This is a genomic window from Bacillus sp. AFS059628 (assembly GCF_002571225.1).
GTDB lineage: Bacteria > Bacillota > Bacilli > Bacillales > Bacillaceae_G > Bacillus_A.
The window spans coordinates 57,672-115,342 of record NZ_NVEC01000004.1; the positions used below are offsets into that span (position 1 = coordinate 57,672).

The following is a 57,671-nucleotide window of genomic DNA, read 5'->3' on the forward strand; positions in this document are numbered from 1 at the left end:
GCCCCATCGTAATATTTCTCAAAACTTCTTCCATCGCAGATTGTGCTTGTATTAATATAACTTCTAATACAGCTTGAATATTTGCTCCAATTGGACAATCTGGATTCGGTTGCTCGTGAATATGAAATAACTTGTCTTCTTCCACTACATTCACTGCATGATACACATCTAACAATGTAATTTCATGTAAATCCTTTAATAATCCCGCACCACCTGGACCGCGATTTACATATACAAAACCCGCTTGTTTCAAGTACGACATGATTTTGCGAATGACTACTGGATTTGTGTTTACACTTTCAGCCATATAGTCTGAAGTACAAAGTGAAGATGGATTGTTTTTCAAAATAGATAAAATATGAACAGCTATAGAAAAGCGGCTACTAATTTTCATCGTAATCACCACCTCGATGTAATCATTATAGTTACAACAAAAAGATAAGTCAATCCTTTTTATAGATTTTTTATAAACAAATTAAAAAGTGTCCCATTATGATATATGAGACACCTCTTTTTATTCTGTAAATAACGCTTGAAATTCCTCAATAAATAGCTGCACAGCGATTGAAGAATCCTTTAATGAAGGAACAGCTAAAGCAATTTCTCTCCATACTTGTGGTTCCAATTCTCTCGTTTGCACATTCTGTGGTAAATTTGTTAAAGATAATTCGGCTAATATTGCAATACCTAATCCTTCTTGAATCATGTTTAAAGCTGTAGTAACGGTTGATATTACATACTCAGCCCGAAGTGGTACGTTAGCTTGTTTAAACATATCAATAATGGGTGGTTCGTATCCACCCTTACATAATATAATCGGTTCATTCTCTAAATCACTAATTGTAATAGAGACCTTCTTACAAAGAGGATGATCATCTCTTAAGATAACAACCATTTTCCCTTTCGTTAATGGAACAATCTCCATCTCTTTATTAGGCAAAATAACAATTCCTATATCAATAACCCTCGATACTAACCAATCTTCAACTTCTTGAATCGTCCCTTCACAAAGAACGACTTCTAAGTTCGGATACTTCTCCTTAAAATGATTTATCATTTTCGGTAAGAAATGTGCCGAAGCACTCGGAAAACTCCCAATTCGAATCGTCCCAACTTCGTGTCCTTTCTCCATCGCAACTTCTTGTTCAATCTTCTCTACACCGTTCAAAATCTCTCTAATATGTACAAGAATTCTGTTTCCTACATCTGTAACGATTAGCCCTTTTCGTTTATCACGTATAAGAATCGTAACTCCTAACTCTGACTCGATACTTGAAATCGCATGACTTACCGCTGGCTGCGTCATATTTAACACCCGAGCTGCCTTCGTAAAACTACCTAACTCAACAGTTTTTATTAATACTTGCAGTTGTGTAATGGTCATAACTAATCACTTATACTCCTTATAAAAAAGATTCATTTTATTTATTACAATCGATATCATATCATAGTGAAATGAATAACAACAAGGAGGTCTTACCGTGACACAGCTTTCTCGAACTAAGACGGCCATCATCCTTACCTTTCTCGTTTTCATGTGGGGAATCAATTGGCCTTTATCTAAGTTTGCCCTGCATTATACACCACCCGTTTTATTCGCAGGCGTTCGAACTTTAATTGGAGGATTCATTTTACTCCTGTTCGCATTACCGAAATACAAAGAGTTACACTTAAAAGAAACTTGGCATTTATACGTTATTTCTTCTTTACTTAACATCATTATATTTTACGGATTACAAACTGTAGGTCTTCAATATATGCCTGCTGGATTATTTTCCGCCATCGTATTTCTACAACCTGTTTTACTCGGCATTTTCTCATGGATTTGGCTTGAAGAATCTATGTACGGGTTAAAAATTTTCGGGCTTGTTCTCGGATTTATTGGCGTAGGTGTGATTAGCTCTAGTAGTTTAACTGGACATATTTCTATTATCGGCATCCTTCTCGCGTTAGGATGCGCGATTGGCTGGGCACTTGGCACAGTATTTATTAAGAAGACTGGGCACCGCGTTAATGCTATTTGGATGGTAACACTGCAGCTTATTATTGGCGGATTCTGCTTAATTGGATTTGGATCAGAGTTTGAAAGCTGGTCTAGTATCGCTTGGAGTATACCATTTATTAGCGTACTACTCTTTATTTCATTCTTTGTTATTGCAATGGGATGGCTTGCATACTTTACTCTTGTTGGAGCTGGTGAAGCAAGTAAAGTTGGGGCTTATACATTTCTTATTCCACTAATCGCTATTATTGTAAGCTCAATTTTCTTACATGAGGCCATTACGATTAGCTTATTCATCGGACTATTATTTATTGTGGTGAGTATTTGTTTCGTAAATATAAAGCCGAAGACACTCGCTGTAAGGCCGCAGGTTGAAGTGAAATAGATATGGGAAAGAGCCTACTGTTTGTAGGCTCTTTTTCATATATTACTTTTTACGGCGCACTACAAAAACACACGCCCCTACTGACGATACAATCGCCAAAATAGATAGGGCAATGGCTATCAATTGCATATTACTAGTACCTTCATTCTTTTCTACATTAGACACTTCACCATGTTCTCCTGTTACTGACGTACCTTTTGCGATTGTAGTAAGTGAATGTGGTTTTTCAGCTTTTTCATCGCCTGTCCATTCAACAATTTCTCCGTCTTTATATTGTTGATATGCATCCCAAGCTATTTTTTGTTCTTTATCAGGGTTTTTAGCGACGAAAGTAAATCGCTGGAACTGACCGGGTAAAATCCCATCTCCTGTTGCTTCCCATACTACAGTTTTCACTTTTCCAGCATTATCTTTTTGCTCTTCCACTTTCCACCCTGGCACTGGTTCATACTGTTGGAACTCTACTCCAGACGGCATTTTCAATGTAACTTTTGTCGTTGCTACATTCTTTTCAACTGGTACTTTTATCGTGTAAGTCTCCCAAGAACCAACGTCAGAAGTTTCCGGCTTTACAGTAACGTGCGCACTAACAGGTAATGAAAAAATCCCCATTGCAATTATTGTTGCGATTATTGTTGTACCCAATTTTTTTATTCGTTTCATTTTCTATTAACTCCTTTTTATCTATACCTTTGCTTTATCTGCCGCCTACTATAAATTTATAATCCGTATCAAAACTATCAAGAGATTTTGTTAATCCATGCACTTGTATACTCCAGTTTCCTGTCATGTTAATATACATACCTTCTGCTTCGTATTCTCCTGGTGAAACTGCGGAAGCTTTAAATGAACCTTTTCCCATATTCATATCTAATGATTGTGTTGTTAAAATAATTTGCTCCATATCGGTAACAGGTTGTCCGTTCTCATCCTTTAAAGTAATATGGAATATATTTTGTCCTACTTTATTAGGACTTACATTTAGCGTCATTTCATATCCATTATCCAATTGTTTACTCTCAGTAAAAGGTCCAGTAGGAGGCATCGGCGGTGTTTGTATGTTTGTCATAAAAGCTACGATTACGAAAATGATAATTCCAATGATAAATTCTACTTTCACTGTAGCGCCTAATCCTTGCTTCGCTCTCATTTTCCCTTTCACATAATGAACAATTCCCAATATCCCCATGAAAATGAATAAAAGTATCTTTACTAATAAAGCTAATCCATACTTCGTATCAAATAATGAGTGGATTGTCGGAATAAAGAATGTACTGTTAAAAAGACCTGTTATTAAAATCACGATGACAGCACCTGTTGCACATGGTGAAAAACGCTTAATCATATCCCAATACATACTCCACTTGTCATCCTCTTTACGTAATAGAAGAATAATGGATGATAGACCGCCAATCCATAATGATGCTGCAAATAAATGCAGAAAATCCATAACGACAGCAATCTCTTTAAACTTTAAACCATATGCGTGACTATTAAATGCTTTCATAACAAGGATCCCAATAAACAATACTATTGGAATGCTCCATACTTTAAACGATGAAAACTTCTCACACTTCATCGCAAAATATGTAACAATTATAAGCAAACTAATAAGAGCCATTTGAGTGAGCCATACATAACTAAAAACAGAAAGCTGTAACGTTTCTTTTAATAGTAAAAGATCAAATGCTTCTAGCCATGAAACATCAGCATTTATTTTCGCTTGCAATGGTAGATTGAATAGTAAACTAATGAATATGCCAATTAATGAAATCCATATTATTTTTTTACTTCTTGATCGAACCAATGTTGCATTCCCTTTATACATAATAAGATTAAAGAATAGCACTCCTATAAATAAGGAGAAACCTGTATATAGAACTCCACGCTCCATAATCATATCGATTTGCGGGACATACCCCATCTCTTCTACTTGTACATCGTCTGCTCCAGCTTCCGCTAATCCAATTCGGAACGGAATAACTCCTTGAATAGGATGGCCGTCAGCAGAAATTACTTTCCACTGAATAGAGTAGAGACCATTTTTGAGATTCTCTTTTAATCCAGCTTCTAATAGCTTTTTATTTTTTTTATCAATATGAGCATCTTTTAAATCGACCCTTTTACCTGATGTATCTCTCACGTATAATGTATTAAAACTTGAGACTTGTATGTCCTCATCGAATTCAATTTTCACAACTGCTGGTGCTTTCTTCAACGTTTCATTTTCAGCAGGGTTTGATTTCACAATATACGCATGAGCAGATGCACTTTTTGGTATCCATATGATAAGCACACACGCAAGTAATAGCCCTGTCCCTAACCTTTTCATTACTTTCACAATCATTTCACTTCTTTCTTCCTCATCACTATATTTCCTCTTACCTTCCTAAGTTCGATTCTCCACCGAAATATTAACCTGATTAAATATAAATTTTTATACAGTGTAACTCTTTATTTCTCCCTCACCTCTAAACTTCTAATACAATAGTAACTACCTTCATAGATACAACTTACATTTTTAAAGCAGATTGTTATTATATCATAAAATATATTTATGTAAGTTCCTGAAGAAGAAAAGTTATCGTGAATGATTTGTGAAGAAAATGTGAAATTCATAAATAAAAAAAGGCATTACGCTTTTACGCAATACCCTTCTTCCATCATAAAATTTCTTTACTTCTCTTCTGGATAATCACAATACTCTATGATTGTTCCCTCTGTATCCGCTGGATTAAGATAGATTAATCTTCTGCCGTGTTTATTAATTCGAAGCGTATGCTCTAACGTTCGAATACCTTGTTCTTTTAACTCTTCTAGAGCCACATCTAAATCATCGACACGATATGCGACGTGATGAACACCTTTGCCTTTTTGTTTAATAAAGCGTGCTATTGGAGATGTCGTATTATTCGTCGGTGCAAGTAATTCAATTCTATCTCCATCCACTTCAAGAATGGCTACTTCGCTTTCAACACCAAGAGCTTCACTTACGTAACGATCTATTAAAGTTCCTAACAACACATTTTCATAAAAACGTATCGTACTATCTATATCTCGAACTGCGATGCCGATATGATCAATTGTTTTTTTCATTTTATTTCCCCTACAACTTTATTTTCTTTCATTATTAATAGTAACAAAAAAAGTTATAGAAACAAGTTCTATAACTTTTTTATTTAACCTATTTTCTTATTCGCACTAGTTGCTGGTTGAACTTGATTTTTCCCTTTTAAAGCGCTAATGCCGTATCCGATAAATCCACCGATAATCGCTGGGAAGATCCAACCTAATCCTACTTCTTGCATCGGAAGGAATTTAGTGAACACTTGGCTTACTACTTCAATGTTAACGCCAGCTGCACTTAATCCATCAAATAAGCTGATAATAAATGTTACGATTAAGCTCACTTGGTAAACTTCAGCTCTTCCTTTGAATAATGAATGGAAGAATGTTAAGAAAATCAATACGATTGCTAGTGGATAGATTGCTGTTAATACTGGAACAGAAACTGCGATTAATTGTGTTAATCCTACGTTTGCAACAATTGCACTAAATACACATAGCGTGATGGCAATTGCTTTGTAAGGGACATTTGGGAATAACTTATGGAAGAATGAAGAACATGCTGATACAAGTCCCACACTAGTTGTTAAACACGCTACTGTGATCATTAATCCTAATAATACTCCACCATATGATCCGAAATAGTAGTTAGAAACTTTCGCTAATACTTCTCCACCATTCTCTAAATGTCCAAGCTTTGCAACACTTGAAGCACCCATATAAGAAAGGGCTGTATAGATAATTGCTAAAATAGATGCTGCAATGATTGTCGCTTTTGCACAAACGATCATAATCTGTGTTTTCGTTTTCGCACCTTTTTCTTTAATTGCATTAATGATGATGATTCCAAATACGAATGATGCAAGTGTGTCCATTGTTAAGTATCCTTCTTGGAACCCTTTAAAGAATGCATGTGATGTATAAGCTTCCACTGGTGCTTGCATATCTCCAATCGGATGTATAAAAGCAACGATTACTAATATACCGATAAAAGTTAACTTAATTGGTGTTAAGATTTTTCCAACAATATCGACAATTTTCGCAGGATTTAGCGAAAAAAAACAAGTGATGCTAAAAAATACAATTGTGAAAAGAATTAAAGGTGTAGAACCTACTCCCTCTGGCATAAACGGCTTAAGACCAATTTCATAAGAAACATTTCCTGTTCTTGGTATTGCAAATAACGGACCGATTGCTAAGTATAAAACTGTTGTAAACACAATCCCGAACACTGGGTGAGCCCGACTTGCTAATGACTGTAAATCATCTTTACCCGAAAAACCAAATGCTAGTACACCTAGTAATGGTAAACCTACACCTGTTACTAAAAATCCAGCGTTTGCAATCCATACATTCTCTCCTGCTGATTGACCAAGCATTGCCGGGAATATTAAATTTCCTGCTCCAAAAAATAGTGCGAATAACATTAATCCAATAACTACTATGAACGAAAACGGTACTTTGTTCGTCATAATATAACCTCCATTCCGATCCTTTTTATCTCATTTTCCATTTTTAACTAATTGAATTTTCTGAATTTTTAATTCGATTATCAACTATTCTTGAACTCATTATAGTTTGCTATATAATATTTTGCAATACTATTTTCAAACTTTTCTTTTATTTTATAAATATACATTTTTTAACACAAAAAATAGACTAAAAAACCAACATGGTCATCCATGTTGGTTTTTCCGTTTACTATCATGAATTAAAATTTCGCAGCTACTTTTTTAACGTTCTCTAAACCTTCTTCAATAATTTGTTGTGAACGATCTGGATATTGATTGTGCCCTTCAATTACAACAGTCTCTGGATTTGTAATTCCCCAGAATCCAAGCACATTCGTTACATAATTAACTGCCATTTCCATAGGAGCCATTTGTTCTGAAGAGTAATCTGAACCACGCGCACCTAATACAACGACCTTCTTATCACCAGCTAAACCTACTGGGCCATTTGCTGTATATTTAAACGTTTTTCCAGCTTGAGATAAGTATGAAATATATGTGATTAATGGCGCTGGTACTGTGAAGTTCCATAGTGGGAACGCAAATACAACTTTATCAGCTTCTAAAAACTGATTTAAATATTGATCTACCGTTGCTACAGCCTTCTCTTCTTCTGCTGTTAACTCCATTCCTTGACTACGTTTATATCCACCTGAAATAGCGATATTTCCGTAATACGGAAGATCTAATGCAAATAAATCTAACTCTGTAATTTCTGTATTTGGGTTGGCTTCTTTATAAGCACTTACAAATGTTTCATACATTCTTGAACTAACTGCTTGCTCCGCTGGACGATCGTTTGCTTTTACAAATAATACTTTTGACATTGTTTTATTCCCCTCTACTTTTGTATTTTCTTCTTTTTTACCAAATAATGAGCTAAATAATCCCATTTTCTTCACCTAAACTTTCTTATCATATTCATTATTCATCATCATAAAAATTCTTATTCTAATAAAAAATTCCAATTGATATCTTAAGTAAAGATACCCGAAACTTTTTGTTATTTAATTACCTTATGTAAGTGATTGTAGTACATCTACTTACTTTAGTCAAGTAACTTTAATTAAAAAATAATATCTCGGGTTAAAAATAATGATCACAATACAATTCATACACCCATTGTAGCTTTATTGTTTGTATAATGGATGTAGAGAGGGCAATTCATATTTAGAAAGGATTCACTCATGAGCACTATAGAAAAGATTCAAACTTTTATTATTCTTTTTGCTGTTACATGCGGCATCGTAATCGGACAATTTAATTTGATACATATGTATGCAGAGCAATTTATTGTCCCCTTCTTATTTTTCATGCTATATGTATTATTCCTCAGCATTCCATTGAAAGAAATAAAAAATGGGTTCCGTAATTTAAAATTTGCTGGAACGAGCCTCACCATTAACTTTTTATGGACACCTTTACTAGCTTGGGGGTTAGGAGCTCTATTTCTTTCAGATCATCCAGCACTTTGGGTTGGATTCATTATGTTAATGGTTACTCCATGTACAGATTGGTACTTAATCTTTACTGAAATAGCAAAAGGAAATGTAGCACTTTCTACTACAATTTTGCCTGTAAATTTAATATTGCAAGTACTACTTCTTCCCATTTATTTATTTTTATTTGCTGGTGTCATGAAGACTGTAGCGCTTTCTGTTTTAGTAGAAAGTATCGTTATCGTTATCGTCTTACCCTTTGTACTTGCACACGCTACAAAATTCATTATGAATAAAATGAAAAAAGCCGAAACACTAGAGAATAAACTCATTCCGTTTTTCAGCTCTGCACAAATTGTATTTTTAAGTTTAGCAATCGTAGCGATGTTTGCATCACAAGGTAAATATTTACTACAAAATATGAATGTCGTTTTCCTATTACTCATTCCCGTTATTTTATTCTTCATCATTAATTTTGCACTCGGGCAATTTATCGGACGCATGATGCGTTTATCTTATAAAGATACAGTAAGTCTAAACTTAACAACTTTAGCAAGAAACTCACCTGTTGCACTCGCTATCGCTGTAACAGCTTTTCCTGACGAGCCTCTTATTGCACTTGCACTCGTTATTGGACCGTTAATTGAACTGCCAGTACTTACTTGTGTTTCACAGGTGTTGTTGCTTATTAAGAAAAAACAGCAATACACATAACAAAAAACGTCCTACTTTAGGACGTTTTTTTATCGTCGAGAAATTATAGAAGTAACGATAATTATTGACTCTAAGGATTTTATACGTTTTAGACACGTTATTAACAAATCCATTCTAATTAAATATTAAAGGAAAAGTAAATATGACGAACGCTGCCCAAAGTCCGTAAATTGGCAAATATTTCGTAACGGCGTCTTGGATAGCTGTCAGTCCTGATTTGTTTTGCAAGAAACGCGTATAGGAGAACATAATCCAAATGAGATTTGCCCAAATCAGTATGTTTACACCTAAAACAGCAAGTCTATTAGGTGTAATCCCGTAAGAAGAAAGTCTGAATACGATGGCTGACAATGCGACAGTGTCAATAATAAGTGCCAGAACAATTAAGGCAAAATTTATATAATCTGAAATGCTCTTTTTCTCATCTGAGTCACTCTCAACGATAGAAAATATAGTAACAGCCAATACACCAAGGAGTATTCCGTTAAAGGCCATTAGAAAATTACGGTCCAAGAATGGATTTTTCCCGACCCAAATTACCGTTATAAGATAAATAAACAATGTGATCAAGACAAGCGGACTAAAAATTTTAGATATGTATGGCGTAATATTTTTAGCAAGTTTAAGATTCAATGATACTAAGTATGCAGCCACTACAGCGAGGGCGGCAGCTCCAAATAAAACAACATTACTAAAATAGAACTCTCCTATATCCAAGTCAACAAAGCTAAATAATCGCATAGTGAATAATGCTAGTATCATTCCGCTCACTGCCATGCTCGCATAGAGAAGGCAATATTCCAAATTAAATTTAATATAAGCTAATCTTGTACTGCCTTTTGAATATTCATTTCCTGTAAACGCAAGCCCTACTAAGACCCATAAAAATATAGGAAGATGTAAATAAGCAAGGATGGTACTGTCTTTATAATTTACTGGCAACATATTAAGATAAAATCCGGCAATTAGGAACAACGCTGCAAGGAAATAAATAATACTTTTTTTCGGAGTATTATTGTAAATAAAATAAGTAGCGATAAAGGGAATTACACCAAAAGCCAAGTTAATTGGAGCAATTGCTTCCTGCTCAACAAAGTGGAAAATGATTCTGGTGCTTAGCCCAGCTAGAATAGCTAACATACCCATGAATAAGAAACCTTTTTGAAACAACGATACTTTTTCTTTCTTTGCCGTCTCCTTGAAATGCAATCTTTCATACCAAGCAGCTAGAACCTGAGAATCAGGTTTTTCATCCCATGCTTGTGAGAATGACTTTTTAAAAGCTTTCGGGTCTTTTCTATACATTCTCTCCAACTCATGAGGTTTATCCATATTTTCAATAATTAAATTATTAATGCCCATATTTATACCTCCTCTAATTAAAAAATAAAGTTGTTACCTTTTCCATAAAAAGCACCACACTTATTTATTATGATTTTGATTTTAATATAAATTTTATCGTTTTACAATAAATTTTTATTTTTTAAGATAATATTTTTATTGCATACTTCCATAAACATCAGTATAAACTACTTACAGTTTCTCTTAATTACTTTTTCCTTTTTTATAAAAAATGATCAAGATAATATAAACGTCCTATTTGAATACTATCTTTTCAAATATTTTTTATCGCTAGCATACAAAATAAAAAAGCATGACATAAATTTGTCATGCTTTTTCAAACTTAACCTTCTATTTGTTAAAACCACTTAATTCTCAAACACAAAATTAATCTTATTATCTTTCCACTCTAACTTCGCATCAAATGTTTTCTCGCCTTTTTTAAAGCCTTTAATTAAATCGGTCTTTTCACCTTTTAAGAGCTTTGTCATGTTCTTTTGCGAAATTGTTTTACTTAATATTTTCTTTGAGATGGTAAAGTCACATTGCGTTGTGTTGTAGTTAGAACAACCGTAAAACGTTGACTTATCAATCACATCGCCATCACACTTTTTACAGCTACCAACCTTTTTACCTGTTGTAAACTTCGATCCTTTTCGCTCAATCGATTCAACATGTAATCCAGTGAAATCCCATTTCTCAGACATTTCCACCGCATCTTCAATAATTTTAGCTGATAGCTTTTTCGTTTGCTCCATAAATGTAGCTGGTGATGCTGTGCCTTCACCGATTTCCGCAAGACGCTGCTCCCATTTCGCTGTCATTTCTGGTGAAGCTAGTATTTTATCACCGATTGCGGTAATTAATACTTTCCCTTTATCGGTTGCATACACTTGGTTTTTCTTCACATCTATATATTTACGGTCTTTTAGCATCGTAATAATTCCAGCGCGAGTTGCTTCTGTACCTAAACCTTCTGTTTTCTTTAATACTTTCTCAAGTTCTTCGTTCTCTAAATACTTACCTGCCGTTTTCATTAACGTAATAAGTTGTCCTTCTGTATAACGCTTCGGTGGCTGTGTTTTTCCTTCTTTCACTTTCACTTTTACAACTTTCCCTTGTTCACCTTCAGCGACAATTGGAAGAATTGTTTCGTCATCTTTATCATCTTGGAAAATAACTTTACGCCAACCTTCTTGAATTTGCTGTTTTCCTTTTGAAATGAACTCAGCACGTTCATCTACAAGCGTTATAATCGTCGTATAATCAAAGATTGCAACTTCATAGTGAGCGGCAATCAGTCTCCTTACAATCATATCGTAAATTTTCTTTTCATCACCTGATAATCTGCTTGGGTTTGTAACTTGCTCTGTCGGAATAATGGCGTAGTGATCTGTTACTTTCTTTTCATTCACATAACGCTTATTATTCATAATTGATTCAACCGGAGCGGGTAATAAACCTTTATATTCATCAAACTGACTTAACTTCTGCAAAATATCAGGGAACGTTGCTGCCTCTCCTTGTGTCACATAGTTTGAATCTGAACGAGGATAAGAGACAATCCCTTTTTGATATAATGCTTGCGTTATATCAAGCGTCTTTTTCGGTGAAAATTTGAATGCTTTATTTGCTGTAGCTTGCAGTGACGATAAGTTAAATAAAAGCGGTGGCTGAAACTCTTTACGCTCCGTTTTCATTTCCTTTACTTCAGCTGGTTTCCCTTGGCAAAATGCCGCAATTTTATTTGCCATATCAGGGTCTTTTAAGCGGGATTCACTATCTTTCTCCCATTTCCCCTCATACTTCTTTCCTTCTATATTGAAGGTTGCGAATACTTCCCAAAACGGCTCTGACTTAAAGTTTTCTATTTCTTTTTCACGCTTTACGATTAATGCGAGTGTCGGTGTTTGTACACGTCCAGCGGAAAATACATCGTTCATTCCTTTTTTCTTTAGCAAAATACTAAAGACACGCGATGCATTCATACCAACGACCCAGTCCGCACATGACCTTGTGTATGCCTCATAGTACGTATTGATTGTATCTGATTCATCAAGCAAGTTTTTAAACCCTTGGTAAATAGCTTGTTTCGTTAAAGATGAAATCCAAAGACGCTTCATCGGCTTTTGCACGTTACAAAGATTAATAATGTTTCGTACGATTAATTCCCCTTCACGCCCAGCATCGCCCGCGTGAATAATTTCTGTTACCTGAGGATTATGTAACAGCTGTTTCACAACGTTAAATTGCTTATACTTTGACTTTGTTACTTCAAATTGAAAACGCTCTGGAATCATCGGTAACGTATTAAGTGACCATTTTTTCCACTCAGCGTGATAATGTTCTGGATTACATAACTGCGTCAAATGACCAATTGCCCATGTACAGTACGCTCCATTTGGAAATAACTCATTCGCTTCCACTTCTAAATATCCATCTTTACGGCGATATTTAAACTGTGAAACAAGAGCCAAACCTTGATCTGGTTTCTCGGCAATAATTAATTTCATTTTATAACTCCCTATCTGTATTCCAGTGTTACTTTCATTGTCTATCTGTTTAGAGGCGATGATAAAAGAACAATCTTATTTATCATTCGCGGTTTGTCTCGTAAATGGGAGACCTATAATATTATACGCTTATTCTTTATGGCTTCACAATAGAAACTCTTCATTTAACTCTTACATTCACATGCTCATAATTAAAAAGCCTTCCCCAAAAAATCAGAAGCCTTCTTGCTTACCTTTATGAAATTGTGCAGATAATTTGCAGATATAAATAAGCATAAGAACTCTCCATATGAACATATGATGAAATGAATGATAGGACAGGGAGGTATCATAATGTTCACTTACACATTAATAGCCTTAACACTTTGTTGTATCTTGATTCTTATTACATCATATATGTCTAAACGCAAGGGTACCCTAATGGAGTATATGGTATTTATTATGTCTTTTAGCATGAGTATCGGTTTAAGTATCGGTTTTTATTTCGGTATTCTTTTTAAAGGAGAATTACTCTATTCTACTTTACTTGCTATATTAATTAGTGGTTGTATCGGTTTTTTAGTCGGTCTACGTTTTCACCTTTATACTGCTTTAGAAGGAATGTTCTCTGGATTAATGGCAAGTATGATGGGAGCAATGATTACAGAAATGTTAAACGCTCAACAAGCTCATAGTATACTGTTTATTAGCCTTTTACTTACGATAACAATAACTATGTCATGTATAATTCAACTTTTATCAGAAACTTTTTCTGCTTTTATCCAAAGGCGTTTTTTATTATTACTTTCAATTAGTGTAGTAATTATCGTTGCCGTATTCGTGACCTTCCCAAATCATACTCCCACACCTTCACCCGGGCATGATCAACATATACATTGACTCTTGCACCGAAAATGAATAAGCAGCTATCCATAGGATAACTGCTTCATATTATTCTGGCTTATTAGGAATGTTTGGGTTTGGAACATAATCAGATTTATAATCTGTATATTTTACTTCTGTTACCATCCCGGCGGAAGCATGGTGTAAATCATGACAGTGGAACATCCAATCACCCGGATTGTCTGCTACAAAGGCTACTTCATATTCTTCACCTGGTTTTAGGTTCAAAGTATCTTTCACAAATGGAGAACCTTCTATCGGTTTTCCATCTTTACTCAACACCTGGAAGAAGTGACCATGTAAATGCATCGGATGATCGTCCATTTTAGAACGATTTACCAATTTTAATTTTACTAAATCACCCTTTTTTACTGGAATCGGGTCAATATCTGGAAATACCTTTCCGTTAATTGTATATACCATTTCATTTCCATTCATTTGCGTATTCAAGTCCATATTATATGTGGCAGTGTACTGCTGGTCTAACGTGAAACTACCTAATTTTTTAGCACCATATTTCGTCATATCTAATTTCGGTAGTTTTTCTTTTTCGTTTGCTTTGTCTTTCATCTCTTTGCTGCCATCATATTCAATAACAGCTTTCATTCCTTTTGCACCTTTATTTGCTGAATGGTCTTCAACATACCATTTCCCAGGATTATTAGCAGTAAATTCAATATCATAACGTTCACCAGGTGCGATTGAAATTACTTGATCCTTTATAACTTTTGGATCGTTTATTGGTTGACCATCTGTCGCAATTACTTTTATATCATGACCGTGAACGTGTATATCGTGTGATAGATAACCAACATTAACGAGTCGAAGATGGACTTTATCCCCCTTATTCACTTTTAATGGTTCTACTAAATCCCCGCTTTTACCATTGATTGTGAATAAATCATACATACTCATATCATGACCTTCCATCTTCATATTTCCATGGTCCATTCCTGCCATATTACTAGAGTCTTTTTTATCACTGCCCATGTCCATACCGGAATGATCCATGTCGTTCCTATCATCATTCTTTTTCGTATTTTCATTATCCTTACTAAATTTATTACCATCTGCTTTTTCTGTTTTTCCTTTTGTCATTTCTTTTAACTGTTTATTAATCTCTTCTTTATCTGTTACCCATTCATCTAACATTAATGTATAATCTTCATCATATTTTTCCTTTGTATCTTCTACAATGAGCGCTCCATACAAACCTCTATCTAATTGATTTACAGAATCTTGATGTGAATGATACCAATACGTTCCTGGTACGTTCGCTTCAAACTCATAGGTGAAACTTTTTCCAGATTCAACCGCATCTTGCGTCACACCTGGAATTCCATCCATATTATTTGGGACAGGATACCCATGCCAATGAATAGATACTGGTGCAGATAGTTCATTTTTTAATGTCACTTTCACCTTTTCGCCTTTTTTCACCCGAATTTCTGGACCAGGAGATGAGCCATTAAATGTCCAGACTGGAACAATAACACCGTTACTTAATTTTTGCTTTTCTTCTTTCGCTATTAAAGTAACTTCTGGTCCTTTTTCAACTTTCAATGGTTTTGCAACTGTTTCAGTCTGTGGTGTTCCTTTATCGTTCATATTTTTATGATTGTTTGTTGTATTTGTGGTCGCGGAACATGCAGCAATTATAGATATGACAGAGACTGTAACTGCTGTTAACACAAATCGCTTCATGGAAAATCCCTCCTTTTTCTTTTTCAAAATCATTATAGAAGATGATTTTCAAGAAAATATGGAGATTTAAAATGAACAGAATAAAAAGGTGCTCAAAATTGAGCACCTTTTCTACTTATTATTTCGTAACAACTTCATCTTCTTTTACATTTACATTATTTTCTCTCATAAACGCTTCAATCTCTTCAACTTCTCTAATAATATCTTTTGACAAGTTTTCGTATCCGTCTTTCGTTACAAGAATATCATCTTCAATACGAATTCCAATTGATTCTTCTTCAATATAAAGACCAGGTTCAATTGTTATAACCATACCTTCTTCTAACACTCTATCTTTATATGTTCCTACATCATGCGTATCTAAACCAAGGAAATGGCTAACACCATGATAATAGTATTTTGATAACTCTTCGTCTTCTTGAATTAAACCAATTGCTTTACACTCTTCTGCTAGTACCTTTTTTGTATGCTCATTTAATGCAGCAAACTTTACTCCTGGCTTGATGAGTTTTGTTGTTTCTTTCAATGCTTTTAATACAATATTATACATTTGTTTTTGGCGACTAGAGAATGTTCCATTTGCAGGGAATGTATAACTAATATCAGCGTTATAGTAGTCTTTTTGAGCGCCTAAATCTAGTAGTACTAAATCACCATTTTGAATTTGCGCATCATTATCTTCATAATGAAGAACTGTAGCATTTTTTCCACTTGCCAAAATTGTATTGAACGCATGATGCTTAATGCCAGATGACTTCAATTTGAAATCAAACTGAGCTTCTAATTCATACTCCACCATGTCAGCTTTTGCATGCTTCAATACGTTGTAAATGCCCTCTTTCGTTACAGCAATCGCTTCTTTAATGATTTCAATTTCTTCTTCTGTTTTAAACACTCGTAATTCACAAATATTCGGATATACATTACCTATTGTTACGTGTGGATATTGTTCTCTTACATGTTTAGCAAATGCTAATGTTTTCGTCTCTGTACCATTCCACTCACGACGCTCTAAATCTAAATATAGATGCTTCACATTTTCTGTAAAAAGTATATTTGACATTGTCTTTTCAAAGCTATCTAAATATACAACTTTCTTTATACCTGAAATTTTCTCTGCTTCCTCGTTAGAAACTGTTTTACCGACCCACTTTTCCATTACTGGATCTGACTTTTCAATAAAAAGTGTTTCTTCTACACTATTTCCAAACTTCTTCAACATGAAAATAACATTTGGTTCCTCAATTCCTGTTACATAGTAAAAATTTCGATTCGGCACAAATTTATAATGTGCATCCGCTGACATATGAGGTGCTTGTCCCGCAAATAAAATAGTAATAGATTCGTCTGGTAATGTGTTTACTAATCGTTCTCTATTTTGAGCAAAAAATGTTGATTTCATGATAATCCCCCTAGCGTTCTATGTATGCTTGTAAAACTAATTGTTCTCTGTTATTTATTTTATTATTGTTATAATTTTTCGTCAATTTTTAACCTTTTAGATGGTATTGACATAATAAAAATCAAGCGTTACAATAACTATATATTAGTAAGTAACTAATATAATTAAATCAAATTAGAGGTGAAACAAATGAAAAACATTTTATTCCGTATTAACGAATTATCAAAAAAAGAAAAAGCATCTGGATTAACAGTTGAGGAAAAACAAGAACAACAAATGCTACGTCAAAACTATACAAAAACATTTCGTGGAAGCTTAGATTCCATTTTATTAAACACAAAAATTGTGGATCAAAATGGTCATAACGTTACACCAGCCGCATTACAAGATGCTCAAATACGTTTAAAATTAAGCAAATGAGTTCCGAGCTAAAGAATTTCAATAAAACATAAACAGAGCTGGATTTCCTATATAGAAATTCCAGCTCTGTTTATTGTCTTTTCTAATTTAGTAAACGAGCGATACATCGCAATTCTCCACGATATAATCATCGCGAATGCGAGTAAGAAAAACATTCCGCTTAACTCTGCCAAATCAATTGATTGGCTTAAATATGATTTTAACGCCACTCGTACAGCTAATAATCCGATTAAAATAAATATGAATGCTTTTGAAGGTTTCATATATATATGTTCATTTCTTATTTCAAACTTCGTTGTTTTAATAAGAAATATAGAGAAAATAAGTCCTATGCCAATCGCCTCTATCATTTCTAACGATGTTAATCGAAACTCTGGTAAGAAGTACATCATTGCGCCGGTACTCATAAAAATTGGCGGTAATATAATTTTCTTTTTCGTTATCGGCTTTTTCGCTGCTTTAAAGCGAAGAAACATTACCCCAACAGCCATACAAACTGCTACAATACTTGATAAAAGTGCTATCATACTTTCCACTCCTATCTATTTAACAGACTTTTTGAGTAAAATCATAAACCAAACGAGCCCGATACTTATAATAACGTGACCTAATCCAGCCATATGGCTTAAACCGTTAAAGTCAGTTCCATTTACTTGTAGAAGACCTCTCCATAACATAGTAGCAATAGTAAAAATTAATCCTACATTATAAACAACAAACCACGCACAAAAGCTCTTTGTTTCTTGTACATGAAACACTTTACATAAAGCTAAAGCAATTAAAAAGAATACGAAACCGAGCACTAATACATGTGTATGCACCAATTGCAACATTGTGGATCCTTTAATTCCTTGTGCTTTCGTATACTCTCTTGCAAAAACTCCTGATAATAAACCGATAATTAAGTAGATGAATGCCGCATTATATAATTTCTTCATTATATTCCTCCTGCTGTAAACTTTCCATATTCGCTGCACTCATTTTACGCGAAGTTTATGAACGGAATATGAACAAAATATTACATTCTTTTTTTCAAACAAAAAGCCATTCCGCAATTACTAATTGCAAAATGGCTTTCAACTTATTTTAAATCATCATTTGTAAAAGCACCTGGCAGTAATTGCTCAACAGTCACTTCTTTTTCATCGCCTTTTACATTCGTTAGTAACACAGGCATTTTCGGTTCACAGAATTCAGCAATTACTTGTCTACAAGCACCACATGGTGAAATCGGTCCGTCCGTTTCGCCTGTAATAACTAAGTAACTAAAATCGCGCTCACCTTCTGATACCGCTTTAAAGATCGCCGTTCTTTCTGCGCAGTTACATAAACCGTAAGAAGCATTTTCTATATTACAGCCAGTATAGATTTTACCTTCTTTCGTAACTAACGCTGCACCAACAGGGAATTTCGAATACGGAATATATGCTTTTGCTAACATCTTATTTGCTTCTTCGATATATTTTTTCTTATCCATATTATTTCCTCCTCAAAGTAAGTGTAATTATGATTAGTCAGTAATCACTGTATGAACTAATTTAGGAGCCACTGCTGTTTCAGCGATAGAAATGTTCTCATAGATTTTTGCTTTTACATCTTCTACATTTTCACGGTTTGCGTAGATTGTTACGAATGGTTCGCCTTCTTTTACTGCATCGCCAACTTTTTTACGTAACATTAATCCTACTGCTAAATCGATTTCATCCTCTTTTGTCGCACGGCCAGCACCTAGTAACATAGCTGCGATACCGATTTCATCTGCAACAATGTTAGAAATAACACCTGAAGTTTTTGCAGGTACATCAATTACATACTTCGCCTGTGGCATTTTTTCTGGATTGTCTACAATTGAGCTATCTCCACCTTGATTGCTTAAGAACTCTTTAAACTTCTCTGTTGCTTTTCCGTTTTTCATCACTTCAATTAACATTTCACGCGCTTCTTCTAATGTATTTGCTTTTTTCGCAAGTACGACCATTTGACTTCCTAATACGAGTACTAATTCTGTTAAATCTTCTGGACCTTCACCTTTTAACGTATCAATCGCTTCTTTCACTTCTAAAGCATTACCAATCGCAAATCCAAGCGGTTGTGACATATCTGAAATAACAGCCATAGTTTGACGTCCTACATTATTTCCGATACGTACCATCGCATGTGCTAATTCTTTTGCATCTTCTTCTGTTTTCATAAATGCGCCAGCACCTGTTTTTACATCAAGTACGATTGCATCTGCACCAGCTGCAATTTTTTTACTCATAATTGAACTTGCAATTAAAGGAATTGAGTTTACTGTTCCTGTTACATCGCGTAATGCATAAATCTTTTTATCTGCAGGTGTTAAGTTTCCTGTTTGTCCAATAACAGCTACTTTGTCACGGTTTACAATATCAATGAACTGCTCTTTCGTAATTTCAACGTGGAATCCTTCTACCGCTTCTAATTTGTCAATTGTTCCGCCTGTATGTCCTAAACCACGACCAGACATTTTTGCTACTGGTACATCTAAAGCAGCTACTAATGGTCCTAATACTAATGTTGTTGTATCACCAACACCACCAGTTGAATGTTTGTCTACTTTAATTCCTTCAATTGCTGATAAATCGATTGTTTCTCCAGACTCTACCATTGCCATCGTTAAATCTGCACGTTCGCGATCTGTCATATCTTTAAAGAAGATTGCCATTGCAAGTGCACTCACTTGATAATCAGGAATACTTCCGTCTGTATATCCATTAATAAAGAATTTGATTTCTTCAGTCGTTAATTCTTTGCCATCACGTTTTTTTGCAATAATATCTACCATTCTCATTACAATCATCATTCCTTTTTATATGATATGAATCTATTAAAATAATAAGCCAACGATTGTTGCTGATAAGAAACTTACTAATGTTGCACCGAACAGTAATTTCAGACCGAATCTTGCGACTACATTCCCTTGTTTTTCATTTAAACTCTTAACTGCCCCTGCAATAATTCCAATTGAAGAGAAGTTTGCAAATGAAACTAAGAATACAGATATAATCGCTGTCGTTCTATCTGAGAAATTAAAGTTTCCTTGTGCTAAATCTGTCATAGCGACAAATTCATTTGATACTAATTTTGTTGCCATAATATTTCCGGCATTAATAGCTTCATGCCAAGGTACACCCATAATAAATGCAAATGGTGCAAATATATAACCAAGAATTTCTTGGAATGAAATACCGATTACACCTTTAAATACTGCATTAATAAATGCGATAAGAGCGACGAAACCAACTAACATAGCTGCCACTGTAATCGCAACTTTAAATCCGTCTATAATGTATTCCCCTAATACTTCAAAGAAAGTCTTTTTCTCTTCTTCTTGTACTTCTAACATATCTTCTTCTTCAGTAACTTCATACGGGTTAATGATAGAAGCAATGATGAAACCACCGAATAAGTTAAGCACTAAAGCGGTTACAACATATTGTGGTTTTAATAACACCATATACGATCCAACGATAGACATTGAAACGGTAGACATTGCAGATGCACATAATGTATACATTCGTTTCTCTGGCAATAATCCTAGTTGTTTCTTAACTGAAATAAACACTTCAGATTGTCCTAAAATCGCAGAAGCAACAGCATTATATGATTCTAGTTTCCCCATTCCATTTACTTTACTTAATGCTAGACCGATAGATTTCACAATAATAGGTAATACTTTAATGTGTTGCAATATACCTATTAGTGCTGAGATAAATACGATTGGCATTAATACACTTAAAAAGAACGAAAACTCTTTTTGATTTACTAATCCACCAAATACAAAATTCACACCGTCAGCAGCATATTTTAATAACTCTCCAAAACCATCTGCTATTCCGCTAATTAATATATTCCCTACACTTGTATTTAATAATAAAAATCCCAAAATGAATTGTAATATAACCATCGTTATGATTGGGCGATATTTGACTTTTTTTCTATCATTACTAGCAAGCCAAGCGATACCTAAAATCAATACGAGGCCTAAAACACCGATTAAGTATTTCATAAGCCGTCTCCTCCCATTCGTATCCGCTTACATTTTTTTCAATTATTAAAGCAATAGATACACTTTGCTTTGTGTATCTATCGCTTTTGACTTCATTAATGATTAGTAGTTATCTGTAGCACCTTTTGCATCATTTAATACGATTGCAACACTAGCACTTGCTCCAACACGAGAAGCTCCAGCAGCTACCATTTTTTCTGCATCTTCACGTGTACGAACGCCACCAGATGCTTTTACACCAACGTTTGGTCCTACTGTTTTACGCATTAATGCGATATCTTCAGCAGTTGCTCCGCCAGTTGAGAATCCAGTTGAAGTTTTTACGAAGTCAGCACCAGCTTTTACTGATAATTCACAAGCGCGTACTTTCTCTTCATCTGTTAATAGACAAGTTTCAATGATTACTTTTACAAGAGCTTTTCCTTTTGCTGCTTGTACTACTTCATAAATGTCTTTTTCAACAAGTTCGTTGTCGCCATCTTTTAAAGCGCCTACGTTGATTACCATATCAACTTCAGTTGCACCTTTTGCGATCGCATCTTTTGTTTCGAAAGCTTTTGTTTCAGTCGTGCTTGCTCCTAATGGGAAACCGATTACAGTACAAACATCTACATCATGTCCAGCTAATTCTTCAGCAGCTAGCTTCACCCATGTAGGATTAATGCAAACAGAAGCGAATTTATATTCCTTTGCTTCTTCGATTACTTTCATAACATCTTCTTTAGTAGTATTAGCTTTTAAAATTGTATGGTCAATTAACTTTGCAATGTTCATTATCTTCACTCCTCATATCTTTTAACAACTTCATTCTAACTCTTAGTTGAACAAATGTAAATACACTTTTGAAATTTTGTTCATTTTTTTTAAAAAGGGAATTTTCCTGTAGTAAATAAAGCTCATTCTAACTAAGAAACACTTCCTATTTAAAATCAAAACTTTTATATTAACAATGGTAGTATGTATCTCAATATCCATAATTATTTTAAAAAAGGCAATTTGTATTCAAAAAGCACCCCATAATTCATACATAACAAAATAAAAGGCTTTCTCAAAATTAATATCTTGAGAAAGCCTTTTATTTCTAATCTTTTTGATAATGTAACAATTCCTTTGCTGTATGCTGATCGATAATTAATACATTTGCATATCCGCCACGTAACGCACCATCAATTGCTTTTATTTTTCTATTACCACCAGCAACTAAAATAGAACGTTTCTTTAATTTCAGTTCCTCTAACTCAATTCCAATGGTCCGCTTATTAATTTCTTCACTACTAATATTTCCGTCCCCATCAAAGAATCGTGAACAAATGTCACCGACCGATTGTTTTTTGAGTAAACTTGTTTCATCCTTATCGAAATAACCTAATCGGAATAATAGCGCTTCATCTCGCACTGTTCCTACAGTAAAAATTGCAATATTCGCTTGTTTCCCCATTTCGATAATGTGATGAATATGTCGATCCTGCTCTACTAATTCTTTTGTCACCGCGTTATCAAATATAACTGGAAGAGGTAGATTTCTTGGCGTCGTTTGAAAAGCATCTGCAAATAAAGCGATTGTTTCATTCGCATATGTATTTACACTAGAATGACTAATACCACCTTTTAACTGAACAACTTCTACACCTTTTACATGTTGCGGTACGATTTTTCTAGCGATTTCATACATCGTCATTCCCCAGCTTACACCAACGATATCCCCGTTTTTAACCGTTTTTTCCATATACTCTGCTGCATATTTACTAATATACTCTGTAATCGTTGCATATTCTGGCACTGGTGAAAATACGACATGTGCCTCTAACAAGTTGTACTTTTCTTTCAGTAAATTGCCAACGTTATCTAAATCAGCAAATGGATCGGCTATGCTAATTTGAACAAATCCTTTTTCTTTTGCGTACTTTAATAATCTAGAGATAGTCGGTCTTGAAATATTTAATTTATTAGCAATTTCTTGCTGACTATAATCTGATTGATAATATAATCTTGCAACTTCAACACTTAATTGTTGTTTATCTTTATCCATAGTAACTCGCTACATATCCTTTCCTGTATTTCCTTTTCGTTACAAGCATTATACAGCTTTATGCAAAAAAATTCGACTACCGAATTTTATCTAACTGAGCTTCTACTACACTTAGTATTTAAAATGAAACTTTAATCAATGGTTTTTATCCATCCCCTACTGGCTATCATCCCGCCACCATAATGCAAGATTTTTTCTTATAAAGCAAACCGGTCAGGTTATTGAGAAAGTCATTTTTAAAGTTCAAATTAGATATGTGTATATACTCAGTATGAGCGGGTGAAATCAATTGTAAAATAGTAGTTGTGGAATAAAGTGAAACTTTAATTAGCCCTCACCAATCGGACGTTTACGGACAGTCGATCTCCCACCTAACTTCTTTGCTTCAACTGAATTTTGAGGTGGGAGTTTTACTGTCCGTTAACGCGGGATAAATAAAAGAAATAATCAATAGTGATTATTTTTCTTTTCATATACATATTTATTTTTGGAAAAACAATCTCACTCCAAATACTAATAATACCGCGCCCGTAATACCCTCTATTGTACGGTTTACTCTTTCTTTTCTTAAAAAAGTTCTTAATTGACGTATGAGTGAGATGTAAAGTAAATACCATATTGCTGTCAAAGTTGTAAATGTGACTCCTAATAAAAGAAATTGGAGGAAATGATTTTGATTACTTACAATAAATTGAGGTAAAAAACTAAGGAAAAACACAGCAGTTTTTGGGTTTAAAATTGCCGTAGTAAATCCTTGTCTAAAGCTTTTAATTGCCCCAATACTCTTAGAGTCCATTTCTATTGGACCTGACATATCTTCTTTTTTATGTAAGGCACTTTTAATTGACTTTACAGCTAAGTAAATTAAATAAAAAGCCCCAGCATATTTTATAAATGTAAATAACATAGCAAATTTCATTAGGATAGCAGAGAGTCCTAACGTAGCCATTATTGTATGAATCATCATTCCAGATATCGTTCCTAAAACAGTCTTTATCCCACCATTTTTACCATGCGAGATAGTGTTTTTTGTAACTAGTGCAAAACCAGGACCAGGCATCATTATGATTAACATTGCTGTAAGAATAAATAATAGATAATTTTCCATGTTCTAGTATTTCCTTTCCAATTTTTAGTTTTGCTTACAGTATAGCTTTTTTCATTAAAACATTAAATATAAAAGACTTGATCAAGGGATCCGACAGGAAAATGCGGATTTACAACGATAAGGAAATTCCAATATTAAAAACCCAACTTTTCAAATACTTCCACACATTCATTAACCAAATCAGTTAATTCTTTACATGCTTTCATTCGCTTATTTCGTATCCACGCCCCCCTTACTGATAATGCATTCTTCTGTTCACTCATCATTCATCCTCCTCCAAAATAAAAAGCACCCGAATGGATGCTTTTTATTTTACTCAAATGTTACTGTAACTAATTTAATATTTTTAAAGTCTTCACTTAAAAATAAAGTTTGTTATCTTCACTTTCGGCAATAGCCTTTAAATCTTCTTGAGGAGCGCTCCATACTACCAAAGAAATATCTTGTTCTTCATTATTTAATGTTGTAATCTCCTCTTTATCGTTTTATTAACATTACACTATATATATCTATAATATAATTAAAGGTTACTTTTATGACAAAAAAGAGCAACCCATTAGTTACTCTTAAATGACAAAAACTGGAATCCTAAGATATAGGAATATGCAGGATTTTAAAAAATAGGAATTATAAAAGCCATAAATAATCTTTATTCTGGTGTTTCCGCACCTTTCAACGTACAGCAGAAGAATATAATATTACCCGACTGCCTTTCATTTGCTCTACGCTCAAAGGAAAGGAAAACCCTTCCCCGTATATGAAGTTACTATTAAAAAGTGGAATGAGCCCACTTATTTATTTTCACATAAGTTCACCACTTAAATATTTATATTTTTTCCTTTTAAGCAGAAAATAAATATTACAAAAGAGTAACCATGCATCAGTTATCCTTTCGTCAACCCCTTATCTTTTTACAGTAATCCCCTTTAAAATCAAATTAGGTCTTACTCTCAATTACAATTGTCTTGTCCCGATTAACATTTGAAATATTTTTAGTCATCAAACTGACAATTACTAAAACTACAATATTCACAAATAAAGCGATAATCCCTTCATTCAAATCTTTAATAACCTGAGGAAAACCTGGGAATAGTTTACTAATACCAATATTACCCAAGTCCATAATCGAGACTAACACCCCTCCTGTAATAATCCCAGCAAATGCCCCTTGTTTAGTCACAAAGTTTTTTCTCATCAAACTCGCAAAAAATGCAGGAGCGAGTTGTGTAATGAAGTTATAAGCAATTAAAGCTAGACTAAACAGGGTATTCCCTCCTTTAAAGGTCAAATAAATTCCTACAAGAGAAATAAATGGGACTAAGTATTTTACCAATTTGCTAAGCTGCATTTCTGTTACAGATGGATTAAATACTTGATATATATTTTTGGCAAGCAATGTTGATATTGCCATTAATAATAATGAACTTGGTACTAGTGCCGCTAATACTCCCGCTCCGCCAATTACCCCAACAAACCATGGGTCAAAAGCTTGTTTAGACAATTGCAGCAAGATAGTATCAATATCACTACCATTTAATCCTGGCATCCGCAAGATTGCAGCAAATCCAACGAAAAAGGCAAACAGTAAAATTAATTGATACATTGGCATTAAAATTGCATTTTTTCGTAATGCTTTTTCACTTGATGCAGCAAAAATGGGGGAAAAACCATGTGGCCACATATAAAATCCAATAGAGCTTAATATTACCGTTGATATATACCATGATATACTCATCCCCTGTTCAGGCAGTATGGTAAAGGCTGGTTTTACTTTTTCAATTGCCTCATACATAGGTTGAATCCCGCCATAATAATGAATAGGAAAATAAAGTCCTAAAAATACGACAATCCCAAGAATTAAAATATCCTTTAAAATCGATGTTTGCGCAGAGCCATGAATACCAGAAACCATCACAAAAACAGTTACCCCTATCGCTCCAAACCAAATAGCTGTTGTAGAAGATATAGCACCGTAAGATGTTGCAGAAACGATATATCCTAATCCCTTCAATTGCAGTACTAAATAGCATGTACAGGCTATTACACCAATAACTGCAACAAGTACCCCAAGATAAGGACTTTGATATTTTTTCACGAAAAAGTCCGACTGTGAAACTAACTTATGTTTCTTTGCATACCTCCAAATAACAGGAAAGGTCCAGTAGGAGATTACCGTTGCTAAACAACCATATGTTATGATACTAAAAATAGATCCCCCCTCTCCATAAGCTGAACCACTTGCACCTAAAAAGGTAAAGGTCGTATACATTTCGCCTGCAGACAGAAGGAAAATCAACAGGGCTCCCATTCCACGACCTCCAACCGACCATTGTTCTAAATCCATTTCTTGCCCCTTTTTAGCACGAATACTAATCAAAATAGGGATGACGAAAAAACATAAAATGAATAACACTGAAATATTCATCTTGAATCCCCTTTCCGGTTAGTGGGATCTATTTTATAAATAATCGCTAAGATAACTGTAGTTATAAGTGACCAAAGTACAATCCAAAAATGGAAGAATGGCATTCCGAAAACATAAGGATTTACCTTATTTGTAAATAAAGCCCCTACAACAAACCCTAAGAATGGAATAAAGCTAAGCCAATGTATGATTTTCATACTTTTATCCCCCTAATACGCTAGGTTTAGCATCTTATAAGTACCGTGAACTAATAACTGTACTCCATATCGTAAAGCTTGTTCATCAAAAGTAAATCTGGGATGATGGTGAGGATAGATAATTCCTTTTTCTTCATTACGAGCCCCTATAAAAATATAAGATGATGGAGTCATATATTGGTAGGCAGAGAAATCTTCACTCCCCATAATTGGTTTTAAAATCTCTCGATTGTCTTCACTAAATACTTCACATACTGTCTCATCCATCAATCTTGTTACTTCTTCATCGTTTATAGTCGGACCATAGCCAAACTGATAATTGAATTCATATGTAGCTCCATGTGCTTCTGTAATTCCCTTTACTATTCGTTCGATAAAAGTTGGAACTTTTTCTCTTAATTGTGGATTAAAACTTCTAACAGATCCCCCTATGCTTATCTTATCTGGAATAACATTAATTGCACCTCCTGCATTAAACTGAGTCACTGAAATTACAAGTGTTTCCTGAGCGTCTCGATATCTCGAAACAATATGTTGGAGATTAGTAACAATTTGAGTTCCAATTACAATGGGGTCAATCGTTAATTCAGGTTGCGATGCGTGTCCTCCTTCACCTAACACCGTAATATTAAAAGTATCTGCTCCAGCCATCATTGGACCGTAACTTAAGCCGATCTTACCCACAGGAAGCGCCGACGACAGATGACTTCCAACAATCATATCTACTCCATTTAGTACACCAGCTTGTACTAACTCTTGAGCACCACCAGGTGGAAGTTCTTCAGCGTGTTGAAATATAAAACGAACCTCCCCTTTAATTTGATTTTTTAATTGTGCAAGAACCCATGCCGTACCCAGTAACATTGCCGTATGTCCATCATGTCCACAAGCATGCATTACGCCTTTCTTCTGTGACACAAAGTCAAAATCATTCTCCTCCACAATTGGAAGCGCATCCATATCTGCCCGTAATGCAATTACCTTTCCTGGCTGCTTACCAATCAAACGAGCCATAACACTTGTGTTTGTCGGACGTGAAATTTCTAGATTACCAAAGCTTTGTAGCTTTTCAAAAACAAATTGTGCAGTATTTTCTTCTTGAAATGATAGTTCCGGATATTTGTGCAAATGCCTCCTCCAACTAACAACTTCACCTTGAATATTTTCAATTAAATTATGAACTCTTTCTATTTGAGACATGTATTTCAACTCCTTTTCAATTTAAACTTCATTAGAAATTCTATTTTAGGTGTATTTAAGGAAAAAATTCCTTAAATGAAGTATAGTAGTTATTAAAAGAAATTTCAATATTTTCAGATAAATAAAATCTTGTATGAATTACAAAACAAATAAGCACCCCTAATGGATGCTTATAACAATCGATAAATTTTACTTGGTCTCCCACGTGTTGCATAGGTCTCTTGCCCGATACATTGTGCCAATTCAACCTCACACATATCCGTAACAATACGTCTCACATTCCGTTCTGTCATCTCAAGATGTGTCGCTAATTCCTTTGTTGTGAAGCAATTCCATTTCATTTTATCTATAAGAGCCGATATTTTTTTATACGTTTTCACACTTATATTTCCTTTTTTTAATTTCTCTAAAAGGAATTCACTTTGGGTACGAATTGTAAAACTTAATTCTTTTTTATCACCCGGCGATTCAACAATTGTACCATCATCTTGAACAATTACAATCCCACGCTTTTTCATTCCCTTAGAATGCTGAATTGCACGAAAAGCACTAATTTCTGCCGAATATGCAGTCTCACCAAAACCAATTCCAACGGCAACAGTTGTATCTGCTTCAAACGCTAATCTCTGAATAGCATCTTGCAGCATCTGTATTTCTCTTTCAATTGCACCACGAGAACTAAAAATCATATATCTACCGTTGCCCTTATCTGAAACAGACCCGTTAATTGTTTCACCAAGCTGAATCATTATTTCTTTCAATCTAATCTCCAAGTATTGCAAATGATATGGAGTCTTCATTTCCTCCGCAACTTTATTAAAATACTCAACTTCAATGATTTCGACACCAATTTGTGCATCTTTAAAATAGGCGGCTTTTACTTTCTCAGAAAGTATTCTGAGTGTCTGGCGAATTTCCATCTTACTCATCGACATTCTATAAGATGGAATTCCACGCTCTCTTAGGGAATCACATACTGACGGGAAACAAGTTAAGACTCCTGATATTTTTCCTTTTTTCCATAAATCCATGTGAAAATTTAATAATTCCTCCATATCAATATCCAAATCAAATACTTTCGTATAAATCTGTGACTTCTTTATATGTAACTGTGATAAAGCTTCTTCACTAATATTATTTAAAGACATTGTATCGATACTTAGTTTCTCAATAATTCTCCCCTGTTCATAAATCATCTCTAAAAGAGATTTATATAAGCCTGATTCTGTAGCAGGAACATAAACCATTATTTTATCGGTGCCTATATATTTTTTTGCAATTTCATAGGGAAGCGGGCCAGAAAAAAGCCACGCATGGACATGAGGAGTATATTCATTTACAATTTCCTCTATTTCCTCTATTTGATCATAGGAATAAGAGGTAAATTCCAACTCATGTTTGTATTCTTCTACCATGCCTAGAATCTGATCTATAGAAGTTTTTAAACCGATTAATCCAACTTTATACATACTATATTCACCGCCTTTACCATATATATGTACTCATATTATATAGGATACATATAGTATACTATATAACTTAAACTTAGGACTTACGATTATAAGGCAGTTATCCCTTGCCTAAAGTTCTAATTTTTATACCTTCTCATTCTCCGACAGAAGATCTCTCTCTTGAAAATGCGGAGGTATAAAATAGTTACTCTAAAACATCCCCCTATCGCTTCATGTCACCATATGTTAGAGATACATAAAAAAAGAGCAATGTATAGCTATTGCTCCTTTTAACTCTCTTATCAAAATGTTACTAGACTTTTTAATTTTCACATACCCATCTAAGTACTGACCATCAATTACAGCTGCATAAGCAACCAGTTCATGTGTCTCTTCATTTTTATATAAATTTAAAATTATATATCCCCAGACTGAAACTTTGCAATACCGTCTGCACTATTCCCATGAGCAATCACAAATCCATTACCTGCCGTTGCCCTAGATGCTATTCTATTTATTTAATATACCAATTTCATAGCGATTATAAACATGAAATAAACTTTATCTATTCACCGAACTCATGGCCATTCAAAGTGATTCATCCTAATAGAGGTATCTACTTTTGGATACCAAAAAGAACCCTTCCGTTTCGGTTAGGTTCTCTCTGGTATACTGCTTATAATGAAATTATCCTCATTATTTTCGGTCCTTATTTCTTCTTCTTTTAACTCCTAAATAAAGTACCCAAATAATTACAGCGAAGATCAAAATACCTACCACGATTCCCAATAAGTTAGAAAAAACATAGGTAATGAACATAAGTGAAAATATAACATGAATCATTGCTACAATTATTGATACAACTCTTACAGTTGTAGGATCCATATCCTCATAGTTATCTTTCAATATATCTTTTAACCATAGCCATATCATTACAATATTAAAAACTAAACTTAAAAGATTTATCGCCAATGTCCACATCATGTCTAAACTTCCCCGGCCATTAAATATACTTCTATAAAAGCCTTTTACTGTTTCTATTCTTATTTCTTGAAATCCAAAAATCGCCACAATACCTATAATGATTACAATTAATGAACCTACTGATTTTCCTAAACGATTTTTAAAGGTATCTAATACTTTCTCCATAATATCTCTCCTCTTACTTTTTATGATAAATACGTTAATAGGTGAATCACACCGTAAACTTCCTCTATCCTTTCATCTAGGATAATCTTTATAGTAGTTTGGTGTTATTCTAACTTCCCTACACCAATTGAGTGCATATAAGCCTCCTCATTGACAAATCCAATTCTATTTCATATTTTTTCATTAGTTTCTAAAATTTATTTCCCCTTGACCTCACATTAGACTATCATAAAAGCTATTATTTCTTACATGTTTAATAAGTTTCTTCTGTTGCTTACTTTTTCTACACTTTCATTCCAACAAAATAACCATCATAAGGATCCATTGCAAATTTTATAAAGAGTATAAATAGAACGAAAGCACTCAGTTAATCGACTTAAATGATAAATAGCCCTGCCTTGGATAAACAGAGCTTTTCATCAAAAGTAGTGCTATGTATAATAAATACACTAGGGTAGGGTATTTTAAACACCTTTCAACGTACAGAAAAATATGACCGACATCTCACATGTTTTTCATCTTGTTGTACACTCAAATGAACTTAACATATCGATTATCGCATAATCACACTTTGAGTTTTCATCTATTTTTTCGTTAATATACGCAAAAATAGAATTTTAATTTATTCGATTGATTACATTTTTTAAATTCCTCCACATTGGAAATAACTATATAATAAAAAAGATTAAATATTAGGAGTGCTATAAATGTCTGATAAAATTAAACTTTGTATTGTAATAGCCGTTGCTTTATTTTTAATGTTTTCCATAATATCAGAGTTTAAAAAACCTCAAAAAGATATGTTTTGGTTCTCGATTGACGTAATGTTTCTCCTTGCAGCTTTTTTACTAATAAAAGACTATATCGTCAAACATGTAACATAATCGCTTGAATAAAAACTTAATATTCTGTCAATAATATAACTAGGCGATAGCTATAACTTATTTAATGAAGTCCCTAACCTTTCTCCTCTCCCCCTTTTGGAGAACCAGCCGAGCAGTTAGCTTTTGCTAGCTGCTCTTTTATTCGTAACCATTTCAAACAATATTTCGTACAATAAACCAGTCCATTCTTATAATTTGAGTTCGTCGCTTTTATTATAAAAATAGGCTTAGATCCTATAGCTTTTTCCAGCACCACTCATATTATTAAATTTAATGTGTTTTTCAAGTCGGAGAAAGACACATTAGGGTGCCTTTTCTTTATTAATGGACGCTCCTCCTTTTAGAAATACATACTTTGAAAACCTTGAAGTATTTGAAAATCAATTTTATCTGCTTTTGTCCTTTGAATTATAAAATCCAATCCATTATTAACATTATCTGCATATTTAGGCATTACTTCCAGAGTATCTGCCAATGGTTTAGTGAAATTATCCCAATGTATTGGAATAACAAGTTTTGGTTGCACCTTTCCTACCGTTTGTTCGTAATACATATTTAGAAACGTACTTTCCTGCTTTCCTAATCCCCCTACTCCTAAAAATAAAACATCAGCTTGAATATTATCTAATCCCCCTTCTATATAGTTAGCACTTGGCTTAACAAGGAAAGCTTTATTATTATGTGTAATTAAGAAATCATATGAAGAGTCCTCATGATAATCTAAAGCTTTAGCTGGTTGTTTTAATGGCTTCGTTATTTTTTCCCCTTCGTCAAAGGTTGGTGAATGTTTTGACGGAAGGACAGTCATAGTAAAGTCACCAAACTCTATAGCCTTATTTATCTCGTATACAGACATCTGTTTCTTATTTATACCACCACCAAGACCTACATTGATTGTTGATTCTGAACCATATACATATGTTCTAGTTCGTTTAGCAATATAAGCTAAATCAAATGCATGATCATAGTGTGTATGTGCGATAAACAATCCCTTAAGTTTATTATTATCAACCCCTATTCTATTAAAAACTCTATCTACAGTATCTTCATCTGTTTTTAAACTGCTAAACACTATCCTTGGTAAAGATGGCCTAGAAATAAAACCATCAATCATTAATTGTGTATTACCATCATCAAATAATAATGATGATGTTCCTAAAAATGTGACCTTTACCTCTCCTTGATTCAATACTTTTTGTATTGTCTTTGGAGCATAATATTCCTTGTATTGCTGAATATCTGCTGAAGGCGTTAAAAATTTATAATAAACAAAAATGGAAGGAATTATCACCAATACTAATAACCCTATAAAAATACCCTTAACTTTTTTTCTTAATATATATTTCAAAAAAACAATCTCCTTTTCTAGACATAATATATTATTAACACATATTTTACAGCGATATTACCGGATAACCAAACATATTCATTCCATAAATGGGGTACCAACACATCTCCATCAAGCTAAAAAATTGTCTCCATAAAACAAAAAACGCGATTCTTTTTGTAGAAATATACAGAAAGTGTCGCGTTTTTCGTATGAGGTTATCGATTTCTGATGAATTACAATTGTTTTCTAAAGCATTACAGCAACTTAATATTACCTTTCTCTTCTAAATCTTTCTTTTTCACGTATCCTCTGATCAGGTATTTCAAACAGTTTAATGATAGGACATACACAACGCAAAAGATAAACAGTTCTGAATCACAATCCAGCGACTTTTTCTATAAAGTCACATCACTTCCCATAAAAGAAAGTAATTACAGCTTTGTAGATTTCAAAAGTATAATTAACTGTAAATTCCCACTATAAAAAATATGACAATTTATAAAAAAAACGAAAATTACAACATAAATAAATTGAAGATTTTTTACTAGCCATTACAATCTTATGTTTGTAAAATAAATTCAGGGTATTTTGTAAAGCTATGTAAATTTTTAGGAATAGCTTTAGGAGAGACAATTTATGAATATACTTGTATCAAACTTAATTTATAACAAATCTGCAAAAAGAAAAATTCAAATCCTTGAAATACTAAGTGGAGAACAAAAATCCATATCCTCCATTGAATTGGCAAAACAAATTAACTGTTCAAATCGGACTATTACAAGTGAAATTAGTGAACTTAATATTTCGCTTCCTGAAACTTGGGATATAATCGGAGAAAAATCTAGGGGCTACATGTTACAAAAACCAACAACTGACAGTCTTTCTCCAATTATTATGTCATCCATAAAAGACAGTATGGTTTTCAAAATCCTTACAGAAATATTCATAAATAAGTATTATTCTTTAGAAAAGTGGTCACAAATTTTATATATAAATAAATCCACATTACGGAGTAATTTAAAGGATTTTGAAAAATCTATATTAACTCCCAATAATTTAGAATTTAAACTAGGCTTGATTAAAATTAACGGAGAAGAAATCAATATAAGATTTCTTTATAAAGCTTTTTTCTTTAGTATAGAACAGTATACAAATGTAATTTCACTACCAAACGATTTAACGGAAAATATTAACAACACTCTTAATTCGCATAATGTAAACATAGATTCTAATTTATTAAAAGTAATTATTTATGTCTCTATTCAGAGAATTATTGGCAATCATTTCGCAGATACTAAAATTAAGTTCCCTGTTATTTTTACATTTGAACAATCACTTTGTTTCAATGAAATAATTTCTATCATTGAGGATTACTGTATGGTGAACCTACCTCAGGACGAAATAGACACATTAAATCTTGCTTTCTTTCTTTGTTCAACTAGTATTACGCAACAAAAAGTCAAAACCCTTAAATATCTTGAGAAAAAAAACGAAAACTATTATCAAGATTTTTTAAAGCTTGTGGATATGATTATTTCTAATAATAAAAGACATACTATCAAAAGTGACTATTTAAAATCAGAATTATGTATCTATTTTTATAAACTTTATGTTGCTAAACAGTATAAATTCTCAATGGACTGCTTTTATACACAGCCAAATTACCTAGTTTCCAGCTTAAAAGAAATGTATGATACAAATCATCTTATTATTTCTAAGTGGAATACTACTATCAACGAGAATAAATTTAATGAAAATGACATTAGTCACCTAGCACAACACACAATTCATATTCTTTACTCCACCTATTCCAGAAAGAATGTATTATTTTCTTTTTCTGGAAATCCAGCGTATGCAAAACTTGCCAATATGACTTTAAAGGCACACTTTGAAGAATCTATAAATATTCATTTAAACCTAGACAATTCAACAAAATACGATCTTATAATTACCAATGATAGAACAACTTCTTATCCTAATAATTCACCGGTTTATTTCATTCATCAATTTATTACTAAAAGAGATATCCAAGATATTAATGATTTACTATTTGATTAAAATTTCATGTTATAACAACATGGGGTAGCAAATCCTGATTTTCTTCCAAATAAACCGACTCACGCAAAAAAACAAAGTGAGTCGGTTTATTCTTGACATAATGAAATGAATTTTAACACGCAAACGCATATAAATGAAAGATAGTAACAGTTTAATAAACTTCAATTATTATTTAGCAAACAGATGATTTCCAATTTGTGCCACGGTTTGACGTGTTGTAATCCATTTGTCAGTGGACGTTTGAGGATTATAGAAATAGAGCCAATCCGAATTTGTTTCTTTGGAAGTGAGAGCCTCTTCTACTGCCATTCTTGCTTCCTGAGTAGCAGGCTGATTAATCCTACCGTCTGTAACAGGAGTAAATGCATAACCGTTTTTAATGGGTTCATAAATTACGTCTTTAATTGTATTTGGAAAGCCATTAGTGTTAACCCGATTTAACACTACCTTTGCAACCGCAACCTTCCCTGTATAAGGTTCCCCTCCTGCTTCTGCATTTACTAATCGAGCCATTAAGTCCACTTCTTGTAATGAAATATCAGTATTGATCTTTAAGTGCTGACCGACAAAAATATGATTTCCGTCTATTTTATTGTTTTGTTTTATAGACTCTATTGAAACCTTATATTGTTGTGATATAGAACTTAATGTATCTCCGCTTTTCACTTGGTAAATTGCTTGATATGTATCAGTTGAAGCTGTTGAAGTATTCTTTTGAACATACTCGTTTGCAGTTGACGATCTTGGTATTGTTAAACGTTCTCCAATGTTAATTTGATTATTTGCTTTGCTATTAGCTTGTTTAAGTAATTGTACGGATACTCCATATTGTTTACTTATCGCTTCCATAGTATCATTCTTTTGAACCGTATAGACTGTTGAGGCTGCAACCCCTACTGGATTTGATATTATTGTAATCATTGCTGCAGATAGTGGTAACCAGGTTTTCACCTTACATAACTTCATTCAAAAAAACCTCCTAAAAATATTTAAATAAGCTTTATTATGTTTCAGCTGAAAACAAATCAAGCTAGTTATAGCGTAACAAAACATATAATTTAAGTCATTGCATTTGTATTTCTATATACATAGTTGAATTGCCGATGATATTAAAATGCATGTTTATATTTCAAGCATTACTATTCTCATTAATTGTATTGAAGCTATTTTAAATACCTATTATTAATCTAGTCAAAAATATTTCTTAATTAGCTACAAAAAAAACAAACATACATTGGATATGTTTGTTTTTTTATATACAAATTTTTTAGGCACATGAGACGAATACCAAAGAAAAACTTCTTATATTTATTCTATCAAAGTAATTCTTCAAAAAATTAATGATTTTTCCCTTGATACGGAAATTTCGCATCACATTATTCTTATTTTTTAAATCATTTTTTAATAATACACAAAGGTATATCATTGATTCTAATAATAATCAATTTCGAATATCTTAGTTTTTCATATTAGCAAAAGTAAAGGAGGAAGCAAGATAGATTCTCTATTTATATTGGAAGAAACCTCTTCTGGCTAGGAATGCAGAAGAGGTTTACAATAAGGGATCTTGCTCTTGCAATTTTTAAGGAGACAACATATTTAGTTGTCAGTTATTATTATTACACAGATCCTTTTCAATAAGTTTTCTTAAATTTCCTTATTAGAGGAAAAAATGAAAACGTTTAACAACTCCCATTAAGTTATAATATAATTGCAAAGATGGGAAAGCAATAATAGATATTATGACACGGAAAAATAGCCGATACTCAATTCGAGTACCGGCTATTTTTGTATTTATATAGAAGACTCACTAAATTAATGAATTTTATTAACCCTACATATTTTCTTATATTAAATGAAAATGCCTCCAATTCCAATTGGAGGCATTTTCAAATCATAGCAAAATAGAACGTTTTCTCTTACTACTTGAAGTGGATACTATTTTATCACATTATGATTATTATAAGACAACATGTTTATTAAAAAATAGATAATGTTATTTCTCAGTATTCAATAAAGATTTCCCCACCATAGCAGCAGCGATTCCACCTAAGATTGGAGCAATAATGAATACCCATAATTGAGAAATAGCTTCTCCACCAACAAATAATGCCGGTGCAAAACTACGTGCAGGATTCACAGAAGTTCCTGTTAATGAGATACCTAATAAGTGCACTAACACTAAAGTAAGACCAATTACAATTCCAGCTAAATTAGTAATCCCCTTGTTACCAGTTACAGCGATAATAACTAAAATAAAGACAAATGTTAACACGAATTCAACTATGAATGAACCCGCTGCCCCTAAATTCCCAAAACTATTCTGACCTAAGTTACTTAATGCCATTCCCGATGATTTTAAAATGGTTACTAAGGTTACAGTTCCTAATAAAGCACCTAAGATTTGTGCTACTATATAATACGCAAGCTCCTTAGCCGTCATTCGTTTATTTATAAACATGGCAATAGATACCGCAGGATTAACATGGCAACCAGAAATTGTTCCAATGCTATATGCCATAGCAACAATTGATAATCCAAAGGCCATCGCAATTCCTAAAATACCGATTCCTTCCACTCCTCCACCTATTACAGCTGTTCCAGTTCCAAATAGTACCAATACAAATGTGCCAATACATTCAGCAATTGCTTTGTTTATCATGATTTTCCTCCTTTAAATATGCATGAAACGATTTTATAGGGTTTTAAATCGTTTCATGCTAATTAAGTTCTCTTTAATAGAACTACAAATTAAAAAGCATTCACTTTTATTACAAGTGAATGCTTTTTAAAACACAGTGAATAAGATACTGAACTTAAATAAATACAATACAGTTCATAAAAAACTCAATTAAATTATAACAAACACAAAATAGTATTTTCGCTACATTTTTTCCGGTTAAGCGGTAAATTTATAACGAAAATTATTCATTTTGACTTTTTTATCCTATCGTTACCAATACCTATTCCACTAATTAATCTACATTACCTATAATAAACTTCTCATATTTAAGAATAGTAAAAAATTTATAAGTAACCTCTGGCTCTACATAGATTACTGTTTTTGTCTGATTTCCTATTTTCTATTGTTACTACCGAATTTCAGTATACAACATGAACTTATAGAAACAGTAAAGGTTAATTCAAATGATAAATACAAATTTTAATTCAATTAATGTCACCTTCCGTTAACTTTCCTGAAAAGTATATAATTTTGGTTTTTATTTTAGTTAGAAAACAAATATTAATAAATTTTTTAAGAAGATCCTTTTTGACTAAATGTTTTATTACTGGATTCGTTTCTATTTGAATGACTTCCATTCTTGTCATCTGAAGCTTAGACCCTATTTTCTAACAAGATAGTTATAACTGCAAAAGAACTTCCTTAACGTAAGATGCAACTAGACTTTCAAATTAAAAATTATTAACATACGCATCTCACATTACTTTGGATATTGCCTTCTTATAATCCAATCGTTCTATTCATTACTTTTTACGCTTTACAAAGGAAAAATGTATAACAAAATGGATGACCTTAATTTGTTATACTTACTTTAAACATTTTATTTGAGAGATATAAAGATGAAATAATTCAGGACTTATAACTGGGTTTTAATCGTCGATAATGAACAAATCGCTTTCAAATCTTCAAAAGTGTTGGGCATTAGCAAGAGGATTGTAGAGATATAATACCAGGATATTAAGAAAATCAAATTCAAGAAACCTAAGTCACTAACTAACGGTTATATTCACTTCAAATTGATTAGTAAATCGGGTACAAAAAGAACTAAATTAGAAGATAGTAATGAGATAGTAGTTGATACTGTAAAAATCTCTATTTTCGGAAGTCCTACTACTATCAATGTTTCAATCGATGCACCGGCAAGCATTTAACATGGTTAATATCAATTCGGAGGAAGGCACCTTAGGGTATCTTTTTTTCCCTATTCTGCTGCAAATGATTAGGGTATTACAATAATAAAAAAGAGCTATAAAATATATTATTTTTATAAGATTGAAAACAATTTACTTATTTCAACTTCTACCTTTACTTTGTTTAATAATTATTCTTTAATTTACTTGGAGAATACCATTTTAATTCAAAAAATGATCTCGTTACATTCTTTAAGACCATTGAAACTTTCTTAACCTTGTTAAAAATGAGGGGATCGGCTTGAAAATGGACTTAGCGTTGTAAATCCGCATTTTTCTGATGGTACCCCATCAAAAATTCATCTATGTTATTAGTATCAATTTGTCTAAATGTTATTAATAACATAGATAAAAAACATGGCAAATTTACATATCAAATTACAAGTCCACCCCTCACAAAAAACAGGATAAAAAATAAACAGCGGAACTAGTCCACTGTTTACTTCGCCACGCCTTCATGTAATTTTTCTGTATAATCTTTTACATCTTTCCAGCTATCTTTCGCTGTATGTAAATCTTCCTTTATGAAGGTAAACTCTTCAGGGCTGATTCCTTTTACGTTTTGTAATAAATTATTATATTTTGCCCCTACTGTATACCATTGATTTGATATGTTTTGCAACGCTGTAATTGCTGCATCAATCGTTTCAGTCATGTTTGTTGTTTTATTTTTTACATCTGTCAATATTGCGACTTCTGCTTGTGCGCCAGAAATTCTATCCTTTAAATTGGCGATTTCTCGTTCTGCATTTGCGATATCTTTTTTCGCGACGGCAATCATCGGTCCGCCAGCAAGGCATGTTATTAACGCTACGCAAAGTACGCCACCAGCAATGACCATATCATTACTCTTTTTAATTGAATCATTATATGTATTGATTTGTTGCTCTAGAGCGGGGATACCAGCATTCGTACTTGCCAAAATCGAGGTTAGTTGATTTGTATCCTCTTTAAAGCTATTTGTATCTTTCGCCATTCTATCACGAAAGGCTTTCAAATCTCCTAATAATACATCTACCTCATTTTGATTCTTTACAATATCCGCGTACAATTTTTCTAAATCCGCTTTTAACTTTACGCTATCTTTTTGATCAATCGCAATTAGCATGCTATTATAATACGCTTGAAAAGTATTATTGTAATTAATAATATTTTGATCCGTTTTCATAATTTGCGGCTTCATATGATCTAACCAATACGCCGCGTTAATTTTTGCATCTCGTTGGTGCTGAATCATATTTCCTTTAAACTCACTATTAATCGAACTTATTTTACTCAAATCAGTCTCTTGCTGATTTTGAATTAATTTTGCATAGGAGTCCATTGCGAATATGCTCGATGTCGTTTGCGCCATTACATCTTGGAATCCAGCTGGCCCTAACGAATAATTTTTCGTACTTTCTTGCAATGTTTTTACATTTTGTTCTGCTGCAAAAGGATGTAAAGGAAATGCATTACCCGTTGCCACCCCAGCAATCATAAACGTTAAAAGACATTTTTTATAAAATCGTTTCTGCATTCTTTTCACCTATTTTCTTTATAAGGGTATAAAGTGAAACTTTAATCAGCCCTCACCAATCGGACNNCATTAAAGTGGGATAAAAAGCTCCTGCTCACAACTGAACAGGAGCTTCAAATCTTTCATCAATACGTAACGCTCTAACGATTCGTATTTGATTAAGCTTTTTTCGTATCTACTACTTTAATATCTTCAGCATAAATCTTTTCTGCATAGTCTTTAATGTTTTTCCAGCTATCTTTCGCAATGTTTAAATCTTCTTTAATGAAAACAAGGTCATTCGGGCTAATTGAATCTACATTTTGAAGTAAAGAATTGTATTTTGATCCCATTGTGTACCATTGGTTTGAAATGTTTTGCAACGCTGTAATTGCAGTATCAATTGTATTTGTTAAATACTCAGTTTGTGTCTTAATGTTCGTTAACCCAGCTACTTCTAATTGAGCAGTTGTAACTTGTCCTGTTATTTTTTGAATTTCAGCTTGTGCATTATCAAGTTCTTTCTTCGCTAATACGATACCAGCTGTACCACCGCCTACAGCTGCTGCACCACCTGCAATTAACGCGACTCCTAACGGCGTTCCTGCACCTGTAGCAATCACTACTGCACCACCAATAATGGCAATTGGCCCTAGAGCTGTCGCAACTGATGAACCGATAATAATTGCATTATATTTACTAATTGCTTCATTGTACGTTGTAATTTGATTTTGCAGAAGCGGGATTCCTGCATCTTGACTAGCTAAAATAGATGTAATTTGATTTGCGTCTCCCTTGAAGTTTTGCGTATCGGACGTCATTTTATTTCGGAATTTCTTCAAGTCATCTACTAACTGATCTACTTGCGCTTTATTTTCATTAATACTACTTGATAATCTAGTTAAACCTTTCGTAAGAGTCGCTTTATCTTTTGCATCTACCGCAGCAACTAAAGTATCGTAATAGTTTTGGAATTTCGTATTGTAATTAATGATATTTTGATTCGTTGAAATAAGCTGTGGCTTCAATACATCTAGCCATTGCTTCGCATTTCCCCTAGCTGTATCCTGGTGCTGAATCACTTTCCCTTTTAAAGCCGCATCAACAGACGATACATTTCCAAAGTTAACATTCCCTTGTTTAATAATTGTTAAAGCGTACAGATCCATTACTAAAGCGTTTGAACCTGTTCTTTCCATTGCATCTTTTAGGCCTTCTGGTCCTAATGAGTATTCCTCATAGTCATTATAAGCTTTTGCTACCGCATGAACTGGAGCTTGCTTCACTGTACTTTCAGCTGCATACGTATGGGCTGGCATAATGTTTCCTGCTGCAAATACTGCCATAAGTGCTGATAGAGCCATTACTTTATAAGGTTTTTTTGTCATTTTTCTTCTCTCCCTATATCGTTACTTATTTTTAATGTACTTCAACGTTTGTAACGTAATCTTCAAATTGATTTGTTTGCTTATTCATTTCATCACTTACTTTTTTAATTTGATTGAAATGTTTTTGAAGTAAACTACTATCTGTATATGTGCCTTCTTCAACATTCTTTTGAATTTGGATCATATTATTGTTTAGAACTTTCCAATCTGCTAATAACGTTTCTAAAGTGGTAATTTGACGATCGATTAGTTCAGTGAAACTACTTACTTGATCTTCAACGAATGTAATTTGTGTCGCCTCTGCTTCAGTTTGTGATAATTTTTGAATAAGTGGTAGTAGCTCTTTTTGCTTTTGCTGAATGCGAAGAGCCGCTTCCCTCGTTTGACTATCGGCAGCATTTACAATTTCATTACTTAAAGTACCGATAGAAACGAAATCAATCGTTTTCGTTTGTGCAGTTTGATTTGTAATTGTAAATACTTGTTTACCGATATTAATAGAACCTTTAATAATTTCTTGAGGTCTATTCAATATAGTAGTTAGTTCAGCTTGAATTTCCCCTTGAATTCTTTTAATATCTTCTCTTAACTTCACAATATCTCCACTTGATCCTTGTAGTGTTTTTATTGCTTCATCAGCCTTTATAGATAAGTTATTACTATCTTTGTCTAATACTGTTTTAAATCGATTTAGCTCTAATAAATCTTGCTCCATACTCTCTTGGATGCTTTCTACTTGCAATTGTAATTTTCCATATGCGCCTGTAAAATCTGCTTTTGCCTGTTCATCTTCATTTACTTTTCCCGCTAGTTCATAGAGCTTACTATAATAACTATTAAATCTAGTACTATATCTCATCATCTCTTGATTTAAGTCGATTAGCTTCGGATTATATTCATCAATCCACTCTCTTACATTTGCCTTTGCAAACTTTTGATGATTCGTCAAACTACTCATCGCGTTCACCTTAATGTCTGGCTGTTGTAAAATCACTAGTCCATATGCTTGTATAAGTGGTGACTGTGATCCTAACATTCTAATTGAATTAGATAATGTATTTGGAGCAATTACATTTTGTGCATATACTGTCTTCACTTCTGTTTGCCCCCCCTTAGCGTAAGCGCTTACAGGAATGAAGCAACTCGTAGATACTGCCGTAACCAATAACCCTGTAATTAAAGTCTTTTTCACTTTAACTCCTCCTATGTATTAGCAACTATTACTATCGCATTGTATTATTCTATTTTCTTGCATATAATTTGAGATGGTTAAAATAGAGAACGTTCTCACCGCGATCCATGGATGAACCACCTCTCTCAACTTTTATTGCTACAGTACTTACTTATTGTTATAAAACATTTCATATGTGATTAGTATGAATAATATTGTATAAACTTTCTATTTTATAGCCATTCCCACATTCACACAGTGAATATATTACATAAAAATATTATTCATTATAAACTAAAAAACGTACGTAAATATGAAATTTCGTTTTGTTTTCATGTAAGTTTTGTACTGTAAGGTCATTTAAACACAGCTATTTATATAACGTAAAGAAGTATTTTCATTCCCTTTATTTTCAAGTTTTATTGTCCTTATTTCAAAATATAATCCTCTTCATTTTTTTAATTGAAATATCCATATATCACAACAAAAATCCCTACTTATTTACAGACACAAAAATTATATTAATATATCTTTTAGGTTCGTATGCAATTATGCATAGTGTATACATAAAAAGGATAACTTCACTTACGTAAAGCTATCCTTAAAAAATCTTCTTACTTTTTCAAATGATATGGAACTGTCGTAATAACAACATTTCTTTTATAGAGTAAATACGCACGAATGAGTAAACTAGACTGATTATGAAGAATGTTATGCCAACCTTTTTTCGGAATAAACTGTGGTATAACGACAGTAACACGGTAATTTGATTCACTCGCTTTATATTGCACTGTATCAATAAACTTTGTTAGCGGTTGAATAATACTTCTATAATGAGAATGTAAAGTAACAAGTCTTACTTCAGGTTGCCACTTCTTCCATTTCTCTTCAAATTTCTTTTCCTCTTCTCTGTCAAAAGCAACATATACAGCGATAACTTGATCTGCTGAAAGAGACTTTGCATAGTTCAATGAGTTTTCTACCACATGTGTCATACCAGCTACAGGAACGACAATTACATTTCCTTCAATCGGAACAATCCGTTCACAAGTTTTTAAACTTAGTTGGTCTCCTACTGCATCATAATGCTTCTTAATTCGGTGGAACAAGAAGATAATAACAGGTAAGAAAATAAGGATTGACCAAACTTGTGCGAACTTAGTTAAAAAGAACATACTCATTACGATAAAACTAATGACTGCACCAATTAAATTGACTGTTAATCGTAAAGCCCATCCTTCTGGTTTTTCACGAAGCCATTTTAATACCATACCACTTTGAGAAAGGGTAAATGGAATAAATACGCCTACTGCATATAACGGGATTAAATGTTCCGTTTGTCCTTGGAAAGCTACAATTAAAATAATTGATGCAATTCCAAGTATAATAATACCGTTTGAGTAACCTAGACGGTCTCCTCTTATCGTAAACATTCTCGGTATAAATTTGTCTTTTGCAAGGTTAACTGCTAATAGTGGAAATGCAGAATAACCTGTATTAGCAGCAAGTATTAATATTAAAGCCGTTGTACCTTGTATGAAATAGTACATGAAATTACGTCCAAAAGTTTGTTCAGCAATTTGTGAAACAACTGTTACCTCTTTACTTGGAGTAATTCCATAATAATAAGCTAAAAAAACAATTCCTGAAAATAAAACGGCAAGTAAAGCCCCCATTGCGAGCAATGTTTTTGCAGCATTGTTAGGTGCAGGATCCTTAAAGTTTGGAATTGCGTTAGAGATCGCCTCAACACCTGTTAAAGCCGAACTACCCGATGCAAATGCTCGTAGAAGTAAAAACAAACTAATACCCGCAACCGGAGTTCCAATTGGCGTGTGTAATGTCGGTGAAACTTGACCAGTTATAATATTATATATACCTACACCAATTAATATAAATAGTGCTAGAACAAATAAATAAACAGGATATGCTAAAACGGAAGCTGATTCCGTTACCCCTCTCAAATTTAATATCGTAATAAATATAACAAATATAATCGCAATGATTACATTATGTGCATGTAAACTAGGAAAAGCTGATGTGAGCGCATCTGTACCCGCTGACACACTTACCGCAACAGTTAAAATATAATCGACTAATAAAGATCCTCCAGCTATTAACCCTGGATTCATCCCTAAATTTTCTTTTGATACAACATACGCGCCTCCGCCATGCGGATAAGCAAAAATAATTTGACGATAAGATAAAATAAGGGCTGTCAATAATACTAATACCCCAACAGCGATCGGAATTGAATACCAATAAGCAATCGCTCCAAGACCTGCTAAAGCAATTAAAATTTGCTCTGGTCCGTATGCAACCGATGACAATGCGTCAGAAGATAAAATAGCTAACGCCTTCGTTTTATTGAGCTTTTGTTCTCCAAGCTCAGTTGATTTTAACGGTCTTCCAATTAAAAATCTTTTAATAGATGAAACCAATGATGTCCACTCTCCAATAATTTTGTACGAACTTTTCTGCTAGTTACAGCGGATAAACTATTTCCTCAGAAAACAAAAAATGTCTACAAGCCATAACGAAATAGACTTGTAGACATTATATTTTTTGTCGCACAAGCTCCACCTTCCTTCTCAATATAACGCTTACGAGGTTAGCTGTCGGATTCGGGCCTATGAGTAGCCCTACCTTTTTCAAGGATTCACCCCATTGGATTAAGAACTAATCCATAAGAACGGGTCCCCCGCACCATGCGGTTTCAGCGATTTAGAAAATTGAAACTGTGGATTATAATACTCCTTTATTTTCAAAATGTAAATAAAAATTTTTAAAAAGAAAAAAATTAAATGATTTCGCATAATTCGCCGGTAAACATACATAATGAATACTAAAAAATTGATAAAGGAGACCCACATGTCTAAAGAAAAGAAGCCTATTTTTTCCGATTCCTATTTAGATGCATTAGCAAATGAAATTAATCAATTATACGGTAAACGTGAACAGGAAATAAATTTGACAGATAGAACGAAAAGAAATAAATAATTTGTCATAAAAAAGAAAGCAATACACTTATATATTGCTTTCTTTTTATTTTTTCATACATCCAATTCTATCGCTGATTTGTTAAAGGTCATTTCTTCATACACTTTCAAATTTTGATATACCGCACCTAATAATGGCGCTTCTATAGAAAATTGTTTTGCTGCATTTAGTAAATATCCTTGCAAGTGCTCGCCTTCAATAGACGAATCTTTTTCCATATCACGTTGCATCGATGACTTCATATTATACGAAATTTTATCAATTGTTTTCATATGTTCTTGGGCAATATTATCTTTAATTGGAGCTCCTATACATCTCATAATTTGCATACATTCTTCAAATAAGTTTTGGATAAAATCGCGTCCACCTTCGCTTTCACGAATCGGTCCTATCGGTGCCCGCATTAATGTCGTCACACCCGACATTACAGTAATGAATAAATATTTATGCCACATATCTTGCATAATATTTTCACTTAATACAAAACTAGATTTTGTACCTGTAAATGCTTTAGAAATATGCTGTATTCTCTCTGAATCTTGAGGCTTCATTTCTCCAAATACAAGTCTGTTTGCAGCACTCGTCTGTACAATCTCTCCTTGATCGTTTAACGTCGTCTCTATAAAGCACAAACCGCCAATCACTTTCTCATCACCAAATTCTTTTTGTAATAGTGATACATGTGCGATACCATTTAGCAATGGAATAATTACAGTATTTTCACCTACAAACGGCTTCAAATCTTGCATTGCCTCGTTTAAGTGATACGCTTTTGTTGAAAATAAAATAACATCAAATGGAGAAGTTCGATCTTCTTTCGTTATTAATTTCGGTTGAAAGGAAAAATCTCCGTTAACACTTCGGATTACAAGTCCCCTTTCCTCCAATTGTTTTTTCCGTTTACTACGAACAAGAAACGTAACATCTTCTCTCTTTTCTACTAAGCGACCTCCAAAAAAGCCTCCAACGCCACCAGCTCCTAATACTAAAATACGCATACAACATCCCCCTTTTCAAAATACAATGTTATAACTTTTCGTATACATAACATTATACATGTCCCCTACTAAATAAGCTGAATTTTCATACTTAACCAAGTGTAAAACAGTGGTTATTTTCAAATAAATTTGGGTATGTTGTTTTTATAGCATATATGGAAAGGAAACAATGTAAATGGAGGCAATACAAACAATCGAGGAAAAGGATGTAACAACAGCTATATTTCAATTTATATTCCCATTTTCTTTTAAAACTGGATATGAACAAAATATGTTCCCCTTCTTACAGAAAAATGACTTTCGCCCTTTTCGACTCGATCATCTTGAAAATGAAAATACATACTATGGAAAGTTTCAAGTTTCACATCAGAATATGGAAGCATATTATCTTTCATTTACAAATAAAATACTCTTTCCTCACTCAGAACATCAAAAAGGATTGCAACGCTATTCTAAAGACCTTAACTTAACAGGACATTTAACAACAAATCTTATTTCCGTTCCATTTAAGATTCATTCTATTGACGTGACACTTTGTCCTTATGAGCTTGGCTTCTTAACAATTCGGACGGAAGTAGAAACCGCTCCAAACATGACATTATCAGAAGCAATTGAATTTGCGGCCCGTTTCCGTGTACTTGAAACTAAAAATGATACAAACGAGACTATTTGTATTGAATGCAATGGAAAAAAGTATTCCCAAGTGGAAAGATTCATTTTTGGTTATTTATTTCATGGCATAACAGATTTCTTTGAGAAGAAGAGATTAAGAAGTTCTTACTTTCAAACCTTTCCTTTCTTTGAAGATCAACGAATGTATGTACAAACTTTATTATCCATAAACAAAGAGTCGGATCTTCATGTAGTTGATGTATACCGAGCTTCCAGTCTTTCCGGATTAACAGACGATGGTAAGCCCTATATTAGTGCAAATAATGTTCCTTATATTCAAGATTATTTAGCAAAACATTCTTATCAAAGATGGGCCCCTAATCGCTACTTTATTATGGAAGAACACATTTTTACATGTATAACAAATGAAGGTGAGCAAGCAATCGCTAAACTTGCGAGTCAAATGTATGGGGAGTTTTATTACGCTTTGTTATTAAATCTATTTCATAAAGTTGTTTTATTAAAAATGGCAAACGCTTATGCCGAGTTAAATATTGAACAAGATACAAATGAAATAGAGCAATTAATTTATTCAATCAATTCGTTTACAGCAAATTACTTTTCTTTAGAGTTAGTATCTCAATCACAGAGTGAAGATATTTTCTTTCGATTAAGAAAGCTTTTTAACATTGAAGTACTATACTCGAATGCAAAACAAAATCTTGATAGTTTGTTTAAATATCAAGAAAATGTCGCTTCAAAAAAAGATAGCCTTTTACTATTAATTTTAACGCTCTACTCTGTAGTAGGCCAAATGTTAGGTTTTACTATGATTGATTTGTTAAGAAACACCGATTCAAACAAAATATCGTCGCCACTTGAATTTTTCGCGCTTTTAATAGCGATTAGCGGCATCGTCATTTCACTTATTTTAGGTGCACAAAGTTTATACCAATGGGGCATACAACATAAACGAAGAAAAGCATGGGTAAAACAAACTGTACTTTCTGCTGTAAAAGCGAAAGATGATAAGAAGTAAAGAAGGTTATTCTCAAATTTAAAATACATGGTACACGTTTTAGTAAACGAAATTTTTATCGGCAATATATCGACTTACCGAAAAAAGTTAACAAAAAAAGTACTCCAAAATAAAATTTGGAGTACTTTTTTATAAAAACTTACTTTCCTGCTTCGATTTTTTCTAATGCAGCAGCTACTTGTTCTTCTGTTAATTCATGTTGTATTACGTAGCGGTTACGAGGGCTTACACGACATTCATGAGAACATGCACGTAAATATTTCGCTTCGTTTTCTTCAGAACATAAAATTTTCTTATTACATTCTGGATTTGAACAGTTTACATAGCGCTCACAAGGTTCACCTGTAAAGTGGTCTTTACCAACGATAACATGTTCTTTTTGGTTTACTGGTACAGCGATACGCTCATCAAACACGTAGCATTGTCCATCCCAAAGCTCACCTTGTACTTCTGGATCTTTTCCGTACGTTACAATACCTCCGTGAAGCTGACTTACATCTTCGTAACCTTCACGAACTAACCAACCAGAAAACTTCTCACAACGAATTCCGCCTGTACAATACGTTAAAATCTTTTTGCCCTCAAGTACTTCTTTATTTTCGCGAATCCAATCTGGTAATTCACGGAATGATTCGATATCAGGTTTAATCGCACCTTTGAAGTGACCTAAATCAAATTCATAATCATTTCGTGCATCAATGATAACTGTATCTTCTTGTTTCATTGCTTCATAAAAATCTTTCGGCTCTAAATACTTACCAGTGATTTCGTGTGGGTTAATGTCATCTTCTAGACGAAGTGTAACTAATTCTGGACGAGGACGCACGTGCATTTTCTTGAATGCATGACCATCAGCTTCATCTATTTTAAATACGATGCCATCAAAACGTGGATCGTTGTTCATAGCTTCCATGTATTTCTCTGTTTGTTCTACAGTACCAGAACAAGTTCCGTTAATACCTTCTTTTGCTACAAGAATTCTGCCTTTTAATTCAAGTGAATTACAAAATGCTAAATGCTCTGCCGCGAATTCTTCTGGGTTTTCAATTGTTGTGTACATGTAATATAGTAATACTCTATATGGTTTTGTAGTTGCCAATGTATTTCTACCACCTATCTAATTTTTAAAATCATGTATAAGTTAACGTTTATATCAAAACATATATAATAAGAAAATGAATCCATTTTCTTCTCTTTATACTATTTTCTATCAGTTAACAAAAATAAAAAACAAGATTACACATCAAAACACTATGGTTATGTTGTAATCCCAATATATTATATATCATACAAATGCAATTCCATCAATTAATATGCTGTATTATCGGCTTTATGTTCACATAAATTTCAAAAATAGCCCTTTAATTCATTATGTTTCCCCACGTCTTCACACCATAAACTCCCAATTTTTTATAACGTCACACCATTCATTGTATAAAGGCATATAATTTGCACTAAGGAAACATTTATGTTCAAATAAAAATATCATCTAATACATTTAAATGTATTGAAATAAGCAATAAGAATACTTACAATAATTTCATCATGTTAACATTTTAAAGGGGAAAACGACTATGAATAAAGATATATCAAAAGATGAACAAGTCCCTTCTCAAAGTACAACTGTTCAATCAGCACATTTAGCATTAAGCGGACAAACGAAAGGTTTAAAAAGACTATTACCTTTTTTAGGTCCTGCTTTTATCGCTTCAGTCGCTTATATTGACCCTGGCAATTTCGCGACAAATATTGCCGCTGGATCACAATATGGATATTTATTACTCTGGGTAATTCTCGCTTCTAATTTAATGGCTGTATTAATCCAAACTTTATCAGCTAAATTAGGAATCGCTACAGGTAGAAACCTTCCTGAAATTGCTCGAGAAAACTTCCCAAAACCTGTATCCATCGGCTTATGGATACAAGGTGAACTCGTTATTATGGCTACTGATTTAGCTGAATTTATCGGGGCAGCACTCGGATTGTATTTATTATTTGGAATTCCGATGCTACCTGCCGCTTTAATTACAGCAGTCGGATCATTTATTATTCTTGAGTTTCAACGAAGAGGATTTCGCCCATTAGAAGCTATCATAACAGGAATGATTTTCATCGTTGTTATCGCTTTTGGTGTACAAGTCTTTTATGCAAAACCGGAATTAAGCCCTCTACTTTCAGGACTTTTCATTCCGAAATTCCAAGGTGTAGACAGTATATTACTTGCAGCTGGAATTTTAGGTGCGACAGTTATGCCACACGCAATCTATTTACATTCCGCCTTAACGCAGCGCCGCGTAGTCGGAACAAATGATGAACAAAAGAAAAAGATTTTCCGCTTCGAGTTTATTGATATTATTATCGCAATGGTTATCGCCGGAGCAATTAATGCAAGTATGTTAATTGTTGCGGCTGCACTATTCTTTAAAAACGGCTTACATGTCGAAGATCTCGATGTTGCTTTTAACCAGTTTAGTACTTTAGTCGGCCCTGTATCAGCTACTTTATTTGGAATTGGACTCTTATCAGCAGGACTATCTAGCTCTTCTGTCGGTACAATGTCAGGTGATATTATTATGCAAGGTTTCATTCGAATGCATATTCCGTTATATTTACGCCGCTTTATTACAATGATTCCGCCATTAGTTATTATCGCTTTAGGTGTAAATCCAACATACGCTCTAGTCATGAGCCAAGTCGTCTTATCATTCGGTATTGCTTTTGCATTAGTACCACTGATTATGTTTACAAGCAATAAAAAAATTATGGGTGCGCTCGTTAATCACCGCATAACAACTTTTATCGCTTGGATTATCGCGACACTTGTTATCATTTTAAATATTTTCTTACTGTATCAAACATTTGTAGGATAACGAAAGAAGAAGGCTGTTTCAAATTTGTGTTGAAGACAGCCTTTTTCTTTTTAAATTATAAATTTTTATCATCCATTTACATGACAGACCGTGCTTTCAACAAATTTTATAAACTCTTCTTCCTCCTCAATAAATGGAAAATGATTGCTGTATTCAAATGTCGACATTATCGCATTTGGCATAAGTTCCGCTACTTCCACTGCAAATTCATAAGGACACTGTGCATCATAAATTCCAGCATAAATATGGGCTTGTATATTTAAGTTCTCTAATTGTAAACGTAAGTCAAATGTAGGTAACTCCTTATAAGAAAAATAATCAAGACGTTTTGATACTGTTTTCCCACTGTTCGGTCTAGTAATCATTTCATCATAAGCTGATTTATTATATAAAGACATCATTGTCCACTCTTTATTTACGGCACGCCTCTCATCAATTGTAGAATCTCTGTCCCTGAGCACCGCAAATATTTCTGTTAAACGAGTATTTTGATTATTATCTCTACAATAAATACTATTTTTGTGATTCATATATTCAGCTGATGCACATAATCCGCCAGCTATAATTTTTATAAGCCTCTCTGGACACATTATCGCATACTGTAAAGCAAGCATTCCACCAGTTGAATGACCTGCATATGTCCACTCTTTAATATTTAACGCTTCACGTATCGCCTCTAAATCACGTACTGCATCTACCATTCCCAGATTATATTTAGTGGTGTCATGTGTAGAATTTCCGCATCCTCTTAAGTTTATAAGATACACTGTGTAATGGTTTGTAAATGCAGAAGCAAATAAGTTACCATTGCTATTAAACTCACTGTATAGATGTGTTACACAAAGTGGGTTTCCTTCTCCCTTTTGAAAATACTCAAAGTTCCCTCTTTCAGTTTCGATATAATATTTCTCCCACATCAGCGTTTCCCCCTAATGTCTTTTTATGTATTCTCCTTTTTCCGGCATTATCACACCTTTCTCAGTTCGAAAGTAAAGTGGTAATCCTTCCGAAAGAAATATGCTTACCTTGGATGGATTCTGCCTTTGATGATGAATATGTAAATGCGGCTCACTTGAACTTCCTGAGTTACCGACCTGAGCAAGAAATTCTCCTTCATTTACATGTTGTCCTTCTTTAACTTTAATGGATCCTTGCTTTAAATGGGCAAGAATTAAATATGTCTCTGATTCATCTAGTCGTAAATAAATATGATTACCCGCCATTGATTGAAAATCATCCTCTCCCGGAACTACATCTTTTTCATCATTATTGATGGATACAACTGTTCCAGAAGCTGGTGCCATTACTTTCGCTCCATATATTCCATAATCCTCTAACTTACGACTTGTCACTTCAGCAGGAGGAATAAGAATATCATATGCCCAGCGCTCATTTGGTTTTATAACGTGATAATTCGTTTCTAACCGATCACCGCCCCACCCCACTAATGCTCGTTCATTTAAAGGAAAGCGCACGACTACTTTAGGGCTCGTAGAATGCACATCTGCCGGATAAGCAAGTCTACCAATGTTCGCAAACCATCCTAAAGGCCAAGCTCCAATTATAGAGAAAAGAACGATGAAGAGTAGCGCTCCATCTATTCGTTGTCTGAAAATTCCTTTCCACACAAATAGTAACGTTACCCCTATCAAAATAAAGAGTGATACTATGCTAAAGGCTTGTATACTCCACCAAGCAATGACTGATATAACACCTTTAGCTAAATAAACTACACTCCAACTTATAATTAAAAACACAGCTAAAATTATTAATACATATTTCTTCCACATGTTGTATCCCCACTCTCATATCTTTGTTCTACATAATACGAAGTGAAAATTACGACATATAAAAGAAACACTTACGACTTTCTTACAATTCTTTATAACGCGGTAAAGCGATAGTGAAAACAGTTTCTTTCTCGTTACTGCGCACAGTGATATCCCCGTTATGAAGCTCTGCTATACTTCTCGCAATTGCAAGCCCCATTCCTTTTCCACCCGTATGAGAGCTACGTGATTTGTCACCACGATAAAACTTCTCAAAAACGTAAGGAAGGTTCTCATTCGGAATATATTGTCCAAAATTTTTAATTTCTATTTCAACATTCAGGTCTCTTTTGGAAATTTGAATCAAAATCTGTTTTCCGTCTTTCCCGTACATAATACTATTACTAATTATATTTTCGAAAAGCCTCACCATAAGCGCTACATCCATTTCCACATGTAACCCCTTATCACCCTTAATACAAAAGCTCATATCGGCATCATCTAGTTGTGGCACAAAATCAATCATGATTTGTTCAATGAACGCTTTCATATTTACTACACTTTTATGTAATTCAATCTCCCTATAATTTATTTGACAATAATCTAATAAATCATCTACTTGATTTTTTAATTCATAACTTTTTCGCTTTAATATACTTACATACTGTTCACATTCTTCTCTATTTGTATGAAACTGACTTCCTAACAGGTCCGCGTAACCGATTAGAGATGTTACAGGTGTTCGTAAGTCATGAGAAATATTACTAATCATTTCAGTTTTCATTTCCTGTGATTTTTTTTCATTTTCGATAGACTCTTTTAAACTTTTAGCCATTCTATTAACATTCGCTGCTAATTCACCAATCTCGTCATTTTTTGAAATAGGTATATGTATCTCCAAATTACCATTACTTATTTCTTTCACGTTCTTATTTATTTCAGATAACCTTTTCATTATTGTTCTTGTCATGAATGCAAAGTATATTGTAGTAATAATTAAAAAAGCTATTACATATAAAAGTGAATATTTTTCTTCTAACGCAGTAACATGACTATATATATTTCCAATTACAATTTGAAACGCTATTATACTTACAGTCGCTAATAAGATGCTACGTATGAATGCGATAAAAAACTTAGCTCTAATGCCTTGTAATGATTTAATCTTCAATTTTATATCCGACTCCCCAAACATTCTGTATAAACTTCGGCTCTTTTGGATTCTCTTCAATTTTATTTCTTAATCTTGCCATATGAACCATTACTGTATTATTACTTTCATAGGCTCTTTCTTTCCAAACGCTTTCATATATTTCTTCAATAGTAAAAACACGATTCTTCGCAGCTGCCATTAAGTACAAAATATCATATTCAGTTTTCGTAAGATTGATTGTTTCTCCGTATAACATTACTGTTCTAGACACTTCATCTATTTCTAAACCTCTAATGTTTATTTTCTTTTCTATTACTTGGACAGCATTTTGATTGAAATATGTATACCTTCTTAATTGAGCTTTCACTCTCGCTATAAATTCAATTGTACTAAACGGCTTCACAATATAATCATCTGCCCCAGTACTAAATCCAATTACTTTATCTATATCCGATGATTTTGCACTTAAAAACATAATTGGTAAACTATGTTTCTCTCTAATCCTTCTGCACAATTCTATCCCATCCATGTGTGGCATCATAATATCCAAAATAGCAAGTTGAATACTGTTATTATTTATGATTTTTAAAGCCTCTTCTCCGTTATGAGTACTTAAAACTTTAAAACCTTCTTGCATTAAATTCGCATTAACAAATCGAACAATATCTTGATCATCATCTACAATTAAAATTGAGTTTTTCTCCATATACAAACCTCTTTTTGAAATATATTCCACAATCAATTTTATCACAAATTAAAACCGTACTTCCCTCTTGAATAATCTTTATTTTCAGACTAGATTATATAATAACAACACATTCTAGTTTCAAAAGAAATGGAGTGAAAGCATGTTTCCTATATTGAAAACCGACCGACTCATTTTAAGAGAACTTACCGAAGAAGATGCACCGAGTATACTACAATGCTTCTCTAATACTGACGTACTGCGCTATTATGGCCAAAAACCATTACAAGATATTGATCAAGTGAAACAAGTCATTCATAACTTTAAACTGAGTTACAATGCAAGAAGCGGTATAAAGTGGGGAATTGAATTAAAAAACAAGAAAGAACTCATTGGAACAATCGGGTTTCATGATTGGTCTTCTGAGCATAAACGAGCCAATTTAAGTTATGCCTTTTTCCCTGAACACTGGGGAAAAGGATATGCAACTGAAGCTGTTTCTGAAGTTATATCATACGGTTTCCATACCATTCACTTAAAGCGTATTGGGGCAATTGTATTTCTTGAAAATGAAGCTTCAAATAAATTGCTATTAAAATTAGGATTTGAAAAAGAAGGCGTTCTAAAAAATTATATGTATCAAGATGATATCCCTTATGACACGAATTTTTATTCTTTATTAAAATCGGTTTAATAGAAATTATGCGTAAAAACTCGTTTCAGCATAATAAATCAGGATAGTGCATCTTTAACGAAAGATGGGAAACCGAGCGTTATTCATTTCTTAGATCATCATACGACTGATGCGAAGTACAATAAATTATATAATTTTAAAAAGGGGCATGAGCATATTCTTACTCATATCCCTTTTTTACGTTCTTTTTCTGTTTTCGCAATGCTTTTGGAATGTATATTCCATGTAATCTCCCGTTATTGCATATGCTCTAGAACGAGATCCCCCACAAACATATAGAAACTCACAAACTAAACTTTTTAAAAGTTTTCAACATCATTACCTCTTTTCTAAAACCATAAAGAATGTACTATCCGGTAGCGCAACAACATTCCCAGACTCATCTTTAAACTCGATTTTCTCGCTAAGATGTTGTGTATATCCACCCTGTAAATAGTTCATAGCTTGAACGATGTTTATTTTATCTCCAAAGATACCCTTTACGAAATCCTTATATTCGTTTAGCGTAAATATTCCAAACTGCTCTTGCACCTCGTGAACGAAGGAATCCTCGCCCCATGTATACGTATATAAGAACTCCATTGCATCATTAACAGGCATTTTGACTGTATCGTCTGCAAGTACCTCATACTTGATTATACGTCCCTTGAATTCACGGACATACTGCTCTAAGAACTTCATTCCGCCTGCATCTTTAAAACGAATCAACCGTATTAACGTTTTATCTTCGGTCATGATGCCATCACGAATGATAATACGGCCTCCTGGCTTTAACACCTCATAGGCACTCTGCAGCCCTTTTTTAATTACTTCATGATTGAATTTCTTACCTTCATACTCTATATAAGAGAACAGCTCATGAAGGATAGAAGAATATACAATCGTATCAACCGATTCTTTTCCAAATGAGCTGCTTAAATTGATTGCATCCCCTTTAATGACGTCCCAAGAACGCCCCTCGTTCTGCTTCTTCTTTTTCAACGTATCAATCACGTTTTCGGAAATATCTATACCGTAGATTCGTTTGTCCTCTGTCTCTTCTTCGATCATGTCTAACATGACACCACCACCAGCTCCGACATCTACAATCGTATCTCCCTTTATATAATCAAGAATAATTCGTTTATCATCAGCTGAGCTATTCATATGTTCCAGATACACTTCTTCATTATGGAATCTATCATATGCATCCTTACGTAACCCGAAGAAATCAAAAAGCAGCACATTTGCCCGAGCATGCATCATATCTATCTTTTCTGCCTCTACACAGAAGGTAATTAACGCCTCACCTACAGCAGAAAACTGAAACGATACATACGCAGTCTTCATATCTTCATCGACTTTAACCTTAAAAGAAACATGCGTTTCATTCGGCTTCTCGTTCTCACGATACTCTCGTAGATACTTCTCAATAACCCGCTTACGATACACGTTGTCCTTTTTCTCACCTTTGAAATCATAGTGCAACTGTTGCATCAATTTTTCGAAATGTATATGCTGAACTTTTCTAGAGCCTATCTCGTTCTTTAACATAACAAAAACTGTCCAAATATCCTCAAAGCTAAGAGCATGCATAGACGGTTCTACATACCACAAATCCTTATCAGATAAAAATGTTTGA

General features: G+C 33.5%; 49 protein-coding genes, 1 pseudogene and 1 riboswitch (2 of these 51 cut by a window edge). Of the genes and pseudogenes, 10 read left to right on the forward strand and 40 right to left on the reverse strand.

Annotated elements, in window-relative coordinates:
- Positions 1 to 394: the 5' portion of an Rrf2 family transcriptional regulator gene (locus COL05_RS03445; RefSeq protein ID WP_000704076.1), read on the reverse strand. The gene continues 38 nt to the left of window position 1, outside the view; 394 of the gene's 432 nt are visible here — the first part of the coding sequence; its start codon is at positions 392 to 394; its stop codon lies off the left edge, out of view.
- 120 nt (positions 395 to 514) lie between these two features.
- Complete coding sequence (locus COL05_RS03450; protein ID WP_098667585.1) at positions 515 to 1,384, reverse strand: LysR family transcriptional regulator; 870 nt, start codon at positions 1,382 to 1,384, stop codon at positions 515 to 517.
- Positions 1,385 to 1,481: 97 nt separating this feature from the next.
- Between COL05_RS03450 and COL05_RS03455 the strand changes: the two genes are divergently transcribed.
- A complete protein-coding gene (locus COL05_RS03455; RefSeq protein WP_098667586.1) occupies positions 1,482 to 2,387 on the forward strand; it encodes a DMT family transporter in 906 nt (301 codons plus the stop codon).
- Between the two features lie 42 nt (positions 2,388 to 2,429).
- Here COL05_RS03455 and COL05_RS03460 read toward each other — a convergent pair whose 3' ends face one another.
- The 5 genes from COL05_RS03460 to COL05_RS03480 form a co-directional block, all read right to left on the reverse strand.
- Positions 2,430 to 3,050 carry a YcnI family copper-binding membrane protein gene (locus COL05_RS03460; protein WP_098667587.1) on the reverse strand — a complete coding sequence of 207 codons (621 nt, stop codon included), beginning with the start codon at positions 3,048 to 3,050 and terminating at the stop codon, positions 2,430 to 2,432.
- Positions 3,051 to 3,084: 34 nt separating this feature from the next.
- The gene (locus COL05_RS03465; protein WP_142337335.1) at positions 3,085 to 4,734 is read right to left on the reverse strand and encodes a copper resistance CopC/CopD family protein; all 1,650 of its coding nucleotides are present in this window, start codon (positions 4,732 to 4,734) and stop codon (positions 3,085 to 3,087) included.
- A gap of 329 nt (positions 4,735 to 5,063) precedes the next feature.
- Positions 5,064 to 5,483: a VOC family protein gene (locus COL05_RS03470; RefSeq protein WP_098667588.1), complete on the reverse strand. Its 420-nt coding sequence runs from the start codon at positions 5,481 to 5,483 to the stop codon at positions 5,064 to 5,066.
- 83 nt (positions 5,484 to 5,566) lie between these two features.
- Positions 5,567 to 6,925 carry a branched-chain amino acid transport system II carrier protein gene (gene brnQ, locus COL05_RS03475; protein ID WP_098667589.1) on the reverse strand — a complete coding sequence of 453 codons (1,359 nt, stop codon included), beginning with the start codon at positions 6,923 to 6,925 and terminating at the stop codon, positions 5,567 to 5,569.
- Positions 6,926 to 7,164: 239 nt separating this feature from the next.
- The gene (locus COL05_RS03480) at positions 7,165 to 7,857 is read right to left on the reverse strand and encodes an FMN-dependent NADH-azoreductase (protein ID WP_098667590.1); all 693 of its coding nucleotides are present in this window, start codon (positions 7,855 to 7,857) and stop codon (positions 7,165 to 7,167) included.
- Positions 7,858 to 8,151: 294 nt separating this feature from the next.
- Between COL05_RS03480 and COL05_RS03485 the strand changes: the two genes are divergently transcribed.
- Positions 8,152 to 9,117, forward strand: a complete 966-nt coding sequence (locus COL05_RS03485) for an arsenic resistance protein (protein ID WP_098667591.1) — start codon at positions 8,152 to 8,154, stop codon at positions 9,115 to 9,117.
- Between the two features lie 114 nt (positions 9,118 to 9,231).
- On the opposite strand, the gene COL05_RS03490 is transcribed toward COL05_RS03485, so the two are convergent.
- A complete protein-coding gene (locus COL05_RS03490; protein ID WP_098667592.1) occupies positions 9,232 to 10,479 on the reverse strand; it encodes a DUF4153 domain-containing protein in 1,248 nt (415 codons plus the stop codon).
- Between the two features lie 347 nt (positions 10,480 to 10,826).
- On the reverse strand, positions 10,827 to 12,971 hold the full coding sequence (gene topB / locus COL05_RS03495) for a DNA topoisomerase III (RefSeq protein WP_098667593.1): 2,145 nt from the start codon (positions 12,969 to 12,971) through the stop codon (positions 10,827 to 10,829).
- 333 nt (positions 12,972 to 13,304) lie between these two features.
- Here topB and COL05_RS03500 point away from each other — a divergent pair, with 333 nt between their 5' ends.
- The gene (locus COL05_RS03500) at positions 13,305 to 13,850 is read left to right on the forward strand and encodes a hypothetical protein (protein ID WP_098667594.1); all 546 of its coding nucleotides are present in this window, start codon (positions 13,305 to 13,307) and stop codon (positions 13,848 to 13,850) included.
- Between the two features lie 51 nt (positions 13,851 to 13,901).
- On the opposite strand, the gene COL05_RS03505 is transcribed toward COL05_RS03500, so the two are convergent.
- A complete protein-coding gene (locus COL05_RS03505) occupies positions 13,902 to 15,557 on the reverse strand; it encodes a multicopper oxidase family protein (protein WP_098667595.1) in 1,656 nt (551 codons plus the stop codon).
- 118 nt (positions 15,558 to 15,675) lie between these two features.
- On the reverse strand, positions 15,676 to 16,959 hold the full coding sequence (locus COL05_RS03510; protein ID WP_098667596.1) for an aminopeptidase P family protein: 1,284 nt from the start codon (positions 16,957 to 16,959) through the stop codon (positions 15,676 to 15,678).
- 189 nt (positions 16,960 to 17,148) lie between these two features.
- On the opposite strand from COL05_RS03510, the gene COL05_RS03515 reads away from it, so the two are divergent.
- Positions 17,149 to 17,379 carry a DUF896 domain-containing protein gene (locus COL05_RS03515; protein WP_098667597.1) on the forward strand — a complete coding sequence of 77 codons (231 nt, stop codon included), beginning with the start codon at positions 17,149 to 17,151 and terminating at the stop codon, positions 17,377 to 17,379.
- Positions 17,380 to 17,426: 47 nt separating this feature from the next.
- Here COL05_RS03515 and COL05_RS03520 read toward each other — a convergent pair whose 3' ends face one another.
- The 14 genes from COL05_RS03520 to COL05_RS03580 all read right to left on the reverse strand — a co-directional run bounded on the left by COL05_RS03520 (position 17,427) and on the right by COL05_RS03580 (position 30,968).
- Positions 17,427 to 17,906 carry a CcdC family protein gene (locus tag COL05_RS03520; RefSeq protein ID WP_098667598.1) on the reverse strand — a complete coding sequence of 160 codons (480 nt, stop codon included), beginning with the start codon at positions 17,904 to 17,906 and terminating at the stop codon, positions 17,427 to 17,429.
- A gap of 15 nt (positions 17,907 to 17,921) precedes the next feature.
- Complete coding sequence (locus COL05_RS03525; protein WP_098667599.1) at positions 17,922 to 18,317, reverse strand: DUF2871 domain-containing protein; 396 nt, start codon at positions 18,315 to 18,317, stop codon at positions 17,922 to 17,924.
- A gap of 143 nt (positions 18,318 to 18,460) precedes the next feature.
- Positions 18,461 to 18,856, reverse strand: a complete 396-nt coding sequence (locus tag COL05_RS03530) for a cytidine deaminase (protein ID WP_098667600.1) — start codon at positions 18,854 to 18,856, stop codon at positions 18,461 to 18,463.
- Positions 18,857 to 18,889: 33 nt separating this feature from the next.
- On the reverse strand, positions 18,890 to 20,191 hold the full coding sequence (locus tag COL05_RS03535) for a pyrimidine-nucleoside phosphorylase (protein WP_001983022.1): 1,302 nt from the start codon (positions 20,189 to 20,191) through the stop codon (positions 18,890 to 18,892).
- A gap of 36 nt (positions 20,192 to 20,227) precedes the next feature.
- Positions 20,228 to 21,409: a NupC/NupG family nucleoside CNT transporter gene (locus COL05_RS03540; protein ID WP_098667601.1), complete on the reverse strand. Its 1,182-nt coding sequence runs from the start codon at positions 21,407 to 21,409 to the stop codon at positions 20,228 to 20,230.
- 102 nt (positions 21,410 to 21,511) lie between these two features.
- Entirely contained in the window at positions 21,512 to 22,183 is a 672-nt protein-coding gene (deoC, locus tag COL05_RS03545; RefSeq protein ID WP_001017446.1) for a deoxyribose-phosphate aldolase, read from the reverse strand.
- 307 nt (positions 22,184 to 22,490) lie between these two features.
- Positions 22,491 to 23,438: a DNA-binding transcriptional repressor DeoR gene (locus COL05_RS03550; protein ID WP_016717188.1), complete on the reverse strand. Its 948-nt coding sequence runs from the start codon at positions 23,436 to 23,438 to the stop codon at positions 22,491 to 22,493.
- A gap of 481 nt (positions 23,439 to 23,919) precedes the next feature.
- The gene (locus COL05_RS03555) at positions 23,920 to 24,546 is read right to left on the reverse strand and encodes a LysE family translocator (protein ID WP_098667602.1); all 627 of its coding nucleotides are present in this window, start codon (positions 24,544 to 24,546) and stop codon (positions 23,920 to 23,922) included.
- 134 nt (positions 24,547 to 24,680) lie between these two features.
- Positions 24,681 to 24,809 (reverse strand): hypothetical protein, encoded by a 129-nt coding sequence (locus tag COL05_RS31685; RefSeq protein ID WP_257152528.1) that lies wholly within the window; start codon positions 24,807 to 24,809, stop codon positions 24,681 to 24,683.
- Positions 24,810 to 25,483: 674 nt separating this feature from the next.
- Complete coding sequence (locus COL05_RS03560) at positions 25,484 to 26,971, reverse strand: sodium:solute symporter family protein (RefSeq protein ID WP_098667603.1); 1,488 nt, start codon at positions 26,969 to 26,971, stop codon at positions 25,484 to 25,486.
- Entirely contained in the window at positions 26,968 to 27,168 is a 201-nt protein-coding gene (locus COL05_RS03565; RefSeq protein WP_098667604.1) for a DUF3311 domain-containing protein, read from the reverse strand. The genes COL05_RS03560 and COL05_RS03565 overlap by 4 nt, the downstream gene beginning before the upstream one ends.
- Positions 27,169 to 27,180: 12 nt before the next feature.
- A complete protein-coding gene (locus tag COL05_RS03570) occupies positions 27,181 to 28,368 on the reverse strand; it encodes a M20 family metallopeptidase (protein WP_098667605.1) in 1,188 nt (395 codons plus the stop codon).
- A gap of 170 nt (positions 28,369 to 28,538) precedes the next feature.
- Positions 28,539 to 29,837 (reverse strand): hypothetical protein, encoded by a 1,299-nt coding sequence (locus tag COL05_RS03575; protein ID WP_098667606.1) that lies wholly within the window; start codon positions 29,835 to 29,837, stop codon positions 28,539 to 28,541.
- Positions 29,838 to 30,515: 678 nt separating this feature from the next.
- Positions 30,516 to 30,968: a hypothetical protein gene (locus COL05_RS03580; protein ID WP_098667607.1), complete on the reverse strand. Its 453-nt coding sequence runs from the start codon at positions 30,966 to 30,968 to the stop codon at positions 30,516 to 30,518.
- Between the two features lie 707 nt (positions 30,969 to 31,675).
- On the opposite strand from COL05_RS03580, the gene COL05_RS31170 reads away from it, so the two are divergent.
- A complete protein-coding gene (locus tag COL05_RS31170) occupies positions 31,676 to 31,852 on the forward strand; it encodes a hypothetical protein (protein ID WP_180233421.1) in 177 nt (58 codons plus the stop codon).
- Positions 31,853 to 32,192: 340 nt separating this feature from the next.
- Here COL05_RS31170 and COL05_RS03585 read toward each other — a convergent pair whose 3' ends face one another.
- Positions 32,193 to 33,200 carry an MBL fold metallo-hydrolase gene (locus COL05_RS03585; RefSeq protein WP_098667608.1) on the reverse strand — a complete coding sequence of 336 codons (1,008 nt, stop codon included), beginning with the start codon at positions 33,198 to 33,200 and terminating at the stop codon, positions 32,193 to 32,195.
- Positions 33,201 to 33,818: 618 nt separating this feature from the next.
- On the opposite strand from COL05_RS03585, the gene COL05_RS03590 reads away from it, so the two are divergent.
- The gene (locus COL05_RS03590; protein WP_098667609.1) at positions 33,819 to 35,240 is read left to right on the forward strand and encodes an AcpB/EbpR/MafR family transcriptional regulator; all 1,422 of its coding nucleotides are present in this window, start codon (positions 33,819 to 33,821) and stop codon (positions 35,238 to 35,240) included.
- A 168-nt stretch (positions 35,241 to 35,408) separates the two neighbouring features.
- On the opposite strand, the gene COL05_RS03595 is transcribed toward COL05_RS03590, so the two are convergent.
- The 6 genes from COL05_RS03595 to COL05_RS03625 form a co-directional block, all read right to left on the reverse strand.
- A complete protein-coding gene (locus COL05_RS03595; protein WP_098667610.1) occupies positions 35,409 to 36,206 on the reverse strand; it encodes a cell wall hydrolase in 798 nt (265 codons plus the stop codon).
- A gap of 1,030 nt (positions 36,207 to 37,236) precedes the next feature.
- Positions 37,237 to 37,902: an aquaporin gene (locus COL05_RS03600; RefSeq protein WP_098667611.1), complete on the reverse strand. Its 666-nt coding sequence runs from the start codon at positions 37,900 to 37,902 to the stop codon at positions 37,237 to 37,239.
- Between the two features lie 1,710 nt (positions 37,903 to 39,612).
- On the reverse strand, positions 39,613 to 40,692 hold the full coding sequence (gene nheC, locus COL05_RS03605; RefSeq protein ID WP_098667612.1) for a non-hemolytic enterotoxin NHE subunit C: 1,080 nt from the start codon (positions 40,690 to 40,692) through the stop codon (positions 39,613 to 39,615).
- A gap of 158 nt (positions 40,693 to 40,850) precedes the next feature.
- Positions 40,851 to 42,059: a non-hemolytic enterotoxin NHE subunit B gene (gene nheB, locus COL05_RS03610; protein WP_042512898.1), complete on the reverse strand. Its 1,209-nt coding sequence runs from the start codon at positions 42,057 to 42,059 to the stop codon at positions 40,851 to 40,853.
- A 31-nt stretch (positions 42,060 to 42,090) separates the two neighbouring features.
- Positions 42,091 to 43,251 carry a non-hemolytic enterotoxin NHE subunit A gene (gene nheA / locus COL05_RS03615; RefSeq protein WP_098667613.1) on the reverse strand — a complete coding sequence of 387 codons (1,161 nt, stop codon included), beginning with the start codon at positions 43,249 to 43,251 and terminating at the stop codon, positions 42,091 to 42,093.
- Positions 43,252 to 43,844: 593 nt separating this feature from the next.
- Positions 43,845 to 45,671, reverse strand: a complete 1,827-nt coding sequence (locus COL05_RS03625) for an APC family permease (protein ID WP_098667615.1) — start codon at positions 45,669 to 45,671, stop codon at positions 43,845 to 43,847.
- Positions 45,672 to 45,815: 144 nt separating this feature from the next.
- A riboswitch (cyclic di-AMP (ydaO/yuaA leader) is annotated at positions 45,816 to 45,962 on the reverse strand.
- A 139-nt stretch (positions 45,963 to 46,101) separates the two neighbouring features.
- On the opposite strand from COL05_RS03625, the gene COL05_RS31690 reads away from it, so the two are divergent.
- The gene (locus COL05_RS31690) at positions 46,102 to 46,230 is read left to right on the forward strand and encodes a hypothetical protein (RefSeq protein WP_000031869.1); all 129 of its coding nucleotides are present in this window, start codon (positions 46,102 to 46,104) and stop codon (positions 46,228 to 46,230) included.
- A gap of 53 nt (positions 46,231 to 46,283) precedes the next feature.
- Here COL05_RS31690 and panE read toward each other — a convergent pair whose 3' ends face one another.
- On the reverse strand, positions 46,284 to 47,228 hold the full coding sequence (panE, locus tag COL05_RS03635; RefSeq protein WP_098667617.1) for a 2-dehydropantoate 2-reductase: 945 nt from the start codon (positions 47,226 to 47,228) through the stop codon (positions 46,284 to 46,286).
- Positions 47,229 to 47,403: 175 nt separating this feature from the next.
- Between panE and COL05_RS03640 the strand changes: the two genes are divergently transcribed.
- Positions 47,404 to 48,879, forward strand: coding sequence for a hypothetical protein (locus COL05_RS03640; RefSeq protein WP_098667618.1), 1,476 nt, complete (start codon positions 47,404 to 47,406; stop codon positions 48,877 to 48,879).
- A gap of 139 nt (positions 48,880 to 49,018) precedes the next feature.
- Here COL05_RS03640 and trhO read toward each other — a convergent pair whose 3' ends face one another.
- Positions 49,019 to 49,978 (reverse strand): oxygen-dependent tRNA uridine(34) hydroxylase TrhO, encoded by a 960-nt coding sequence (gene trhO, locus COL05_RS03645; protein ID WP_000246213.1) that lies wholly within the window; start codon positions 49,976 to 49,978, stop codon positions 49,019 to 49,021.
- 475 nt (positions 49,979 to 50,453) lie between these two features.
- Between trhO and COL05_RS03650 the strand changes: the two genes are divergently transcribed.
- Positions 50,454 to 51,749 carry an Nramp family divalent metal transporter gene (locus COL05_RS03650; protein WP_098667619.1) on the forward strand — a complete coding sequence of 432 codons (1,296 nt, stop codon included), beginning with the start codon at positions 50,454 to 50,456 and terminating at the stop codon, positions 51,747 to 51,749.
- Between the two features lie 68 nt (positions 51,750 to 51,817).
- Here the strand turns inward: COL05_RS03650 and COL05_RS03655 are convergent, their stop codons facing one another.
- From COL05_RS03655 to COL05_RS03670, 4 genes are all read right to left on the reverse strand, one after another.
- A complete protein-coding gene (locus COL05_RS03655) occupies positions 51,818 to 52,666 on the reverse strand; it encodes an alpha/beta fold hydrolase (protein ID WP_098667620.1) in 849 nt (282 codons plus the stop codon).
- A gap of 12 nt (positions 52,667 to 52,678) precedes the next feature.
- Entirely contained in the window at positions 52,679 to 53,539 is an 861-nt protein-coding gene (locus COL05_RS03660; protein WP_098667621.1) for a M23 family metallopeptidase, read from the reverse strand.
- 82 nt (positions 53,540 to 53,621) lie between these two features.
- Entirely contained in the window at positions 53,622 to 54,689 is a 1,068-nt protein-coding gene (locus tag COL05_RS03665; protein ID WP_142337337.1) for a sensor histidine kinase, read from the reverse strand.
- Positions 54,679 to 55,377, reverse strand: coding sequence for a response regulator transcription factor (locus tag COL05_RS03670; RefSeq protein ID WP_098667623.1), 699 nt, complete (start codon positions 55,375 to 55,377; stop codon positions 54,679 to 54,681). The genes COL05_RS03665 and COL05_RS03670 overlap by 11 nt, the downstream gene beginning before the upstream one ends.
- A gap of 142 nt (positions 55,378 to 55,519) precedes the next feature.
- Between COL05_RS03670 and COL05_RS03675 the strand changes: the two genes are divergently transcribed.
- A complete protein-coding gene (locus tag COL05_RS03675; RefSeq protein ID WP_098667624.1) occupies positions 55,520 to 56,050 on the forward strand; it encodes a GNAT family N-acetyltransferase in 531 nt (176 codons plus the stop codon).
- A 160-nt stretch (positions 56,051 to 56,210) separates the two neighbouring features.
- On the opposite strand, the pseudogene COL05_RS30845 reads toward COL05_RS03675, so the two are convergent.
- A pseudogene (locus tag COL05_RS30845) lies at positions 56,211 to 56,341 on the reverse strand (radical SAM/SPASM domain-containing protein); the annotation flags it as partial.
- 27 nt (positions 56,342 to 56,368) lie between these two features.
- Positions 56,369 to 57,671, reverse strand: the 3' portion of a protein-coding gene (locus COL05_RS03680) for a class I SAM-dependent methyltransferase (RefSeq protein WP_098667625.1). 743 nt of this gene lie beyond the right edge of the window; 1,303 of the gene's 2,046 nt are visible here — the last part of the coding sequence; its start codon lies beyond the right edge, outside the window; its stop codon occupies positions 56,369 to 56,371.

What these genes read in the sequence shown, in the direction of transcription:
- COL05_RS03450 (WP_098667585.1), bottom strand. Translation starts at nt 1,384, where the DNA reads ATGACCATTACACAACTGCAAGTATTAATAAAAACTGTTGAGTTAGGT.
- COL05_RS03460 (WP_098667587.1), bottom strand. Translation starts at nt 3,050, where the DNA reads ATGAAACGAATAAAAAAATTGGGTACAACAATAATCGCAACAATAATT.
- COL05_RS03465 (WP_142337335.1), bottom strand. Translation starts at nt 4,734, where the DNA reads ATGATTGTGAAAGTAATGAAAAGGTTAGGGACAGGGCTATTACTTGCG.
- COL05_RS03470 (WP_098667588.1), bottom strand. Translation starts at nt 5,483, where the DNA reads ATGAAAAAAACAATTGATCATATCGGCATCGCAGTTCGAGATATAGAT.
- brnQ (WP_098667589.1), bottom strand. Translation starts at nt 6,925, where the DNA reads ATGACGAACAAAGTACCGTTTTCGTTCATAGTAGTTATTGGATTAATG.
- COL05_RS03480 (WP_098667590.1), bottom strand. Translation starts at nt 7,857, where the DNA reads ATGGGATTATTTAGCTCATTATTTGGTAAAAAAGAAGAAAATACAAAA.
- COL05_RS03485 (WP_098667591.1), top strand. Translation starts at nt 8,152, where the DNA reads ATGAGCACTATAGAAAAGATTCAAACTTTTATTATTCTTTTTGCTGTT.
- COL05_RS03490 (WP_098667592.1), bottom strand. Translation starts at nt 10,479, where the DNA reads ATGGGCATTAATAATTTAATTATTGAAAATATGGATAAACCTCATGAG.
- topB (WP_098667593.1), bottom strand. Translation starts at nt 12,971, where the DNA reads ATGAAATTAATTATTGCCGAGAAACCAGATCAAGGTTTGGCTCTTGTT.
- COL05_RS03500 (WP_098667594.1), top strand. Translation starts at nt 13,305, where the DNA reads ATGTTCACTTACACATTAATAGCCTTAACACTTTGTTGTATCTTGATT.
- COL05_RS03505 (WP_098667595.1), bottom strand. Translation starts at nt 15,557, where the DNA reads ATGAAGCGATTTGTGTTAACAGCAGTTACAGTCTCTGTCATATCTATA.
- COL05_RS03510 (WP_098667596.1), bottom strand. Translation starts at nt 16,959, where the DNA reads ATGAAATCAACATTTTTTGCTCAAAATAGAGAACGATTAGTAAACACA.
- COL05_RS03515 (WP_098667597.1), top strand. Translation starts at nt 17,149, where the DNA reads ATGAAAAACATTTTATTCCGTATTAACGAATTATCAAAAAAAGAAAAA.
- COL05_RS03520 (WP_098667598.1), bottom strand. Translation starts at nt 17,906, where the DNA reads ATGATAGCACTTTTATCAAGTATTGTAGCAGTTTGTATGGCTGTTGGG.
- COL05_RS03525 (WP_098667599.1), bottom strand. Translation starts at nt 18,317, where the DNA reads ATGAAGAAATTATATAATGCGGCATTCATCTACTTAATTATCGGTTTA.
- COL05_RS03530 (WP_098667600.1), bottom strand. Translation starts at nt 18,856, where the DNA reads ATGGATAAGAAAAAATATATCGAAGAAGCAAATAAGATGTTAGCAAAA.
- COL05_RS03535 (WP_001983022.1), bottom strand. Translation starts at nt 20,191, where the DNA reads ATGAGAATGGTAGATATTATTGCAAAAAAACGTGATGGCAAAGAATTA.
- COL05_RS03540 (WP_098667601.1), bottom strand. Translation starts at nt 21,409, where the DNA reads ATGAAATACTTAATCGGTGTTTTAGGCCTCGTATTGATTTTAGGTATC.
- deoC (WP_001017446.1), bottom strand. Translation starts at nt 22,183, where the DNA reads ATGAACATTGCAAAGTTAATTGACCATACAATTTTAAAAGCTAATACT.
- COL05_RS03550 (WP_016717188.1), bottom strand. Translation starts at nt 23,438, where the DNA reads ATGGATAAAGATAAACAACAATTAAGTGTTGAAGTTGCAAGATTATAT.
- COL05_RS03555 (WP_098667602.1), bottom strand. Translation starts at nt 24,546, where the DNA reads ATGGAAAATTATCTATTATTTATTCTTACAGCAATGTTAATCATAATG.
- COL05_RS31685 (WP_257152528.1), bottom strand. Translation starts at nt 24,809, where the DNA reads ATGAGTGAACAGAAGAATGCATTATCAGTAAGGGGGGCGTGGATACGA.
- COL05_RS03560 (WP_098667603.1), bottom strand. Translation starts at nt 26,971, where the DNA reads ATGAATATTTCAGTGTTATTCATTTTATGTTTTTTCGTCATCCCTATT.
- COL05_RS03565 (WP_098667604.1), bottom strand. Translation starts at nt 27,168, where the DNA reads ATGAAAATCATACATTGGCTTAGCTTTATTCCATTCTTAGGGTTTGTT.
- COL05_RS03570 (WP_098667605.1), bottom strand. Translation starts at nt 28,368, where the DNA reads ATGTCTCAAATAGAAAGAGTTCATAATTTAATTGAAAATATTCAAGGT.
- COL05_RS03575 (WP_098667606.1), bottom strand. Translation starts at nt 29,837, where the DNA reads ATGTATAAAGTTGGATTAATCGGTTTAAAAACTTCTATAGATCAGATT.
- COL05_RS03580 (WP_098667607.1), bottom strand. Translation starts at nt 30,968, where the DNA reads ATGGAGAAAGTATTAGATACCTTTAAAAATCGTTTAGGAAAATCAGTA.
- COL05_RS31170 (WP_180233421.1), top strand. Translation starts at nt 31,676, where the DNA reads ATGTCTGATAAAATTAAACTTTGTATTGTAATAGCCGTTGCTTTATTT.
- COL05_RS03590 (WP_098667609.1), top strand. Translation starts at nt 33,819, where the DNA reads ATGAATATACTTGTATCAAACTTAATTTATAACAAATCTGCAAAAAGA.
- COL05_RS03595 (WP_098667610.1), bottom strand. Translation starts at nt 36,206, where the DNA reads ATGAAGTTATGTAAGGTGAAAACCTGGTTACCACTATCTGCAGCAATG.
- COL05_RS03600 (WP_098667611.1), bottom strand. Translation starts at nt 37,902, where the DNA reads ATGATAAACAAAGCAATTGCTGAATGTATTGGCACATTTGTATTGGTA.
- nheC (WP_098667612.1), bottom strand. Translation starts at nt 40,692, where the DNA reads ATGCAGAAACGATTTTATAAAAAATGTCTTTTAACGTTTATGATTGCT.
- nheB (WP_042512898.1), bottom strand. Translation starts at nt 42,059, where the DNA reads ATGACAAAAAAACCTTATAAAGTAATGGCTCTATCAGCACTTATGGCA.
- COL05_RS31690 (WP_000031869.1), top strand. Translation starts at nt 46,102, where the DNA reads ATGTCTAAAGAAAAGAAGCCTATTTTTTCCGATTCCTATTTAGATGCA.
- panE (WP_098667617.1), bottom strand. Translation starts at nt 47,228, where the DNA reads ATGCGTATTTTAGTATTAGGAGCTGGTGGCGTTGGAGGCTTTTTTGGA.
- COL05_RS03640 (WP_098667618.1), top strand. Translation starts at nt 47,404, where the DNA reads ATGGAGGCAATACAAACAATCGAGGAAAAGGATGTAACAACAGCTATA.
- COL05_RS03650 (WP_098667619.1), top strand. Translation starts at nt 50,454, where the DNA reads ATGAATAAAGATATATCAAAAGATGAACAAGTCCCTTCTCAAAGTACA.
- COL05_RS03655 (WP_098667620.1), bottom strand. Translation starts at nt 52,666, where the DNA reads ATGTGGGAGAAATATTATATCGAAACTGAAAGAGGGAACTTTGAGTAT.
- COL05_RS03660 (WP_098667621.1), bottom strand. Translation starts at nt 53,539, where the DNA reads ATGTGGAAGAAATATGTATTAATAATTTTAGCTGTGTTTTTAATTATA.
- COL05_RS03670 (WP_098667623.1), bottom strand. Translation starts at nt 55,377, where the DNA reads ATGGAGAAAAACTCAATTTTAATTGTAGATGATGATCAAGATATTGTT.
- COL05_RS03675 (WP_098667624.1), top strand. Translation starts at nt 55,520, where the DNA reads ATGTTTCCTATATTGAAAACCGACCGACTCATTTTAAGAGAACTTACC.